Here is a 57,671-nt window from a genome sequence, read left to right as displayed (position 1 = left end):
CCTCTAACCTACGCAATTCTTTCCCAACCAATACCCTGAATTTTGGGTTGGCTAAGTACTAGCTGCCCGCTCATCTTGGGTGTATAGGTAATACTTACCTGTTTACGCCCTGACAGCTTAATTACGAACTGTTACAACTATATCATACTCATAACGATTTTGAGTAGCAAATGGTCGATTTAGATACAAGAGAATGGTTGCTCACGAATGGCTTGGGAAGTTTTGCCAGTGGTACGGTTTCTGATGTCCGCACTCGCACTTATCATGGTTGGTTATTTGCTGTGACTAATTCGCCTTCTGGACGTACCCTACTGTTTTCGCATCTAGAAGCTAGTTTGGAACTACCAAAGCAAGTTATAGCATTGGGGACAAATTTTTGGGGTAGTGGTCAGATTGATCCGACAGGTTACGAACTGTTACGTCATTTTGATATTAATCCAGTTCCCAAATGGGTTTGGGGCCAAGATGACTGGCAGCTAACTAGGCAGTTGGTAATGCCCAACGGATGGGGAGAGGGGGAGGGGGGACAAGGGGGACGAGGAGGTAATTTTTCTTCCAATGCTCAATGTCCGATGCCCGATGCCCAATGCCAATTGTGTCATCGCCTTTTAATTCAATATCGCTATGAGGGTAGGGATCAGGCAATTTTGAGGTTACGACTGCTGATCAGCGATCGCGATTTTCACAACCAGCAAAAAGCCACTCCACAGTTACAGTTCTCGCAATTGCTAGGACAAAGACAAGTCTGTTTTCAAGGAATCAACTCAGGAGAGTTTGGCACACCTTGGCACTTGCGCTGGACACAAGGCAGTTACCAACCAGATGGATTTTGGTATTGGAATTACCATTTACCAGATGAGACAAGACGAGGATTGAGCGATCGCGAAGACCTCTACAGTCCTGGTTATTTAACAGTTACGCTTGCACCAGGGGATGTAGTTACTCTGGAAGCAAAGGTGGGTTTTCCCGACATTTTACAAAGTTCTCTGACTGACGATACCTTTGGAGAAGTTGTTGAGGCAGAACAAGAACGGCTGTCTTTGGTATTTGGATGGGATGAAAAAGAGATTGGTGATTGGAGATTATGGACTAGGGACTTGATGAATTTGAAAAATTATTCTAGTAACCAATACCCAGTATCCAGTACTCAGTACCCTATTTGGCAGCAATTACTAAAAGCAAGCGATCAGTTTGTCGTTTTGCGAACTTCTAATCGTGAACCTACTTTTATAGCTGGTTATCATTGGTTCAATGATCGGGGACGTGATACCTTGATTGCTTTACCAGGTATAGCGTTGCTGACGCAGCGATTTGGCTTGGCAAAAGCACTTATACAGAGTCTTGGACATTACTGTCGCCACGGTTTGATTCCCAATATGTTTCCTAGTCTGGAAAGTGAACCTGTTTACAATAGTATTGATACGGCTTTGTGGTGGATTGAAAGCTTAGGACTATATTTAGAAGCAACACAAGACTGGTTGTTTCTAGCAGAACAATACTCAGTAGTACAGCAAATTTATAAAGCCTTTATTGGTGGTACACGCTACAACATTCAAGTTGATGCTACCGATGGATTAATTGGTTGGGATGCTCGTGGTGTAGCCTTAACTTGGATGGATGCAGTCGTTGATGGACAACCAGTCACACCCCGTTGTGGTAAGCCAGTAGAAATCAATGCTTTGTGGTACTCAGCTTTATGTTGGGCTTCTCGGTGGGCAGAAATTTTGAGTGAGCAAGAAACTGTCGCCGAAACAAGTCGTTTTGCAAAACAAGCTCGACGTTATAACCAGCAAGCTCAACAAGTCAAAGACTCACTCCAACAGTTCTGGAATTCCCAGCGAGGATACTTATATGACACTATAGAACCGGATGATCGCCGTAATTCTCAGATTCGCCCTAATGCTGTGATTGCTCTTTCCCTTACCCACTGTGCGTTTTCTATTCAACAGGGGCGTCAGATATTACAGGTAGCTACTGAACGTTTACTCACACCCTATGGTCTCCGTACTCTTGATCCAGGTGATCAGGAATATGTTGGCAAATATGTAGGTCATCCACAACAGCGCGATCGCTCTTATCATCAAGGTACTGTTTGGTGCTGGCTCATTGGCCCTTTTATTCGAGCTTGGAAACGTTTTTATGGCACAGAACCGTTACCTTTTGAGTGGGAACCTCTGTTAGAACATTTTCTTACTGACGGCTGTCTTGGCTCAATTTCTGAGATTTTTGATGGTGATGCGCCACACACACCGAGAGGAGCGATCGCTCAAGCTTGGTCAGTTGCTGAGGTACTCCGTCACCTTCGGAATTAAAAATTCAAAATTACGACTGATGAGAATTGAAATCACAACAAAATTTATATTTTATAAATCTACCACCGATGCACATAGATAGATTATTCATTTTTTAGTGGCTCAAGTGTGATTCGAACACACGACCTAGGGCTTATGAGTCCCCCGCTCTAACCTACTGAGCTACTGAGCCAAACTTTTCTCACTGATCTCTAAATATAGCATACTAGTTTTGTAATTGCTAGTCTTACATACCTAGAAATTTTGAAATTTTTTTGTTGCTTATGGGTGAAAATTTGGAAGCCCACACTGTACTTAGTACTCAAAGCCAGTGTGGGTGATTTACTAGCAGATAACCATAAACTATATGCGTTGTTGTGCTGGCAAGAAGGCCATAGGATTGACTGCGCCTTTGCCAGATGGATGGATTTCAAAGTGGCTATGTGGGCCTGTGCTAAAGCCAGTACTACCCATTTCAGCAATCATTTCACCTTGGTTTACTTGTTGACCTACCCGTACCAAAACTTTGCTGTTGTGACCGTAACGAGTCAAACTGCCATCAGTATGGCGGATATCCACAACGTTACCGTAACCACCGTTATTCCAACCAGCTTTTTCTACAATACCACCGGAGGAAGCATAAATCGGTGTACCAGTACCGTTAGCTATGTCAATTCCTTTGTGCATCCGTCCCCAACGCCAACCGTAACCAGAGGTGAGGACTCCTTTAGCTGGCCAGATATAGCCTTTGGCTGTAGGTGTGATTTCTTCAATTGGTTTGGGCAGATATGTATCGACTGCCGCTAATGGTGGTAATTCTGGAGAAACTTGAGTCCCTCGTTTTGCATTAAAAGACTGAGGCACATCTCCACCCACACCAGGTGTTGCTATCTTTTTACTTTGATTGGCAACAAATTCTGGATTAATTGGCTCATTATTCTGTCTATTAGAGCGGAATGAGGCATTACTCGGCTGCACACTGTAGGTTGCTCCCTTTGGTTTCGGAACCGGGATTAACACTGGTAGCGCATTAGCCTTAATGCTTGAGGTAGGTACTACTACGTTGCCAGTAGGTCTGGAAACTTTAATTGGTACAGCAAAATTATTGAGTTGAGCAACTGGAATTTGTACAGCATCATTGTTATTGCTAACTTCCTCTGCCACAGTTGTGCTACCAGACTGTTGAGCGCGGTATTTTGCTCGTAATCTCTCAATTTCCGCTTTTAAGCTGTTTAGACGTGGATTTGTATTTTTGGCATTCTTTGATTTGGTAGTATCTTGTCTTCTAGCCAACTGCATTTCGGTAAAAGCAGTGGGTATGGGACTATCACCACCCATGCCATAAGCATTTTTTGTGGTAGTTGTGTTTGCTGTCGAATCAGTAGAATTGTATTCCGTGTTAACTGTATTGGCTGGAATTTGATTGTTTAAAGGTGATGACTCAATTGCAGAAATGCTGGAATCAGCAATTTCTGAATTAGGTCTTGTATTGGTAAATTTTGAATTATGACTCAATTCAAAAGCACTGGAGTTAATCGCTACTGGTGTTGGGGTGGTAGCTTTGCTTACTTCAGTGGAAGGAATATTGAGCTTTTGATTAATTTGTAGTTGATTGGGATTATTAAGACGATTTGCCTTAACTAATTCTGATATTGATGTACCATGGGCGCGTGCGATCGCTGCTAATGTATCTCCTGGCTTGACTTCATAGCCAGCGCTAGCCGATGGAGTGACTACTTTCGCTGCTGTCACGGTAGGTGTGATTACTGGAGTGGTAGCTGTTGGTGTGACAGCCGTTGTAGTGGTATTCAGCGTATTTTTTTGCTGCTTCAATCTAGACACAAGGCTAGCTTGGCTTACATCACTTTTCGTTTGGGACTGTAGTGTAAAAGTGTTGCTTGTGTCTTGTGAAAATGGCTTAGTAACTGCTGTCGTTGATTGAGCTTGATTTAAAGCAACCTTGGGTAATTGTGTAGTTCCCTCAGACCTTATTTGTGCCAGACTGGCTCTTAAGCGATCTGATTTTTCCTGTAAGCGGTAGAGTGCAAATTCTTGCTGTGCTTTCAGTTGGGCATTTACTTCACTGCTAATTGCATTATTTTCTACCACTGTTTGTGGTTGAGCAGCAAAGGATAAGGATGTGGTTTGATTTTGGATTACTCCATAACCATTAGATAATGTTCCAACAGTGTCAAGTTGCTTTGTGGCTGTTTGTGTATTGTTTTTGGCACTAGGAATATGCAGACTGTTTGCGTTGGTTGGTACTGCAACTGGCGTATGAGATGGCACAGATATTCCATTTGTGACAACCTGCCATTTTACTCCCAGCCCAGGCACCTGTGAAATTGCTGTTGGTTCAACTAAAACAGGATTTTCAGGCTGGCTCACCAATGATCCGGTTTCGGATTTGAAATTATTTGTACGAGCAATTTTCAATTCTGTATTGGCCGCAGCAGGAAGAGTTGAGGCTGTATTTTGATTGCCTACTGGTTCTGCTGCTAGGGCTTGATCGCTTTGTCGAGTCACCAAAAGGCTAGTCGCTCCCATTGAGATTGCCAAGCCAATCATGGCGGCTTTTGTTGGCACTAGACGGTGAATACGTGAATTAATTGGGTTCTGCTGTTCCACCGATACTTCCTCACTTTGGGTGTTTTCTAACACAGCCTTCTCTCTCTTTTTTAATGCTCGTTTCAAAGACGACCTCCTATGAACACTAGCGCTTAACTGACCTCGACATTAGAGTCGGGTACTAGTCAATGATTTAGATCACATCAAACAACATATCAGGATCACACTGAACAGAGATACTTAGGCAAGATTAACTTGCTTCTTCAATTTAGACAAGTTTACATTTTTTAAATTTAGTAAAAAATTTATTTTTTGTTTGCTTGTCTGGTCACTGTTCATAACTTACAACGTCTTGGTCTTTATAGTTGTCTCAAAACTTACTGTCAGGACTGCTTGGAAGAGCAAATTAGCGCTTATAGATATTTTTCAAGAATATTCAAAGGTTTTTCGCTCAATCCGTCATCCCAACATGAGACTGTAAGTTGATTATTCCCCAAAACACAACCGTATCAACTCATAAGCATGTTTACGCTCCTTTACCCTCCTACAACCAATGAATGGTTTACAAAGTTGCTCAAATGGTTAATCTGACATAGTTTCGTAATTTTTGTTCCTTCAGATCAAAAAAAACTAGTTCATAAAAATCTATCGTTCGATTCACCAATTCTGTCTTTTGCCATATACAAATTTCTTATAAGTGATTATAGAGCTTTCTAAGTATTATTATCTAGAGTTTATGATTATTTTACTTGCTAAGTATAATATTTTACTGTTTATTTAACTAAACTACAGAAGAATTTTATCTATATATCTACTAGATACATTAAGTAAGTCGGCGCTAATATTTCTAGCTATGTTAAGAAATTTCAATGTAGGGTGTGTTGTCGCGCAGCGCACGCACCATCAAGAATTCAAGGTGTGCCAACGGTAATAAAGCGAGAGGAAGATCCACGCCGCTTTTTGCGTCCCCTACAGCCTATTTATATTTCTTCATATACATAGAATTTTTCTCGCCGACTTACTTAAGAGCTGATTAACTTGAAAGTATATTCACTTAAAGTGTAAATTTATATACTCCTTGTATTCTGTGATTCATTCTAAATAACCCAACTGGCGATGTGCTTCAAACAAGCCCACAGCAACACTCACAGAAAGATTTAAACTGCGAACTTGAGATTGACTCATGGGAATGTAGAGAGTGGAATCACACATCTCAATCACTTCTGATGCTAAACCTGTAGTTTCACTACCAAACAGCAGCCAGTCATCTGCTTGAAATTGAAATTTGGCATAGTTATAATTACCGCGCACACTGAATCCTAGCCATCTTCCTCCCCTTAGCTGATGTAAGGTTTTCAAGACTTCTAAAGACTCATGATAATGCAGCTTGACATGTGGCCAGTAGTCTAAACCGGCTCTTTTAAGATAGCGATCGCTAATTTCAAATCCTAAAGGCCCAACCAAGTGTAGTTCTGTACCTGTGGCAGCACAAGTACGAGCAATATTACCTGTATTCGGCGGTATAAGAGGATTAACTAGAACTACCTGAGGCATTTTTTCCCATCTTCACAGTATCTTTAAAAGGTAAAGTATAAAAATTTTCAAATCTATCTGTTGATATAGGCTTCTTATAGCTTTTGTTAATAAATATCAACCTATCACAATTGATTAGAAATTTAAAACAAAACAAAGAAATCCCTCAGAATTTTCTCTGAGAGTGGTTAAAATATTATTTTTCTAGAAGATGATTTTTTATACCCGAAGATAGATGATTACATCTCTGGAGAGTTTATCAATTTCCTAGAGATTAGGGGTGGGGTGTCAACCCCCTCTTAGCGACTGTGGGTTTTTTCCGACAAGTCTTGTCTTGGAGGGGGATAAAGGGGACAAGGGAAGGGAGAGAAAACAATTCAAAATTCCCTACGGGGAACACCAAGGGCGTACAAATTTCAAAATTAAGAATAATTTTGGCTTATCAAGCCAAAATCTAAAATCCAAAATCTAAAATCAATGGCTTTTTACGCCATTGAGGAGACGCATAATTTACCTTCTAGTTCTGCTTCACGTTCTCGTGTCGCGCCGATAGCTTGAATAATTGTGGCTTTAGTGCTAAAACCAACAGCATGAAGTTGCAACCACTGTTGAGCTTCATTTCCTTCCCGGAGAATTTTCTGTAAAGGTGAAAGGAAGCAACTGAAGCCATGTTGTTTAGCTAGTGGCCACACTTGCTCATAAAGTTCAGCAAGCCAATTTCTAGCGGTGATAGTTCTGCCATCTTGCCAATGTAGCAGTTGGGCATCAAGACTAGAAGTAGCTGCTGCTATTTCATTGGTAGCAGTTAAAGAGATAAGTTCCTCTGGCGAGAAAGTACTTTGAGTTAAAGGATCAAGATGGGGATTTTCGATTAGTTGTAACAGACGTGCTTCTAGCAAAGCAGTAATCGCTAATAAGGAAATCGGATCTGTCACTAAATCGCAAATTCGCAATTCTAGCCGATTTAAATCATAAGGACGGCGATCGCCATTTGGTCGTACCGATACCCACAAATGACGAACATTTTGCATTGTTCCGGCTGCTAGTTGCTGTTCTACCCACTGAATATGATCGGTATGACTACTAAATAACGGTACATGGGCGGGTGTTTGTGGGAATACGCCCCAACGAGTGGAATGATAGCCAGTCGCTTTGCCATCTAAGAAAGGAGAAGAAGCACTCAAGGCTAAAAATAATGGTGCTTCTAGCCGAATCAACCGACAAGCACGCATAAGTAGTTCTGGGTCATCGATGCCGATATTAATATGAACACTAGCGGTAACTACTTTTGTGCCGTAGGTTTGCTCGATATAAGTATGATAAGGATTTATCGGGTCAGAACGAAAGAAGCGATCGCTACTACCCAAAGACAAAGTGCTACCTGGGATGAGAGTATAATTGCCCAATTGCTGGAGATAATCTCGCAGCCTCAGCCGAGGACGTAAGATGGCGCACAGTAATTGATCATAATTATGGTTGGGTGCAGTAATATACTCTACATTCCTGCTATCTGGCTCCCGCACGTATCCATCCAAAGACGCAGTGATCTTGTCAGAGAGACCGACGATTTCACCACTAGGCGTGCCAGTGTACATCTCTATCTCAAAGCCTTTTAATAGCACCTTAATCCTTCTCCTCGGCTCTCCTTACTTCTAAATTGTATCCAAAGAGACGATTTTCTGCATTGTACTTTGGGGAGAGTTGGGGATTGGGGGAAAGGGGATCGCCTACATGAAAATTTTGTATTCGGCGGCTTCAGCCCTTAAAATAGCGATGAAAGAGGACTAAAGTCCTCACTACTAGCTTTATATAAAGAAAAGCTTTACTAATCTTAATAATGACTGTAAATATCCAGCAGCTACCGACAACAGCCAGTTTTGAAAAACACTTTTGGACTTGGCAAGGCTATAAAATTCAATACACCGTCGTGGGAACAGGTAAACCCTTAGTTTTAGTTCACGGTTTTGGTGCTTGTATTGGCCATTGGCGAAAAAATATCCCCGTTTTAGCCGATGCTGGTTATCAAGTATTTGCTCTTGATTTATTGGGATTTGGTGGTTCTGAGAAAGCAGCCATTGATTACACAGTGGAAGTGTGGGTGGAACTACTTAAAGACTTTTGGACAAGCCATATTAACGAACCAGCCGTATTTATTGGTAATTCCATCGGCGCACTTTTAAGTTTGATGGTATTAGCTGAACATCCAGAAATTGTTGCGGGTGGGGTATTGATTAACTCTGCGGGGGGTTTGAGTCATCGTCCCCACGAATTGAACCCACCACTAAGAGTTGTGATGTCTGCTTTTAATAAACTGGTTGGTCATCCGATTACGGGGACATTTGTATTTAACCGCATTCGCCAAAAACATCAAATTCGCCGTACTCTCTACCAAGTATATCGCGATCGCCAAGCCGTTACTGATGACTTGGTAGATATGCTTTATACGCCATCGTGTGATCCAGGAGCGCAAAAAGTTTTTGCATCCATCCTTACCGCGCCTCCTGGGCCCAGACCTGAAGAACTATTGCCGAAAGTCGAACATCCTCTGCTGGTCATTTGGGGTGCTGATGATCCTTGGACACCGATCACTGGTGCTAAGATTTACGAACAAGCGCGAGAGAATGGTCAAAATATCAAAATTGTCCCCATTCCTGGCGCTGGCCATTGTCCCCATGATGAAGTACCGGATGTGGTGAATTCACAGATTGTGGAGTGGTTAAACGATTGTGTGTGATCCGACTATCGCGCCCTAAATTACTAGCTCATAGCAAAAACCCACTTGAATCAGTCTACTTTTAGTAGACTTAGATTATGAGCCGCGCAGTTTACTTGCGGGCGAGTTAATTGTTTAGTCTGAGAATATTTCTCGAACTCACGTTAATGTAAAACACCAGTAGAAGAAACTTCTCTGGTGAAAAATCAAGTAAAAAGTAAATATTTTCTATGCTTAAATAGTATAAATATTTAAGCATTATTATTGTATATATCCAGTAATTATCTTAGAATTTCAAAGTTAGAAATTCTGCTGTAACCTCAACCTTGGCAAATTTGAAATCAGTTTTATATTCTTCAAATTCTAATTTCGTAACACCACCACATACTTTCTCTATCTCCTCATCTGTTAAGTCTTCAAAGAGTTTAAATTCATGGGTAAACTCTTGTGTGCTTTGAACATGCTTTTTTGGCTTTGTAAGTCGCATATTTGTTTCTCCAACTCAATTTAACTTCTAACTAATAATTCTCTAAAATCAGTATTTTTGAAATTGATATACGACTTTCATGCAATCATAAACTATTAAATTTCTCAGATAATAACGATAATATAAATTAATGAAGATCCTGACACTAATAGTTGCTAGATGATTGGCATGAAAATGGCGGAAATAGAAAGATTTGCTTGTATGGATTCGTATTCACTAGTAAGATTATTGGCTAACTACCTGTACGTATTGTGTCCTGATCTATAAATCAGTAGCTAACCTGGCTGTTCTCAGCATAAATTGCAGTGCTGTCTCTTCTCTAGAAATAATGTCGGCTTTTACCTGCATCCCTGATTGGATATGACACTGGCGCTCACCATTTCCAAATGTGAGACTTTGGGGGCGAATAGTTGCTGCAAAGTAGCTAACAGCAGAAGTTGTAGATCCTGATTTTGCCACATCTATATTGTTGCTTGTAGGTGTAATTGTGTCTGGAGAAACAACTTCAACAACTCCTTTGAGAGTTCCATAATCAGGATAAGGACAAGCATCTATTCGCAATTGTACTTTTTGACCAACTGCAACATTTTTGATCTCCTGAGTCGGAATGATTGCTTTAATAACAACAGGAGCATGATTAGGAGCAATTTCAGCGATCGCTTCGCTAACTCTTAGCACTTGACCAGGGTTTCGCAAATTGAACTTGAGGATGATACCATCACTAGTTGCTCGTACAATAGTATCTTGCAGTTGATTGGCTACTTGCTGGAGTTCTTTTTGAAATTGTCCGAGTTGGTTTTCTATTTCAACTCGACGCTGAATTAAGGCTTGTTTTTCTTTTTTTAAAGAAGCGATAGTTGCTTTTCCTCTTGCAGTTTCTTGGGTAATGCGCTCTTGAGCGATCGCCACTGTAGCAGTGCTAGGATTAACAGCAGCTTTAGCTGATTGCATTTGAGCTTGGGCGATATCAACAGCTTTTTCTTCAGCTTTAAGTATGGCTTGAGTTTGCTTCACAACTAGCTTTTTCTGCTCAAATTCCCGGTTTCCAATTGCACCAATTTGTGCTAGGTGTTGATAGCGATCGCGATCCATCTCTGCAAAACTTAAATCAGCTTGAGCTTTTTGCAAGTTTGCTTGAGCTTTTTGCAAATTTGCTTGAGCTACAAGTAATTCGCTATTGGTGGTAATTTGTCGCTGTTGATATTCCCGTTGATTGCGTTGCAAATCTGTTTTAGCAGAAGCTACTGTCCGTTCTGCTACTATTGCTTCAGCCAGAATTTGGGAATCTAAAGCTTTAATCTGAGCATTAATTTGGATTATTTGCAATTTATCCTGTTGGATATTACCTTGCAGTTGGTTATTTTTGATTTGTAATTGTTTATCTTCAAGATAAGCGATCGCCTCTCCCTGTTTAACTAATTGATTTTCTGTAACCAAAATACTTTTAACAATCCCTTCAATTTTTGATTGCACTAACCGAATTTCTCCTGTAGGACGCACAACAGCAGTAGCTTTTACCGTCACATTGTATTTAATCCATGAACATAGACTAATGGTAGCGACAATACTCCCGACAAGAAAAATTCCTGCTAAGGATGTCCAGCGATTAACAGGCGGAAGAAACTCTTCACTTGGCGTTGATGTCAGAACTTTTTGATTATGAGTGTAGAGCATAATTACGCGAATAAGTATGAATAATTAAGGATTTAAAAATTTCAAATGTTCTCCAGATTGACAGCGTAATTGCGCTAAATAACCTTGAGTTTTTAACTTCCCTTGATCTAGCACTACAATCCAGTCAGCACGATTAATTACCTGGGGACGGTGGGTAATCAAAATCGTGGTTTTACCATGACGATGCTTGAGTAAGTGATCTAGAACTTGCGCTTCGCTGACTGGATCGAGTCCGCTAGTTGATTCATCCAAAATTAACACTGGTGGGTCTGTAACAATGGCTCTTGCTATTGCTAGGCGTTGGCGTTGTCCACCAGAAATATTTGCGCCAAACTCACCTAAAACAGTTTGATATTTATGAGGAAATTTACTAATAAAATCATCTGCTTCTGTTATTTGGCAAGCTCTCACAATCTGCTCAAATGTAAGTTCCGGCGCTCCTAAACGAAAGTTTTCAATAATAGAACGACTCCAAAATTGAGCGTCTTGGGGAACTAAAACTACCTGTTGACGCAGACAATCCAAACTCAGGTCTTCTAGGTTATAAATTCCAAGGCGGATATTACCAGAGTTGAGTGGATATAAACCCGCCATGATTTTAGCTAGAGTGCTTTTACCACAACCAGATTTACCAATAATGGCGATAACTTTACCACCAGGAATCGTTAAAGAAAATTTGTCTAGTAGTTCAATTTGACCAGGGTAATGAAAGCTAACATTACTACAAATCAGGTTAGCATCTTCAGAAATTGTCGCAAACTGCTTTTTCTCATCATCTTGATTTTCTGGAGTAGTATCTATAACTTCTGCAAGGCGTTGTGTGGCGATTTTTGTTTTAGTCAATTCATCTATAAAAATAATACCAGTAGTAATTAAGCTGACGAAATTACTATTCATCGAGTTAAATGCAAGTAGTTGCCCAATACTGAGGTTTTCATCTGAATTAATCACTAAATTTCCACCAAACCAAAGTAAAGCAATACTACCAACACCAGAAACTAAGGTAGAGAATATATGATTGTTGATACTAATCTGCATTGTGCCTAATGTCAGAACAGAAATTTGCCCAAATCGGCTTTGTAATTCTTCCCAAAATTGCGGTGATGCTGTAGTAGTTTTGAGAATAAGCGCACTTTTAAAGGTTTCGACTAAAACACCTTGAGCTTCGGCTTCTGTAACTAAAATATCACGAGTTTTTTGCTGTAGAGTGGGCTGGAAGATAACTGTAGATATGACCATTAGTATAGAAACTATAAGAGCTAGTATCGTCAGTTTCCAGCTATAATAAGCCATTATTATCAAAGAAATTATCCCAATAAAAAATTTACTAGGCAGACTAACAACAATTTGAGAAACTAGTTGATTAATCTGGTTAATATCTTGTAGGCGACTGACTATTTCTCCACTCCGACGAGTTTCATAATACGAGAGTGGTAATTGTAGAATTTGACGCCCAAATTCTAAAACTAGACCCAATTGCAGACCTTGGGCGAAGTGAGCAATTAAGTTAGACTGTACCCAACATAGACTACTAGAAATAACATTCATGAATACCACAGCGATCGCCATGGTAGTGAGGAGTTTTGTATCACCTCGAACTAGCACATCATCAGTGAGAATTTGTAACAGAAAAGGAGAAGCTAAAGATAGCAATCCCAAAATAAGATTAAGGGGTAAGGCTTGAATCAGAATCGTCCGAAAATTCCAGATGCGCTTGAAGAAACGCCAAAAACCACCGATGCGATCGCTCTGTTGAGCATAAAACCTGATTGGATCTGGCTGTAGTAAAAGCATTAACCAGTCTGTCCAACCCTCTGCTAAATCTTGTGGAGACAGATACCGCAGTCCTACAGCAGGATCAGCAATTACACATTTTTTGCCTTTTTTACCATATAAAACTACCCAATGATGACCTTGCCAATGAATAATTGCTGGTAGGGGTGCTTTATTGATTCGGTTTAAAATTTCTGGTGAAGTTTTAACAGGACGAGCATTAAAACCAAGTCTTTCAGCGCCTCGTTTTAGCCCCAACAAAGTTGTTCCAAATTGTCCAGTACCTACGACTTCACGAATGTGGTTGAGAGTAAAATTACGTCCGTAAAATTTTGTAATTGAAGCAAGACAAGCGGCGCCACAATCTTCTTTGTTATGTTGTAAGACGTGAGCATATTTCATAAACTTAAAATGCTTATTTAAAGTTACTTTATAAATAATGCAAATTTAATTTATTTATATGAGAATCTAGATTTTGATATCAAATAAATCTATGATGTATATTTTTAAATTTAATTGTTCAGTAAATTGTTTACATCTACAAATTATCTGGTATCTGTTATTTGTCAAGACTATATGCAACCAGAGTACAGAGTCGCATCAAAGAAAAATTAAGGAGACGTTTCCCCTGATGTCACTGGGAAATAGGAAGAACTAGAATAATCTCTAACTTTTGGCTACCGGGCTTCTCCAACCTTTGAACGGTGTTAAGCATTTTTAACTAGTGCAATTTAGTAAATGAGCATTATTGCTAAATACTAGAAAACACAGGAAAAATATGCCGGACGAAACTTTAAGAAAAGACATACCGGAAGTTGATCCGACTGAGATTGAAGATACTAGAGTTGCGATCGCAGACGAACACAGATCGTTTCTGGAAAAAGTCATGGTCAGAGGTGGACTAGCTGATCCTTATGATGCTAGAGATTTGACTGAAGTTGTGTTTCGCGTCATGCGTGACTTAATGACCACAGAAGCGGCCGATCATGTCGAAGCGGAATTACATGAACCAGCCTACACTACAGAAGAGAAAGAACTCCAAAAGCTAGAAGTAGCCGAACTCTGGCGAGATACCAATCCTATCGTGGGCTTTTTGAGCCGGGTACGTCCACCTTGGCAAGGCCCTGGTATTTTCAAAATCGATAGCGATCGCTTCCTATTCCGAGTCGCTAACGAAGGAGGATTACCACGCACAGCTGATCGTGAGCAAGTCGTAAAAGCTGTATTCTCTGCTACCAAAGAAGAACTTTCCCAAGAGCGAATTCAAGAAATTGCCAGCTGGCTTCCCGGTCACGTGCGCGAACTTTGGGAACAAGCGTAGTACTAATCAGTTATCAGTTATCAGTTATCAAATTAAACTGTTAACTGGTAACTGTTAACTGATTTCCCGTGAATCAAACAGTACGATTGTTCTATTCTGTGCAAGTCAACGCTAGTATTATTAAGGACTGTTTCATGCTGCCCCTATTTATTAGCCTGTTGATATGTCAGAAACTCAGTTTGCTGCGTCCCTAAATGGACACCTTCCCCATCCCAACCCCAACAGCTTGAATACAATTAGAATTCGCGGTGCTAGGCAGCATAACCTGAAAAATATTGATTTAGAATTACCACGCGATCGCCTGATTGTTTTTACGGGTGTCTCTGGTTCTGGTAAGTCTTCTTTGGCATTCGATACTATTTTTGCGGAAGGACAGCGCCGCTATGTAGAATCTCTGAGTGCATACGCGCGACAATTTTTAGGTCAGATGGATAAGCCGGATGTGGAGTCAATTGAAGGGTTGAGTCCGGCGATTTCCATTGATCAAAAATCGACTTCTCATAACCCCCGTTCGACAGTGGGAACGGTGACGGAGATTTACGACTATCTACGGTTATTATTTGGACGGGCGGGAGAACCCCATTGTCCAATTTGCGATCGCTGTATTGCTCCCCAAACTATCGATGAGATGGTGGATCGGATTATGGATTTGAGCGATCGCACCCGCTTTCAAATTCTCGCACCTGTGGTACGGGGTAAAAAAGGCACTCATAAAAAGCTGTTATCTAGTCTCGCTTCCCAAGGTTTTGTCCGTGTGCGTATCGATGGGGAAGTGCGGGAACTTTCAGACGCGATTGAGTTAGATAAAAATTTTACACATACTATTGAAGTTGTCATCGACCGCTTAGTGAAAAAAGACGGTATTCAAGAGCGTTTGGTCGATTCCCTTAGTACTTGCTTAAAATTATCCGAAGGTATAGCAGTACTTCTTTTTACTCTGGCTTCTGACAGCACTCAAGAAACAAATGACGAAGAACTAGTTTTTTCCGAAAACTTTGCTTGTCCAGAACACGGTGCGGTGATGGAGGAGTTATCGCCGCGTTTGTTCTCGTTTAACTCGCCCTACGGTGCTTGTCCTAATTGTCACGGACTTGGCACTTTAAAAACATTTGCGCCGGAGTTGGTAGTACCTGATCCGGAAGCGCCTGTATATGCTGCGATCGCTCCTTGGTCAGAAAAGGATAATTCTTATTATTTAGAGTTGTTGTATGGTTTGAGTCAAGCTTACGGGTTCGAGTTGCAGACACACTGGCAAAAGTTGAATGAAGAACAACAGCAGATAATTTTATATGGGGAAGAAACCGCACAGGCTCACAAAAAACAAATTTTTAGAGGTGTAATTCCCATATTGCAGCGTCAATATGAGGGAGGTACGGAGTTAGTTAAGCAAAAATTAGAACAATATCTAATTGATCAACCCTGTGCTGTATGTCAGGGAAAGCGTTTGAAACCGGAAGCTTTGGCGGTGCGGTTGGGACAGTACCGAGTTTTGGATTTGACTGGGGTGTCAATTCGTGAGTGTCAACAGAGAGTAGATCAATTAAAGTTGAGCGATCGCCAAATGCAGATTGCTGATTTGGTGTTGCGAGAAATTCGGGCGAGATTGCAATTTTTGTTGGATGTGGGGTTGGATTATTTAACTTTAGATCGTCCGGCGATGACGCTTTCGGGTGGAGAAGCGCAACGTATTCGTTTGGCAACTCAGATTGGTTCTGGATTGACGGGTGTATTATACGTTTTAGATGAACCAAGTATTGGTTTGCATCAACGCGATAATGGTAGATTATTGCAGACTTTAACGAAGTTGCGCGATTTGGGGAATACGTTAATTGTCGTTGAGCATGACGAAGACACGATCCGGGCTGCTGATCATATAGTTGATATTGGGCCGGGTGCAGGTATTCACGGCGGTAATATTATTGCTGAAGGTGATTTACAAGTTTTATTAACAGCAGAAAATTCGCTGACGGGTGCGTATTTGTCGGGAAGGCGAGTGATTCAAACTCCTGCAACTCGAAGAGAAGGAAATGGGATAAGTTTAGTTATTAAAAATGCTCGTCGTAACAACCTGAGAAATATAGATGTCGAGATTCCACTGGGTAAACTTGTTGCTGTTACGGGTGTTTCTGGTTCTGGAAAATCTACTTTAATTAATGAATTACTTTATCCAGCATTGCAACATCACCTTTTTCGTAAAGTTCCTTTACCGAAAGAAATCGATGGAATTAAGGGATTGAGTGCAATTGATAAAGCGATCGTCATTGATCAATCACCCATCGGTAGAACACCCCGTTCTAACCCGGCGACTTACACAGGTATTTTTGATGTCATTCGCGACACCTTTTCAGCTACCATTGAAGCAAAAGCCAGGGGTTACAAACCGGGACAATTTTCTTTCAATGTTAAAGGTGGACGTTGTGAAGCTTGTAGTGGACAAGGTGTGAATGTCATTGAAATGAATTTTCTCCCGGATGTGTATGTGCAGTGCGAAGTCTGCAAAGGTGCAAGATACAACCGCGAAACCTTGCAAGTCAAATACAAAGACAAATCTATTGCTGATGTTTTGAAGATGACGGTTGAAGAAGCTTTGGAGTTTTTCCAAAATATTCCCAAAGCTGTGAATCGCTTGCAAACTTTAGTAGATGTTGGGTTGGGTTACATTCAACTCGGACAACCTGCGACTACTTTATCTGGTGGAGAAGCACAGCGAGTGAAGTTAGCAACAGAATTATCACGTCGCGCTACAGGAAAAACTCTTTATTTAATCGACGAACCAACCACAGGTTTATCTTTTTACGATGTCCATAAGTTATTAGATGTGTTGCAAAGATTAGTAGATAAAGGTAATTCGATTTTGGTGATTGAACACAACTTAGATGTGATTCGTTGTGCTGATTGGGTGATCGATTTGGGTCCAGAAGGTGGTGATCAAGGTGGAGAAATCATAGCTCAGGGTACGCCAGAAGAAGTAGCAGAGAATCCCAAGTCATATACTGGACAGTATTTGAAGCATGTGTTGCAGCAGTATCCGCCAGTAGCTTTGACGAATTAGATAAGTAGGTAGTAGGTAGCAACTGTCTTGAAAGTCAAGCGATCGCCTGCTTCACTAAATCACTGGCTACAATTAAAGTCTTGATACTAGCTCAAACAGCTGCAAGGAAGACGAAAGTTGCTACAGACTGCGCGAAACACGGAAACGTCAACACAGAAGTTGCTGCAAGGGAGACGGAAGTTGCTACAGACTGCGCGAAACACGGAAACGTCAACACAGAAGTTGCTGCAAGGAAGACAAAAGTTGCTACAGGGAAGGTAAACAATGATCGCCTGTTTTCAGAAGTGCATTGTTTGATTTTTGTAAGCGATCGCTGATACCACAATTCAGATAAGACCACAATCCTTTATAGAGACGCGCCAATAGCGCTATAGCGCATGGCTTTGCTAAGGCGCATCTTCTAAGAAACTTCTTGTGCTAAAAATCCTTAAATGAACCGTATTGCTCTATAATTGACCCATCATATTTGAAACATAAAACTTCAAGTTTTGAATCCCAATTCCCAATCCCCTTGAACAAACGGCTATAATTCCTACAAAGTCTTTATTTTTCTGCTTTGTCACCTCATGGACATGACAAAAATATCTGATGAAGGACAAGTGATTATTCCTGAAATATTACGAAAGGCTTATGGTTGGGAAGTTGGTCAGGAACTAATCATCATTGAGATGGGTGATGGAATTCTTCTCAAGCCAAAGAAATCTTTTCCTGCAACTACTTTGGATGACGTTGCAGGATGTTTGAAATATCAAGGTACAGCAAAAACGATTGAAGATATGGATAATGCTATCCGCCAAGGTGTAGAGGAATCATGGCATGGTCGCAGTTGATACTAATATTATTGTCAGGCTGTTGACCCAAGATGATAAATTACAGTACCAACAGAGTTTAGAAATTTTTCAGAATCATGATGTTTTTATACCAGATACGGTGATTCTTGAAACTGAATGGGTACTAAGGTTTGCCTATAAGTTTAAAACAGAAGAAATATGTACAGCGTTGCGTAAGCTTTTTGAGACAAGCAAGGGGCGATCGCTGATTTCACCTCTGCCATCAAAATTAATCCCAACTTAGCCCAAGCCTACTACAACCGGGGTAATGTCCGCTACGGATTAGGAGACAAGCAAGGGGCGATCGCTGATTACAACTCTGCTCTCAAAATTAATCCCAACTTAGCCCAAGCCTACTACAACCGGGGTATAGTCCGCAGTGAATTGGGAGACAAGCAAGGGGCTATAGCTGATTTCAACACTGCCATCAAAATTAATCCTAAATTATGGGCTGCCATTAACAACATAGGTTTAATCAAATACGAACAGGGTGATGTGGAAGCAGCAATCAAGCAATGGCAAGAAGCAGTAAGTATTGATAACAAAGCTGTAGAACCTTTATTAGCATTAGCAGTTGCACTACATACCAAAGGTGAAAAACAACAAGCAATTACTCAAGCAAAACAGGCACTTGCTATTGATAAACAATACGCTGATTTAGCTTTTCTCAAGAAAAACTTATGGGGCGATCGCCTGCTTGCTGATACGAAAAAGTTACTAGCCACATCTGAGATGCAAGAGTTTTTAGCTCAGAAAAATTAAAGAGGTAGTGCGATCGCATTTGAAACGAGAAACTTCAAGTTGAGAACTTGAAACTCCAAACAAGATCCCCGACTTTTATCAAAAGTCGGGGATCTGGGTGCGATCGCTTGTTCAAATTCTCTATAATTGTGCGATCGCATTCCCACCCATCAAAAAGCGATCGCACTAGGTATTAAAACTATTTTAAGTTCGTAGTAAGGACTTTAGTCCTTATTTTGAGGACTAAAGTCCTCACTACCAACAAAAACATGAAACTTCAAGTTTTGAATCTCAATCTCCAATCCGCTTGAACAAATGGCTATAATCCTACTAAATCTTGATTTTCGAGAAGCATAGTGTTGAAAATAAGTGTTGAAGAAGCAGCCGTTAACTTAAAAACTCTCTTAGAGCAAGTAGCTAAGGGAGAAGAAGTAATTTTGCTGGAGCAAAACAAAGTTGTAGCTCGTTTGGTTCCTCCACAACAAAAGGAACAGCGTTTAGCAAGTATGAAACAATTTCGAGATGCACTTACAGTCACAGGAGAATCTTTGAGTGCAACTGTAGTTAATGCACGTCAAGAGGAACGCCATTGATTTATCTGGATACAAGTGTTCTTGCTGCTTTATACTGGGCGGAAGCATTGAGCGATATAGTTGAAGAACTCGTACTGGTAGAATCAGAGCTTGGTTTAAGTCAGTTAGTTGAAGTTGAACTTTTTTCTGCGCTGTCGCGTCGGGTGAGAATGCGAGAAATATCCCAAGAGGACGCAATAGCTATAGTACAGAGGTTTCAAGCAGACTTAGATAGTAATTTTTATACTTGTATTGCGGTAGAGCGTATTCACTATAACTTAGCGCGTGAGTGGATTAGTCGGTTTGAAACACCATTGCGTACACTTGATGCTTTGCATTTAGCTATTGCATCACAAAATAACATTCGGTTGGTAACAGCTGATGAAGCTTTGGCTGCGAGTGCTGGAGTTTTGGGAGTTGAGTTTCAATTATTACGGTGATTTCTTGTTCTGATCTAAGCTTGGCTATCATCGCACTCTCATCGAATAAAAAAAGCGATCGCAGGGGAATTCCCCCCGCAACCTTACTTTTATTTCATTTTTTCTAATGTTTGGACTATAACTTTAGCGTCTTTGCCAAAAAAACTTTCCTTTTCACCATTACTCCAAATGATGACGCAGGCAAATTGCCAAGCCATGTTATAGTGTACCTTCCGAAAACAAACTTTACGAGCGTAAGCTAAATTTACAAAGCCTCTAGTAGGTGTTTGGCAAAAAATTGGTTGTGTCATTGCTACAATTTTAAATATCAAAACGATGAACGATTGTTTTGGGATAGAGAGGCGCTTGAGGTTGTTAGTCTGGAGCGCCTTCTCTATATTTTTTATATTACACTAAAAATTTTTAGTACGCAAGCTAAAAATTAATAGTTATGCATAAGAATTATCTGTATTGAGTGCGATCATTTGTTCAGGTTCTCTATGATTGAGCATCATGTTTAAAACTTCCGAGATTAAAATGAGACAATTCAGGTTTGAAACATAAAACTCCAAGGTTGAAACAAGAAACTTCGACGTTGAAACAAGAAACTTCGAGCTTGAAACAAGAAACTCCGAGCTTGAAACGAGAAACTCCAAGGTTGAAACGAGAAACTCCAAGGTTGAAACAAGAAACTCCGAGCTTGAAACATAAAACTCCAAGGTTGAAACGAGAAACTTCAAGTTCTGATACCAATTCTCCAAAATCAAGCAAGATATCCAAACCCGAAAAATCAAGCTGCATCTGAGTTTCTTAATTGCGTAGCTTGCTTCTCGTGCTTTTGGCGCGAGTATTGCGAATTGGTATTACTTTTTGACTAAATCACACAGCAGCAATTGACAAAGAGCTAGAATGAAATTGTTAGTGGCTGTAGCAACTTAGTGACCAAAAAGACATAAACAAATGATGTAATTAGTGTAGAGATGAGTTTAGCTGACAAGCTTGCTAAATGAATATTTGATACTATTCAAACTTCTCTCGCTCAATAAAGTTCATTTATGTTTAGGTAATTATTACATAGTTGCAAAACAGAGAAGCTTTGCTACAACCTAGACAGAAGATAACTGACAAATTCATTGTCATTCATATTTTTATCCCAAAAATCATGTGATTAAGGCGAAAAAGCACGAGTAAAAAGATCGTGCAGTAAGTATTTCAGCCTAAATCCAGCTTTTTCGTTTTTCTGTTCTCTGATACTCTTTATCAGTCCATAACAGAGAAACCATAAGAAAATTCGCAAGGTTAAGTAGAAAAATAAACTTATGTTTCCCCGATTAGTTGATAAAAATACTTCAGTAATTTTGAAACGATTACAGCAGCATCTAGCCAAAAGCACAAAACTTTCTATAGGCTATCCTGCTAATCTCGACTTTGATTACGCTCTATTGCTGCCATTCTTTCAATATTATCTTAATAATGTAGGTGATCCATTTGTCGAGGGCAACTTTGCTCTTCATTCTAAAGAATTTGAACGACAATCTATTAAATGGTTTGCCCAACTTTATGAGTTAGAAGAATACTGGGGATATCTCACCAGTGGTGGTACAGAAGGCAATCTCTACGGTATATTCTTGGGTAGAGAACTCAACCCTGATGCAATTCTTTATTCTTCTAATGATACTCACTATTCAGTTGCCAAGGCAGCACGTTTATTAAAAATACCTCATGTTGTGATTTGTTCACAGTTTAATGGGGAAATTAACTATGAACATTTAGAATATGAGCTATCACAGCGAAAACATCAAAGTGCCATCATCAATATCAATTTAGGCACTACCATGAAAGGAGCAGTAGATAATATCGAGCGAATTATTGAGATAGTAGAAAAGGTAGGAGTTCGCTATTACATCCACTGTGATGGCGCACTGGGGGGAATGTTAATTCCTTTTATCAGGGGGGCGCCAAAAATTAGTTTTCGGGACTATCCGATTGGAAGTATCTCTGTCAGCGGCCATAAGTTTATTGGTTCTCCGATCACTTATGGAATTGTTCTCACCCGTCAACCTTATGTCAACAAAATTGAGACAAGTGTTGAATATATTGGTAGTCAAGATACAACTATTTTGGGTTCACGTAGCGGCATCGCTGCTTTACTTTTGTGGTATGCTATCCAAACCAGAAGTCAGCACTTCCGAAAAGAAGTTGCTAGCTGTTTGGAAAATGCACGGTATCTGCGCGATCGCCTCCAAGAAAAAAATTACCATCCTTTACTTAATGATTTTTCAATCACAGTGGTTTTTGACAAGCCTGAAATCGAACTGTGCCGCAAATGGCAATTAGCCACAGAGGAAAATTTTGCCCACGTCGTCGTTATGCAGCACATTTCTACCCAAAAGATTGACCTGTTTATACAAAATTTATTAGTTAACAAGGAGATAGAGAACGAAAAATTCTTAACAGGTAACAGGAAAACAATGTGTGTGATTAATTGTGTCTAAGTATTTAAATCCCAACCTGAGTTAACGTGATTTACAAAATCTTTGTGCAATATCCTTCTTGATTGGACTACAGAACCGATGCAGTTAGCAATTTTAATTTTTGAATGTTGTATTGCAGTATGGGTGAGTCAACTGTGCATTGTCTAAATTAGCACTACCGCCATCTGCTCTTCTTTGGATGTGATCTATCGAAATAGAGTGACTGTGGAGATAACCACCACATATTTTGCATCGTGGAACTTTGGGTAAAGCATCTCTGATAAAAGCTGCCGTTTTTGTCTCTCCGGAAAACTTTTTACCTTCGGAATCACTTGTATTAGCTTTAGTTTTTGCTTTTAATGTACCGAATTTTTTCTCTGCTATTATTTCCTTAATGACATTTTTCCTATCTACACCATTCAATAATTTGTGAATTATTTCTAAGTAAAAATCTTTGACTTTTTGATTTGCTTCTACAGCCTTACTTTTCCTGACAATTTCAGGAATCATATCATCCTGCCAAATAACCCATTCAAAATCTTTCCTTACTTGTGTGAATTTAGAAAAATATTTAGTTCTGTCTAAATGCAATATTAAGCTAACTACACCGTAAAAAGAGCCAATTTTAGACTTACCCAAGCTAGTATAGAAATATACTATTGGATGAAGACCAAGAGAAGAAGGATCATTGGAGTTTATTCTCCGTGCTAACTTGAGACAATTTTTCAGCAATTGTATCGTTTTTTCTCCTATAAAATCTTCTCCCAATTCTTTATCTTCTTCTATACCATTAACGAGATTTACAAACTCTAAAATAAGTTCAAGTTTTTCTGAAGATGATAAATTTCCTACTATTGGAACGTCTAGAGTTTTGATAGGATTTTTTAATTTTGGTTCAAAAATAAGTTGATGTATTTCTTGAGCTATTTTTTCGACTTCATCCTGCTTGTCTTGGGAGAAATTTGACCAATATTTATGACCGCTACCACTTCTCATGATTGCACGAGCTGCAATACCATTAGGCGTTTTCCGAGCTTCTAACAAACGTATCTCGGTTTCACCTATTGGTGTAGCTTTTTGGTTTATCTTGAAAAAAGAGGCTTCTGCCTTGGCTGCATCGCCTTCAAGCCACTGAAGTTGGACACCTAAAGCACCCAAATTTCTTGCTCTCTCAAGCATTTTTGGATCTATCTGTCCTTGCTTCTGTGTTAATGATTGATAATCTTTGTAAGAACCGATTTTTGATTTAATTAGTTTTCTTGTCTCTTGAGCAGCATTTTTCAGTTCTTCTGTGATGTCTCCATCATAAAATTCTTTAGAAAATTTGCCGTCACCATAGTCATCATTTATCCAGGCTATTAGAGAACTAAGGCGATGTGAGCCATCGATGACAAAATAATAACTACTAGAACTTCTCCAAAGAATAACTGCTGGTATCAAATCCCCATCTAAAAAACTTTCTATAAACTCGCATATTTTCCCAACATCCCACTCATTCGTTTCTCTTTGAAAGTCAGGTTTGCGTAAAAATGGATAGAAAAAAGAGCTTTGTTCTAAATCACGAACCGAGATCATAGGAACATTTCTTCCTATGTTTTGACTTTGTTGTCCTTGAACTTCAAATGCTTCTCTAGGTATTAGTGCATCTAGACTAACTTTTGGACTATCTTTTGGCATGATCCCTACTTTGCTGAACTTTTGAAATTAAAATATAAATTTGGTGTTAGGAACGCGAGATACTTGTAGGTAGAGCAAAAATAATCTCACGCTTTTAGCTTCTTGAATGCATGAATACTCTAGTCAATTAGAAAACAGAAGCCCACTAATGAATGATTATAACTGATAATTGCTTGATATAAGACTTCAACTAGCTTCTAAAATCGCCGCTAGCAAAAAAATGAAAGAAACAGATTTTTCTGGAAATTCCAAAACCCTTACTATATCAAGGTTTTAAATTATACTGCTGAAGAGATCATGATCTAAATGGCTATTGTTAGCTTCTTTGTTCTTGCTTGCGTTCCAGTGCTTGTTTGATTGTTACCAGAGGAAGAAAGAGTGACAGAGGCCTATCCTGGAATTCTAAGAAGCCTAATTCTTTTTTATAATATTCTTTTATTTGTTCATTTTTTGCGTCAATTCTAATTGCATATACTCCTGTTTTTTGAGAAATCTCAATTGCATATTCAAAAGCATGTCTTAAAAGTCTCTTTCCAATCCCTCTTCCTTGCATTGATTGCTCTACTGCTATCCTACCAATCAGTAAAGCCGGAGTTTCCTTTGGAAAGTTTCCTCTTAGCTCGTCAGGTATAGCCTGCGTTGAAATTGTACTGGCGCTGGAAGTGTAGTAGCCAACTATAACTTGGCTTTCTTTGGAAACAGCTACAAATATCTTTGCTACCCCATTTCTGTCGTTGATCAATGCGTATTTTTTTAGGTAGTCGTTTAAATCGGAATTACCACAATCAAATGAAATTTTCTTGAGACTACTACGACTAATATCGAGAGAATCTAGGGAGCAGATATCCAAATCCACGAGAATGTATACTCCAGTACATATATTGCCGTACTGAAGTATAAGTCTAATCAAATAATGAAAGCAAACCCTCAGAAGGTTCCGGAGGATTTTTCATGACTGAAATGAAATACTTGCTGTCACGCTTAGATAACAATAATTTGTTGTCTGAGAATTGATGTACCTCTATTGGCGAATTAGCTACCTTAAAATTTGGCAACTTCCATACAACACGAACACGAACAAACTTATCTACCGAAGAGGTAGGTTTAACAGTAAGAATCCGGTCAAACCTATCCTGATCTGAGTTGGCTTTATGTTTATAACCTGTTATTTTTCTTGTAAGCCTTGGCATAGGATTACTTGGACTGTTAGTTCCTGTGTTGACATACCTTATGATATCAAATCGCTCATGAGCCTTAGCATTGAATTATCTCGATTGGTTCACACTCTAGAACAAAAAATAGCGTTGCGCCATTGGTAAAACTGTTGCAGGTTCACAGGTCAGCAACTCCCCATCAGCCCTAACTTCATAGGTTTCTGCATCGACTTCAATTTGCGGTAGTGCATCATTCAACTTCATATCCTGCTTACTTAACTGGCGTGTTCCTGAAACTGCAACTGCTTGCTTTTGCAACTTCAACTGACTAGGAATCTCGTTTTCTAATGCTGTTTGCGAAACGAAAGTTAAGGATGTCGCGTGACGCGCACCTGCAAAACTGCCAAACATCGGACGCATATGTACAGGTTGGGGTGTGGGAATACTAGCATTAGCATCTCCCATTTGTGACCATGCGATCGCTCCACCTTTAATGACGATTTCTGGTTTCACGCCGAAAAAAGCCGGACGCCACAAACACAAATCTGCGAATTTACCTTCTTCTACTGAACCCACATATTGAGAAATTCCATGGGTAATCGCTGGGTTAATAGTATACTTAGCAACATAGCGTCTAGTCCGTAAATTATCGGCTAAACTATCTCTACCAAGGCTTCCCCGTTGCAGTTTCATTTTATGTGCAGTTTGCCAAGTGCGAATTATTACTTCTCCGACTCTTCCCATTGCTTGGGAGTCAGAAGAGATCATGCTGAATGCACCCAAGTCGTGCAAAATGTCTTCCGCAGCGATGGTTTCGCGACGGATACGTGACTCAGCAAATGCTACATCTTCAGCAATTCCCGGATCAAGATGATGACAAACCATCAACATATCTAGGTGTTCATCAAGGGTGTTAACTGTGTAAGGACGAGTGGGGTTGGTGGAAGATGGTAAAACATTTGCCTCACCGCAGACTTTAATGATATCGGGTGCGTGTCCCCCACCTGCGCCTTCGGTGTGATAGGTGTGGATGACACGATTTTTAAAGGCGGCGATGGTGTCTTCTACAAATCCTGCTTCGTTAAGGGTATCAGTATGAATTGCTACTTGTACATCGTACTCATCAGCAACGCTGAGGCAAGTATCAATCGTTGCTGGTGTAGTTCCCCAATCTTCGTGGAGTTTTAATCCGATTGCACCAGCTGAAATTTGTTCTACAAGCCCTTGAGGTTGACTGGTGTTACCTTTACCCAAAAATCCCAGGTTGACGGGGAAGGCGTCGGCGGCTTGCAGCATTCGGTAAATATTCCAAGGGCCGGGTGTACAGGTAGTAGCATTTGTACCTGTAGCTGGGCCAGTACCACCCCCGATCATTGTGGTAATTCCGGATGCGATCGCCACTTCGATTTGTTGGGGACAAATAAAGTGGATGTGGGAATCAACACCACCAGCGGTGAGGATCATACCCTCACCAGCGACAGCTTCTGTACCAGGGCCAATAATAATATCTATATCATCTTGAATATAGGGATTGCCGGCTTTACCCATTTTGAAGATTTTGCCATCTTTAATACCGATATCTGCTTTGACGATACCCCACCAATCGAGAATCAAAGCATTGGTGATTACCATATCCACAGCACCATCGGCGTTAGAGATGGGGGACTGTCCCATCCCATCGCGAATGACTTTACCACCGCCGAATTTCACTTCATCGCCGTAGATGGTGAAGTCTTGTTCAACTTCGATAAATAGTTCTGTATCGGCTAGGCGGATGCGATCGCCCACCGTCGGACCATAGGTTTCCGCGTAAGCGCGGCGATCCATTCTGTAACTCATAATATACTTCTAGAGTGGTTTTGCTTTGATTATTCTTGAGCATTTTGGCAAGGGGAGAGAGAATTTTTGTATAAGTTTATAATTTTGTAGTAGTGGTAAATGTCTGTAAATAATTTTACACTAAATTAAAATTAAAGTTAGAAATGCAGGAATTATAGAATTATATTAAGCAAACAAATGAATTTGAAGCTGAGGTAAAATGTTACATAAATTGCGAGTTCAGCACTATAAAAGCCTTTTTGATACTGAAGTTTATTTAGAACCATTAACTGTATTTATTGGCCCTAACGCTTCTGGAAAATCGAATATTTGTGAAGCTTTATACGTATTATCTGATTTTATCCAAAGACTAATAACTAATATAAATTCTCAGGATGTAATAAATTTATTTGCTGAATCTTTAATCTCTGGAAATGCAAACAAGCAGAAAATTGCATCAAAATTCTGGCAGGGAAAACAAGATTATTTTTTCTTTGAGGTTGGTAATAACCCAAGTGTAGAAAATAAAGACTTAATTTTCAATATATCAATTCACGTTGATTATCCTCAGCGAATAGTCACTATTAACGCTCAGAAGAATCAAGAGACTTCGGGAAATACTTTTAGTGTAGGGAATCGTTATACACAGGAACTAAGAAGTTTTTTAGTTTCTCATAATTATTTAAATTCTCCTCTAGCCAATGCACTCAGAAAAGTTAGTATTTATGATTTTGCCCCAATTAGTCTATCCAATAATATTCCATCATCTGGTGGTATGGATAAAACAGGACAGGGAATTGTTGATGCTCTAGCTGATATTTTGCTCAGTAACCGTAAAAGTTTTGATGAATTGGAGGAACGTTTGACACGACTTGTTCCTAATATCAAGAGAATTTCATTAATTCGTAGAGAAGATAGAACATTTTTACTGGAATTAATTGACAGATATTCGGAACATCATATCCCTGCTTCTGATATATCAGATGGTACACTTAGAATTTTGGCATTTCTCACCGCATTGTATCAAGAAAATACCCCAAGCATTATTTGTTTTGAAGAGATAGAAAACGGAGTTCATCCTTGGTTATTACATAAAATGATGGAACTATTGCAAATCATTTCCACAGAGGGAATTACAGGTAAACCCGTTCAAGTTTTAATCACAACTCATTCTCCTGTGTTGCTAAATTATGTCGAACCTCGGCAAGTACGTGCTGTTGAATTAGACAGTGAAGGTAAAACTCAAATTCATGCTTTACCCATAGATTCTGAACGCTTCCAAAAAGCCCTAGAAGCCTACGATGGAGCGTTAGGTGAACTTTGGTTTACGAATGTTTTTGGAGGTAATCCAGTATGAATCGGGCGATTCGTATTGGGCTAATTGCTGAAGGAGAAGCAGAACTCGGAGCAAGTATTCCCTATATTAAACCAGAAGATGGTGGAAAAGTTATTGAAAGAAATAAAGAAGGGGCGCTTCACACCTTAATTAGACGAGAAATTAATAATTTGGGATTACCTGATTGTGATTTTGTACAAAGACATCCATCCATCAGCGAGAGTCGAGTCTTTAAACGACGTGTAGGACACTCAATTTTAGATCCAAAATATTTAGCGCAGGTAATTATCGCGTGGAAACCTGAAGAAGTTGATATGATTTTGATTGTGGTTGATGCAGATGATAAGCTTCACCAAAGGCAAATTGACTTAGAACGTGCCTTAAATAAAATTCGTGATAACCATCTAGATATTAACGAGCAAAAAATTTGCGATCGCAGTGCAGGAGGTTTAGCGATTAAAAATTTTGAGATGTGGTTGTTGGCAGATACTCAAACTGTTGCAAGGATTTTAGGTGTAGAGCTTGAACATCTGGAAAATTTAGAAGAATTAGATGGTGGAAAAGATATTTTGGAAAATGCGATCGCACAATCAACCTATCTGTCTGAAAATAGTGGTAATCAACGCCCTCTACAAATTCGATGGAAACTTGCTTTTGAGATTGATTTAGCAATTCTCAAAAATCGTTGTCCAAATGGATATGCTGCTTTTGCACAAAATTTAATTGCAGCTACAACAGTAGTTGCTAACTCCATCGCAGGTACGTAGCATTTATTCTCTACCTTGTTTAATGAAAATAGGGTTTAGTGATTTTAACTATCTAAATTTCCGTTAATTTTGGCGTTGAATCCGTAGACTTGGCGAGTTCCAGCAAAAGGAACTAAAGTGACTTCTTTTTCATCACCTGGTTCAAATCTCACTGCTGTTCCGGCGGGAATATCGAGGCGCATTCCTCGTGCTTGTTCGCGATCAAAGTTTAAGGCGGCGTTGACTTCAAAAAAGTGGAAGTGGGAACCTACTTGGATTGGTCTGTCTCCTGTATTTGCCACTTGTAATTTTATAGTGGGACGCCCCGCGTTCAGTTCTATTTCGCCTTGTGATGTAATTATTTCTCCAGGAATCATAATATTAGTATTTATAAAATGACTGTTAACCGTCAACTGTCAACAAAATTAAAGTTTATTTGGGTCAATTCCTTGCTGCTGTAATCTAGCTAATAAATTTTGCAATTGTTCTTCTGGGGTTTGGTATCTGTTGCCATTTTCGTCATACCAAAACAACCATTCTCTTGTTCGTCCTTGATAAATACCCTGTTCCCGTCCAATACCTAAACCAATTTCCGGCATCCAAACTTTATCGCCTGGTTGTAAAATGTATTCACCATTAACTAAACGATAAACTTCTAAACGTTGACGCTTACGACGTAGCCGTGTTGGTGCATAAATGACATAATACAAAATGCCTAATTGGGCATAGTCTATTTTTTTCTGTTCATATTCGCCACTATAAGTTTGAGAAACAACTTCTAAAGCTAAAATTGGTGGAATACTCTCTTCTTCCCACAAAACATAACTAGAACGTCCATTTTCACCAACAAAACGTTCTACACCTAAACTCAAAAAACCATCAGGAATTATGGCAGGTTTACTGGGTGTATAGTAAATTCCCATGTTAATGCCGAAAAACCAGTCATCTCTGCTTTGCCAAATCGCGGCTAAGATCGCTAATAATAAATTGGGAATTAATATTTGCAGTTCATTATCCACAGGCGTATCATCTGAATCTGGCAATTCTGCCGATGAAGGTAGGCATTCTAACGGATTATAGTTATACATAATACCTTGGTGGTTGACAGTCATTCAGTCATTACGGAAAAGTCATCAAAAGAAGCTCATTTGTCTCCGTTCATTTAAGGTAACTCAGTCTGCAATAAGAAATTTACTTTCATATTACTCAGGCTAACGAATGGGATTATGCACAGTCACTAACTTTGTCCCATCAGGAAAAGTCGCTTCTACTTGCACCTCATGAATCATTTCTGCTACTCCTTCCATGACTTCATCTCGCGTCAACAAGGTAGTACCGTAACTCATCAACTCTGCAACTGTCCTACCATCTCTCGCACCTTCTAATATTGCAGCAGAAATATAAGCAATAGCCTCTGGATAATTTAACTTTAAACCTCTGTCTTTACGTCTTTCTGCGAGTAAAGCAGCAGTAAAAATGAGTAATTTGTCTTTTTCCTGCGGCGTCAGTTGCATTTGCTCACTCTTCCTTTGTGTTCTAATGGTTTGTAGTAAGCACTTTAGTGCTTAAAAAATAAGGACTCAAGTCCTTACTACAAACTTTCTGATCTTGACAGAGTACTCCCTAAGCGTGTCTAGTGTGTCTTTGTGGTTCAAACCTGCCAAACTCTTGACACACAGCTACCACGACTCAAAAAAGACATGCGTAATAACTGCCAAACACCGATAAACCAGTTTCTCACCTCAGTAGTTGAAGATCCACGATATCTACACAAAAGTCCATGTTCTAATCGAGTCACACCTATTTGAGAGTGGGTGAGAGTGGGTTCCCACAGATTTCGTGCTTGATGTACTAATTCTGGTGATATTTCTTGCCCAATGTAGACTAGACTACCTACAATTGGTTGTCCTGCCAAACCGTGGGGACTATGAAAAACTTCTTCGCTACCTGGTAGCCATTGCCGATCTATCCACAGGGGTTTGTCTTGCTGCCAAATTTCGGTGTGCGATCGCCACTCTCCTTGCAAAAATTTCTCTCCTCTCGCACTGCGCCCAAATCTAGTAATTTCCCAGCCAATATAACTAGCTTTCGTAGCTAAATTTATACGTAAATCCTGACGATATAATGCACCATCAAAAACAATTGTTTCTTGCGGCAACCACTCTAAACAAGCACCATCATCAACTTTAATCTCAATCACTTGTTTGGCAGTCATGCCGTTACTACGGTAAATTTTTCCAGCAGTTGCGGTAGTAATTAATGCTTGAGAATGGGGTTGGAGGTGGAAGTTATAAGATAAGCGATCGCCTCCAACAACACCCCCAGCTGTATGTAAAATCACACTATGACAGACTTTTTGTCCTTCTGGATAAAAAGGACGTTGCACTTTTAGTGGTGCTTGATTTTGATTAAAAATCAGTTGAGTTTGGTTTTGGCGATGAGCGTAAACTAGGTGTAGATTTCCATGCCAAAAATTCTTGCTTGCTGTTGTGGTTTGATGAGGTTTTTCATTCATTTTGGTGATGGCTATTTAATCTATTCGGAAATTAGTGATCACAGTAGGTAGATTATTGTGTAAAAGCAAACTGTACTTAGCCTAATTTCTCAATTTATGTCTAAATTACAAGAAGTGTTAAATTTCATTGAAAAAATCGAAGGTGAAAACTTTGGTAAATCTAGTTATGAAATAGCCAATCATTTGCGTGGGTACACTAAACCAGAATACACAACGAAGCTATGGAGTTTAGCAACAGGATACAATCAAAAATATATTGAGGGAGAATTGAAGGGAAAGCTAAATCAAGAATTAGTGTTGAGTGGTGAAAATCTTGATTTTGCTCATTTTATTGCCTCACTTTCAGACCAAATAAATTCTTTAGGAATGAGTAAATCTGATTTAACTAGTTGGACGGGCGATCATACTTCATGGGCTGGAGACATCGGTTCGGCGATCATTTTTTATCGATCTAAATCTGACCAAACTACAAAAATTAATCTTAAGGAAGTACTAAAAAATTTAGCTAGCGACTCAGATTATACTGCAAATATTGCCGCTTATTTAGTTGGATTAATGCTGAACTCTGACCGTCAAGCTCAGATTTCCAAAGCGATCTATCAGTATGATGCCATTAAATATTCAGAACATATAAAAGCATTTCTCAATAAACGATTTGGCGGAATTATTGAAGATAATAAAATTAAAAATCCAGAGCTAATCGAAGCTGAGATCCGTCGCTCTATATCTACTTTTATCAGATTATATACTCCGGCAAATAATTTATTTAAATCTGTGACAAACTTAGTCAGATTGCAACCAAAATTAGAGTGGGAAAATACCTCAGAACCAAATGGCAGCGATTTGCTGACAGGTTCTCTACATTTCTTGACTCACATAGTTAAATATGGAGGTTTAGAAAGTCTGTATTTTCAACCATACCAGATGCCGGGATTGCCTTGGTTAGGAACTGTGGATTATTTTGTGAGTGTACCTATTGGTGTTTGATGAAAACTACACCTAAATGTTAAAATTGATAACTTAAATAAGTGTAACAAGACTTATGCAATTGGCATATTAGTAGGGTGCGTCAGATGTCTAAAATCTGTTGTTCATCACCAATTTATCAGTTAGTAGCTACAAGATAACTGTAAAAAAGCGCCCTCATCTAGAGAGCGCTTTTTTATTCACCAAAAGCTAACTATCCATTTATTGCAGGAGCATTCATTGCTACAGGTACAGCTTCATCACTTGCCAAATCTAATGGGAAGTTGTGAGCATTACGCTCGTGCATCACTTCTATACCCAGGTTGGCACGATTGAGTACATCAGCCCAGGTATTAACAGTACGACCCTGGGAATCAAGAATTGATTGGTTAAAGTTGAACCCATTCAAATTAAACGCCATTGTGCTGATACCCAAGGCCGTAAGCCAGATACAAACTACAGGCCAAGCACCCAAAAAGAAATGCAAGGAACGAGAGTTGTTGAAACTAGCATATTGCCAGATTAACCTGCCAAAGTAACCATGAGCAGCAACGATACTATAGGTTTCCTGTTCTTGACCAAACTTGTATCCATAGTTCAGAGATTCACTCTCAGTGGTTTCCCGTACTAAGGAGGAAGTCACCAAAGAACCATGCATGGCACAGAACAATGAACCACCAAACACCCCAGCTACACCAAGTTGATGGAAGGGGTGCATGAGGATATTATGTTCCGCTTGGAACACAAGCATGAAGTTAAATGTACCACTGATGCCTAAAGGCATTCCGTCAGAGAAACTACCTTGTCCAATTGGATAAATTAAAAAGACCGAGGTAGCAGCAGCTACAGGAGCAGAATAAGCAACGCAAATCCAAGGACGCATACCCAAGCGATAGCTAAGTTCCCATTGTCGTCCCATCCAACAGAAGATACCGATGAGGAAATGGAAAACTATTAGTTCGTATGGCCCACCATTGTAGAGCCATTCATCCATAGAAGATGCTTCCCAAATTGGGTAAAAGTGCAATCCAATGGCATTGGATGTGGGTACAACAGCACCAGTGATAATGTTGTTGCCATATAACAAAGAACCAGAAACAGGTTCACGAATACCGTCAATATCAACAGGTGGTGCAGCAATGAAGGCAATAATAAAACAGATGGTTGCGGTTAATAGCGTTGGAATCATCAATACGCCAAACCAGCCGACGTAAAGCCTGTTCTCAGTGCTAGTAATCCATTGACAGAATCTATCCCACAGACTACCGCTTTCGCCTTTTGTTAAAGTTGTGGTCATGACTAGTTTCTTTCAAAAATGAATGTAGACAGATTAATCAGAAATTACTAGTAATTCAGTAATTTTGAGACGACAAAACAGTGTATTATTGTTAAATGCAAATCGTCGTTATTCCCTCACACCATCAATTAAGACTCACAATCTCTACTTAGTGAGACTGCTATATCAAAAGAGAAAAATTCCCTGGTCTTACGATCACGTTGTACATTAGTTTTTGATTTTTATCAATCAAATATTGTTAACTTTTATAACTGTTTTTCCTCTATCAAAACTTTTGTTTTTAGCTTAATTTTTTTTAGCTTAAATATGAGCAATTCTCTCTTCAACGATAAAAATATCTAAACAATTAAGTAAATTTTAACGGTTGAAAAAAATTAAAACTGGCTCAAAATAGAGCGATCGCATCCAAAAATACCTGAAATTTTCAGATATACTTTTTCCTTTTCCCTCTATAAGTCTGTTTCATTAATTTTGATAAGTTTGTAGTAATACCATTTCTTTATGAGGCTGCGCCAAATTTTATTGACTTCTTCTTTCTTTGTGTCCTTTGCGCCCTACCCTAGCCGGAAGCCCTACGGGTTCGCCAGGTGCTTTATGCCGGGGTAGACGCGTAAGCGGCTTCTGTTCCCTGAAAGGGTTCCCGAAGGGTAAGCACCCGTCCACCGCACTGGCTCACCGCTTGCGCGTCTATGTGGCTCGTTCCTTATATAATTAGGCGCATCTTCATACAGAATTGGTATAAGCACCAAGCGTGCTTAAATCTTTGTGATCACTAAGTCAGTCGGCGCGAATCAACCGAACTTTGCAAATTAGCCCTTAGTAAGAACTTCTGCACTAAAGTGCTTACTACAAACATTCAATTTTTGACGCCGACTTACTTAGAGAAATTTGGTTCTGAAATTTCAGGCCAATTCTCAAAATTTCGCCGTACCCAATCCATACCAACTTCGTTATTGAGCTTAATTTTTTGAGGTGTCTTTGGATAAATCTTCAGCAAAATATCTGTATCTTGTTCTACAACTACTTTGGCAAAGTTAAGAATACTCTGACTGAATATTTTAAATACTGGATGTTTGGGTTTACCAAACATTAATACATAGGTGCGTGTCCGCGTTTCCGATTCTGGTACAAACAAATGACATTGAGCAACTTTACCAATCGCAGTTTCTCCATGAAAAATGACTAAAGACGGAAAGTGATTTTCTAAATGCGCTTTGATTTCTTTTGCTATTAAAAACAAATCGGGCTTTTTGATTTTTTCAGCTACAGTTGTAGGTGCTGTTGGCATATCATAAAAAGCGTGAGATTCATGCCCATTGTCAATAAAATTTCTGAAATTGACTTCTGTGATCCGAAATAGTGGGCGATGAGTACCGTTTTGATGGTTATAATCATGCATATTTAACAGCATAGGAAGCAAATCCGTCTCTACGCTGGTGTCTGCTGTGTAACCGATAAAGTCATACTCAGCAGCAATTTTATTTAAAATTTCAGGGATTTTGACTTTTGGTTCTTGCCCACCATAAGACCAAATAAAATCCCCTTGAATAATTAACTCTAACGGTTGCAATTGTGGTATTGTTTTCTTCTGTGAACCTGGCAAAATAGTACAACCTTCACCATCAAATTCTAAGGCGTGAAACGGACATACTACTACGCTGGTATTATCGTTTTTTTGTTCACACCAACCTTCTGATAACATTGCTCCCATATGAGGACAAGCGTTTGGTAAGGCGTTAATTTTACCCGTCGTATCTTTCCATAACACATAGTCTGAGCCGTAGATAGAGAATTTTTTGGGTTTATTAACTTCCAACATGGATTTATGTGCCAGTAACCAGGGAGCGCCAGCCAGCATGGATTTCATGTTATTGCCCTTTTATTAATTAATTTTTTAATTAGTATGATTTAGTATTGCCTATATTGTCAAGTGTTAATTAATTTTTTCATTAATTAACAATTTCAATGTATCAGGATAGGCTATAAAAACATGTTTGTGGAGAATTTTGACAGTAGTGGTTCGTTCAGCTAAGATGAGACGCTTGTCTAACACTAGTCGCCAAGTTAGAGATCCGGAGGCGACAAAAAAGCAAATTTTGGATGCAGCAGAAGCAGAATTTGCTAAACACGGGTTGAGTGGGGCGCGGATAGAGGCGATCGCTAAAGGTGCAGGCGTAACTACAGCGATGATCCACTATTATTTTGAGAACAAAGAAGGGTTGTATAAAACAGTCTTGCAACGTCCGGCAACGGAAATGCATGATATGCTTGAGCAACTCGATGTTGAAAAACTATCACCCCCAGAAGCACTGAAGAGTTTCATCAGAGTGGCGATCGCTTACGAAGCTGCTCATCCTTTTCGGGGAATGCTTTGGTTTCAAGAAGCCAATCAAAATCAAGGCAAATATTTTAAATTAGGTAATTGGCAAAAAACCTTTGCCCATATCATCAAAGTCTTAGAACGAGGTATGGCGGAGGGGAATTTTCGCCAACTAGATTCATTTCTAGTATGTTTACAAATTGCTGGTATCTGTACTTTTTACTTTAATGCTCATGAGAATATTAAACATCTCACCCCAGATGTTGATAGGCTGAGTTCAGAAATGATTGAAAAATATACTCAAGAAGCAATTAATTTGATTTTGGCAGGAGTGGGAGTTGGGGACAAGGGGGATAAGGGAAGGGAGAAAATAAATACCAATGACAAATGATAAATGATAAATGATAAATGACAAATGACAAATGACAAATGACCAAAACCATCGTTGTCAAAATCGGTACTTCTAGTCTCACGCAGCCAGAAACTGGACAGTTAGCAATTTCTACCATTGCAACTTTAGCCGAAACTCTGTCGGATTTGCGGCGACAGGGAAATCGGGTGATTTTGGTTTCCTCTGGTGCTGTGGGAGTGGGTTGTGCGCGCTTGGGTTTAACAGAAAGACCAAAAGCGATCGCCCTCAAACAAGCGGTAGCAGCAGTTGGACAAGGACGGTTAATGCGTATCTATGATGATTTATTTACCACCCTGCAACAGCCAATAGCTCAAGTATTGTTAACTCGTAGTGACTTGGTGCAGCGCAGTCGCTATCTAAACGTCTACAACACCTTTAAAGAATTACTGGAATTAGGTGTAATTCCTGTGGTGAACGAAAATGACACGGTAGCAGTGGAGGAATTAAAATTTGGTGACAATGATACTCTTTCTGCTTTAGTTGCTAGCTTAGTACATGCAGATTGGTTATTTTTGCTTACTGATGTAGATAGACTTTACTCTGCCGATCCTCGTTCTGTACCTGATGCCCAACCGATCGCCCTAGTTAGCAGTATAAAAGAATTAGAAGAATTACAGGTGCAAACAGGAAATCAAGGTTCCCAATGGGGTACAGGTGGTATGGTAACGAAGATTTCCGCAGCCCGAATTGCTACTGCTGCTGGCGTCCGTACCGTAATTACCGAAGGTAAACGTTGTCAAAATATAGAAAAAATACTACAAGGTGAACCGATTGGAACTCATTTTGAACCCCATCTAGAACCAACATCGGCTCGTAAACGCTGGATCGCCTACGGTTTAGTTCCTAGTGGAAAATTGTATTTAGACGAAGGAGCAGTAGTCGCAATTTCTCAAGCTGGGAAATCTTTGTTAGCTGCTGGTATCACAGCCTTAGCAGGGGAATTTGATACACAGGACGCTGTGCTGTTGTGCGATTCTAAAGGTAACGAAATCGCCAGAGGATTAGTAAATTATAGCAAAGCCGACCTACAAAAAATTTGTGGACGTCATTCCAGCGAAATTCCAGGAATTTTAGGATATGAAGGTGCAGAAACTGTAGTCCATCGGGATAATTTAGTTCTAGCTTGAAAATGGGGAACAGGGAACAGGAAAGAGGTATTTTAGACCCTCGTTGTGTGATTTATCACATGACAGTCTAGCTTGAAAAATGTAATTATGAGAAAATCTCTCATTAAGCGAGACAACTTTTATAATCAATACCACGATATTTAAGTTGCAAACATTTTTGATTCGTAGTATTTTTAACTTGATTGATGCTGTAAGGCGCTCCTCGGTAAGAACCTTTTTTTGTATTATCTAAAGTAGATACTTGAGTAGCCTGATGTTGATAACGAACGCCACGATAAGATAGATGCATTTTAGCCTCTTTAAGTTAGTGAATTTTTATTGGTTGCTATATAACTAATCAAGCTCTTCTGAGGCTTTTACGAAAAAAGTTTGTTAATTTATGTAAATTAATGGAGAATGATATTAAACATCAAGTGTGAGTATTTATTTTTACAGGATTAAGCTAAAAGCCCTGAGAACGTAATAATTGCAAAATTATCCATTGTTGAGTTCCATCAATTTGGGTGCTAGCCAAGTTCGGTGCTGCATGATTTTACCTTGTTAGCAACTTCCTTCGTAGTTGATCTAAAGCACTACAAGCGCTGAGATGACGAACTAAAGATCGACTCCGTCTTGCACCCCAACGATATTCAAAGCTTTCCACTTCGCCGTTTGGTTTTGCCAAACCGATATAGACTAAACCAACTGGCTTAGTCTCAGTTCCACCGGTCGGGCCAGCAATACCAGTAATACTTAGTCCCCAACTAGTTCCCAGACGCGATCGCACTCCCAAGGCCATTTGTTCTGCAACAGTACCACTGACTGCTCCAAATTTTTCTAAATCTGCGGTATTGACACCCAGAAGATTAACTTTAATAGAGTTATCATAAGAAATTACCCCACCCCAGAAATAATCAGAACTTCCCGAAATTTCTGTCAACATCTGCCCTAATCCGCCGCCGGTGCAGGATTCTGCCACTGAGAGGGTTTCTCCCCAACTACGCAATAACTCACCAACCACAGAAGCCAGCGTGTCATCATCAGCACCATAATAATCCAGCCCTGCAATATCTTGAAGTTGCTTCTGTATAGGTGCAATCAATTCCCGTGCTTCAGCTTCAGAAGTAGCTTTTGCTGAAACCCTTAGCTTGACTTCTCCTTTGCTAGCGTAGGGTGCTACAGTGGGATTGGTCAAATTGAGATAAACAGCAACTTTTTCAGCTAAAGCAGATTCAGGAATTCCCCAAAACTTCAACATTCGACTGTAAATAATTTCCTGACCCCAACCAAGGTTTCGCAAATAGGGTACTGCGGTTTCTTCCCACATCTGCTGCATTTCACTCGGTACGCCAGGGAAAGTAAAAATCGTTAATCCCGGTTGAGGTTGCCAGATAATACCCGGTGCTGTACCCGTAGAATTAGGTAAAATTTCTGCACCTTTGGGTATCAAAGCTTGCTTACGATTGCTGGGTGACATTTGCCGACCGCGTTGAGCATATTTGCGAGTAATATCTTCGATAATCTCCGACTGTTCGACCAAGGGAGCGCCAAAAAAATCAGCAATAGTCTCACAGGTTAAATCATCTGGTGTAGGGCCAAGACCGCCTGTAAAAATTAATATCTTTGCTCTTTGACCAGCTATTTGAATAACATCCTTGAGCCTTTGAGGATTATCCCCGACGACTGTTTGATAGTAGTGAGGAATCCCTAATTTTGCTAATTGAATTGCTAAATATTGAGCATTGCTGTTAAGGATATTTCCTAACAGCATTTCAGTACCAACACAAATAATTTCTGCACTCATAAAAATCAGCAGTTAGGCTCAAGAGAATAGACTGTTAAAGGCATGAAGAGTCTGGCTACCCCTATTTGTCAGCAAAAAGGGGTGAGGAAACAGATTCCTAAAAGAACCAGCCGTAGGAGTGTAAACCCTTACCTAACAAATTCACACCCAAATAGCAAATCCAGACAACCACAAAACCACTAGCAGCTAGAATAGCTGGGCGACGTCCTTGCCAACCACGAGTGATGCGGGCGTGGAGGTATGCTGCAAAGACTAACCAGGTAATTAGCGCCCAAGTTTCTTTCGGGTCCCAACTCCAGTAAGAACCCCAGGCTTCATTCGCCCAAACTGCACCAGCAATAATACCAATTGTGAGCAGAGGAAATCCGAGTCCAATGATCCGATAGCTAATATTATCTAGAGTTTCAGCAAGGCTAAGGCGTTGGGGAGAAAGAGGTTGAGAATTTTGAATATCGGATTTTGGATTTTGGATTGTCGGTGCTAATACGGTATCTAATACGGCAGTCTTACCATTGTTGGTAGAGTCATAACGGACAACACCATTACCATTATTCTCTGCAATAATTGCTTGTGATTGAGAAACTAATTCACCTGCTTTTTGTAAGCGGTAGTCCTTGCTGCGGTAGCCACCTGTACCGACAGAACTACCTTGGAGTTGGATATCTTGGCCACGAGTGACAACAAGAAAAGCGATCGCCAAAAGTGAACCAACCATTAAAGCAGAGTAACTCAACATCATGACGCTAACGTGCATCATCAGCCAATTTGATTTCAATGCAGGTACTAAAGGTTCTGCTACTTGCATTTCGGATGGTAGTGTGAGGGTGGCAAAAGCAGTAATACCCATAACTACTGGGGCGGTAACAACTCCCACCAAACGGCTGCGACTGCTGTTTTCTGCAATCAGATGGATAGTAGTGATTCCCCAAGCCAGGAAAAACAAAGATTCATACAAATTGCTGAGAGGAAAATAACCAGCCTCTAGCCATCGCGCCCCTAACATTGTGGCAATACACAAATTCGCGATCGCCATTCCTGCTGTTCCTAATGCTGGTAAGTACGGCAAGTTGGGAAAAGCCGCCCCACTCCAATAAATCAGCATTGTGGCAAACAGGACAGCAAAGGAAGTATTATCTAGCCAACTTTGGAGTTGAAGCAAATTCATAAAGTGTTTTCCCCTGTCGATTCTTAGAGGTATGGATTCTCACAGTATTGATCCTAGCTGTTTCGGCGTAATTAGTGGTTAGTCATTTGTCATTGGGGATTGGGGAAAGGGGAAAGGGGAAAGGGGATTGGTTATTTATTCTCCCTGCTCCCTTATCCTCCTTGTCCTCCTTATCCTCCTTGTCCTCCTTGTCCCCAATCCCTGATCGCCGATTCCCGCTCCCTATTTCCCACTCTCTTGACTAGATGAAGAACCTAAATTTTCAGCTTTTTTGAGTGCGAGAAAAATGTCGTAGCGATTACTACGACTATCATCAATCGCAGATGTGATCCCGATTGAGCGTGTTGCATTTAAGAATATTTTTTGATTTGGTAGTAAAGTCGGTAGGGGAAAGTTTTGAGCTGCCCGTTCTACATCTAAGAAAAACTGACCATTGGTAGGATTGGGTTCTGAAGGTACTGTTTGTTGAAATAATGTAGCGTTAGCTAAAGTATTGTTAAGTTTGGGAATAATCTTATCGCTAATAGGAGCGCCAAGTGCTAGGAAAGCAACATCTCCGTCTAACCAACCGTGGCTAGCAGTTAAGGTTCCCAGAGGTCCAATCCAGTTGACAACGGGTTTACCTGCTATTGTTGTCTGTTGAATCTGGAATTGGTATTGAGTTTTCATGACTTCATCAAGTTTTGTCAGAGATGTTTCCGCGTGGGTGCGATCGCTTGCTTGCACCATGAATACTAAAGAGGCACGGAAATTATCTGATAAAGTGTCTTTGGGACGGTTGGGAATGACTGAAACTGAAAATTCATCACCCATCCAACTCAATAAATCTTGCTCAAAATCAAGATTTGTCAAAGATTTTACACCTGCTTTGAGCTGTTCTGGCGCAATAGGTGAGAGAGGATTTCCTTGTGATGTGGAAACGTAGTCTGTCCACAATTGCCGTAAGTTACCGCCAGAAAGCATCATCAATGTTTCGGGTGGTACGAGGCTTGGCATCTTTCCGGCTTTATTTTCTACCCTGAGTGTGCGTTGACTATTGGGATTAAGCCAGGAAATGCCTTTAATGCGTATACCTTGTGACTCTAAAGAAATGCTTCCAGCTAAACCTTGGTTATTTTGTAACTGTGCTAAAACTTGAGCAGGTAAATGACGATTACCAGATGCAGCAGCTATTTTCGCCGATGAAGGTATATTTACATAGAACTGGGCAAAAGCTTGAGAAGTAGCAATTTTCGGAAAATTATCCGTAAATCCCGCAGTGGTAGCAAGGGAGGTTTTATTTTTATATGCTTGAATCGCACGTTCTGTATTTTTAGGATTATCAGTGATCACCAAGAAGCGCTGATCTATTACTGCTGCTGATAAGCTTTCTCCCGATGGTAAGTTAGTTTCGTTGATGGCAATTCCTTCATAGGTACGATTAATCCATTTATCTGCTTTTGGATTTCTTGGTTGTGCTAATATCTTCTTTGCCTGTTCGGGATTTTTAATCGGTAGCACTACCACCGTAGACTTTTGATTAGTGCTAGTATTACTATCGCTGGCTACAGGTTTAGATGTAGATTTAGTAGTTTCTGGATTCAGAATTGCAATTGTGACTTGTTCGCCAACCCAAGGACTAATATCTTTTTGAAAGTCGTAACCATTATTAGTCAGAAAGCGATCGCGCAACTGTACTAAATTCTTATCTAGTTCGGTTTGAGTTTCTTTTGTCCCAAACTCTCTTAGTTTCTGCCATTGAGTGCGTGAGGTAGTCAGGGAAACTGTAAACAGTGCATCTTGGGGAATGATATTTGCACCTACTGGTAAATTTCTAGACCATGATTGTCCCTGAGTTAACAACCAATACGCCGCAACACCTCCACCAATTAATATCCCAGCAGACGAGAGTGTGAGTACCAGAGATGGTTTTTTTTTCTTCATCGAAACAGATACGACGGGCAGCGCCATTGAAACAAATACCTCATTATAGGGAACTCTCTACTTGCTTGTTGGCAAGGTAAACCAAAAGGTTTCCTGATCTTTGAAAATGTTAATTACATTGTTTATTACAATAGACAGTGCAATATACTTCGGTAATAAGTTACCATTTTTTTCCCAAATTGCCATTGCTGTATGAACTATAGGAATTCGGTTTGGTTTCTAAACTTGTTAGTAAGTTTGATTATAAAAAATTTATATTTCTAGAAAGCAGAGCTTATCTAGTTTTGAGGCTCTAATTAATTAATAAAATATTATCTTTGATGGTTCTCAAAACTGTAATTATCAGTAATAATTAAGTATTTTTTGTAAAAAGCAAGTTTCTTAAGTTACATGATTAGCATGTACTAACTCAGTAATATTGGCTATTCCAACTAAGTTGATAAGAATAAATATAGCTATGTTACGAAAAGTAAACATGCACCAAACCCTTACCAGTAAATAATAACTAATAACTTAACTAATGATAAATAACAAATGACGACACCAACTAGTAGAGAGGTGCCAATAGCGCTGTCGCGCATGGCTTCGCTAAGGCACGTCTCTACATTTGTGCCGACTTATTGAGAATTTGTTGCTGGATAAACCAAACTATAAAGAAAGTAGTTTGCAGTGCGCTTTACACTACCAGACCAACCTAAATTTTGCAAAGATTTCTCTAATTGAAGTGGTTCATGGAAAATCTTCACAATACAACCTGACGCAAAAACCACTCATCGTATTCTGAGGCACGTTGACGGTAGTATTCGATTTGATCTGCCAAAATGTCAGCGTTCATTAACTAACAATTCTTTTGTCTCCTGCTCTTTATCTTTTAGCACTAGCTGGGTTGATCCCAAGTACTTTGTTAAATACGGCGAGAATACTTCATAGATTAAAGTTAACGGCTGTCCATGATGCCAAAACAAGTAATGACGCCCCCAAAATGGCCCTTCCTCATTAAAGCCAGACTGTAATGCATCTGAGTAACCGTAGTATATTCCTTGGATATCTCGATACAATTCTGTGCGGAGACGGGCTAAACTTGCCCAAATAGGTAATGAACGATTTTGTAAGTATTCATCCACATGAGAGGCTTCCCACCATGAAGTAGCATAGGCTAGTCTTTGCCCAGAAGCAGTACGTAGCCATACTTGGCGTCGCAGTCGTGGCCCTGGTACAGCTTTAATTAAGTCAGGAGCGCTGTCCAAATCCATACCAACCAAAGACATGTCAATGACATCCACTTCCGTTGGCTCACCTGTGAGCAATTGTAAGTGTCTAGTTGGGGAGCCGTCACCTAAAAGTAGCAATTGCCAAGCTGGTGCTAGTTGAGCATGTGGCAAACCTTGTTGAATAATTTCCTCCGCACCTTGCCATATTGGAGTAAGACGGTGCCACCCCGTAGGCAATGTTAAGTTGTTTGTCGGTGTAAAAGTAGCAGTCAATGTTCTTTACAAAACTTCACCTGTTTATATGTAAGCACAAAAAACCTTATTGCCCAAGAGGATGTAGGGGAAATAAAGGATTAGTTAGTGGTTAATGATTATTTGTTGGATAGACGTGCCATGACACGTCTCTACATTTGTTATTAGTTAATGGTTATTTGACTGATGACGAACTGCCTTGAAGATATTTGGTGACTTTATGCCTTGGTGGTAAAATTCAATTCTTGAACCACTAAGACACCAAGACACAAAGAGTTTACAGTGTACGCAGTTGAGGATGAGTAATTATTTTTCAATAAATACCAAATCTTCAGGCTGGTAATTTAACTTTAGATTTTGACCATCAACTTCAACCACATAATCAAATCCTGTCACATGACCTTCGGTAATAATAATCAGTTTGTCATCTACAGATTTAAGGTAGTTGGAAAAACCTGCTAAAGATACACTGCCATCATTAATGCCAAGATAACTAAGCAACCGTCTATACAATTTAGGTAGAATTACAACTTTGTCAGTAATTGTTTCTAATGTTTCTAAAACAAAACCTGCATTAGTTTGATCTACTTGCCACAAACCTTTCTGTTCTTGACGAGATTTTTCTGCTGCAATAGTTAATTGTTTGCGAATATCTGGATATAATTTGGAATAAAAAGTTGGGTAAACTAGCCCTTTTGAGATTAGATGATAATTAGCGCTTTTTTTCACTAAAGATTTATCGAAGAAAACACTAGTCCCGTCCTCAGCTTCTGATTCTCCTTTAAAGGCAAAAGCTACACTTCTACCATAAGCATCTGCAAAGCGGGTGAGAATAAAACCAGGAACTTGTTCTGGTTGTGCTTCAGTAACTACTTCTCTGGAATTACGGGTAATATTTTTAAATCCTAAAAATTTTAACAACTCACTCGCAGCAGCATGAGCATATTCTAGTGGTTGATGCTGAGTACCCAAACTGCTTATCTTAGTTTGAAAATGTGTTTCCAGAGCATCAATACTATCCAGACGTAACTGTGCGCCGCCAGAATGGTTAGTTTGGATTCGCGTAGGTAATTTCTTCCAGTTTTCGGGGTTATTAGGATAAAACCGGATAGAATCACCGTCAGGAGAAGCTTTCACAACTCTATAGTTGCCCTTAATCAGGGTCATTGGCATATTTGAAACTCCTGTTAGGTTAGAAATTATAAGTATGTTTGAGAGTCAATTTTGCTACACTAACTTGGAGTTTGCTGCTTGGTAAATTATTTAATAATTTTTTATATTTTCTCGTAAATTTTCTTAATCCAGTAACCTCTGGGTGGTTTTTCGACTCCATAAACTTTACACCATTTTTCCACCGCTTTGTCAGATACACCAAAGTCTTTGGCTATTTGTGTTGTTGGTTTTTCCCAAACTAATTTTTGCAGTTCTTCTTTGGATGGTCTTTCTACTTTTCTGGTGTGAATTCTTGAGTCTAGGTTAACTTTTCTAGTTGTTAAATCAACTCCGAATTCTTTATAATTTCGTTTCGGTGCGTCTTCTGTAAAACCTATAAAGTCTTCCCACCAGTAAAAAGGTGTTGCTGAATTAGGTATTTGAGTATTTATACAACAGCCACCAAATTTAATCGATGGATAAACAACTTTATCTATATCAGGTAGATAAACAGCATAAAAATCAAAGTCATCTGTTTTATACTTTTTTCGATGGATGCCGTTTTTGTCCACCCATACAGTTTTATGTACTACTTTGTTATCTCCTGCATATTTTGCTTGTATTTTATAAAACTTATTGTCTTTGTAGGCAACAAAATCAAAAGGGGAATGCTCACAAACAACAGGTGTGAGAATCAAATATCCTTTCAAGGTTAAGTCTGCTATTGCTTTTGTCGCAGCAACATCGCCTTTGTTTTTAGTGTGATGTAACAAGAATGAAGCCTCAACGGAGGCAGTAATTATATCACTTCACTATGTTTGAAGGTTTCTATTTAGTTAAAACGAGCGCGGCAGGACTCGAACCTGCGGCCGATTGCTTAGAAGGCAATTGCTCTATCCACTGAGCTACGCGCCCACACAAAAAAAGGCTTTAGATAAAGCCAGCGTGTTTATTATATATGTCTTGTTATCATAATGCAAGCTAATTTTATTTGCCGCCGTAAAAAAAGGCAATTTCTTTTTCCTTAAGAGGTGCGAAGTCAGCATCTACTAGCTTTTGGTCGAGTTCATCTTGGGGGATATGTTTAGCCCCAATCCTGACTATGCGCGATCGCATAGTATTACTAACGCCACTACGCTGTCTATTTGCCTCTAATCCCATGACTTGATGATAAAGTTCCAGCTTGGCAGGTGGAATGGGAGTACCGTCAAAATCAATTCCTTGGGCGATCGCCTCATCAATAGCATCAGCACCCTTAGTTGTTGGCTGAACTTCGTTGCTTCCGGTAGTCATGACTATATCACTTGATCGTTACACTTGGATTTTACCAAGTATAAGGACACTCAGTAGTAGCTACTTTTTCCAGACTGCTGATTTTTGGAAAAGCCTGTTCCCAAACAGATTTGATGCAGAAGAATCAACAAAAACTAGATAATAATATCCAGGGTATTGCCGTATATTTTCGTATACGCTTGTATATATAAAATTTTTGGTTTAATCTCTAACCAAAGGTATAGTCAATCTCATTTAAAATTGACTATTCGGAATTTTGGAAGTTAGTTCTAAGTTCTAAATTCCGAATACCGAAATTCACAATTGTTTTGGTCATAGGTGGTGCAATGTCTGAACCTCATACTCCTCAAAAAAAAGACCGTACCCTAGAAAAAGCTCTGACCAATAAAATTATTGATGATTATTTTGAAAACTCAGAAAGCTGGCTAAGAGCAATTTTGCGGATGTGCATCTTCTCTTTGGCTCATCTTGATGGACAACCTGTGTTTATGGTGGAATGTCCTAATCAAGCCGTAGCCAAGCGATTGAGTCGCAAAACCTACCCTTTTCGAGGCATGGTATATTATTTAACAGATGACTTCAATGCTAGCGATCGCTGCTTGTTTTGCTACCAAGAAAACAAAGAAGGATCGTGGCGCTGCTTTGACACTAGCATTAATGCTTGGACTGACTTAAAACCAAAAACCAGGAGACAGGAAGCAGAAGGGTGAGAGAAGGGGACAAGGGAGACAAGGGAGCAACTATTTTTTTCTTTAATTTCCCTGATCCCCTATCCCCTATCCCCTATCCCCTATCCCCTATCCCCAACTTATCAGCGCTGGGGGCGTGTCACCAAACCACCAACAAACGCCCCTAAAATTGTGCCAGTCCATAATCCTGTTGTGCTACCTTGCCAAATTGCTCCTGGTGTTATCCAAGCACTACACGCCTGCTTGAAACCCCAAGCTTGATTTTGACATTTTTGGCTATGAAGACTTAAGCTGATTTGCCCTCCAATATAACCACTTAAAAAGCCCGACAATAAAGCAAAAAAGGTACAAATTAGAATTCGGTTTTTAGCCATTCTTTATTTGTTGGTAGCAGCGCAGGACTTTGCGCCCATACAGTATAACGTGACTTCAATAAATATTATCAGACTAAGCAATTAAGTTGCTTGCAAACGCGCAAACCCTGAAGCCCAAAAGCCCGCAAGTAAACTGCGGGCTAATAGTGCAAGTCTACTAGAAGTAGACTGATAATTCAGCAGATTTCTCAGTTTTTTGGCTTGTCTTGGTGCTGTTGAGGAACCAAAGTTTTGACTAAAGCTGCGATCGCACGATCGCACTCAAAGTTAATCGAGAATCGGAGAACGCAAGCGCCCAAGATTGTTTCACAAACTCCTGATACATCAACCCGTATTTCTCATACCAGCAGCAATACCGTTAATTGTCAACAGTGCGCCGCGTAGCAATTCGCCTTTACTATATCGTGAGTGAATCACTCCAGATGTGGCTATATTCTTAGACTGGCGTAGGCGCTTGAGGAGTGAAACCTGAATAAAACCTAATGGTACAATTGTACCATTGCGTAACTGTACTGATCGCTGTAAGACAGGATCACCATCTAGAAGTCGTTGGTGTTCAGTGATTTTTAGTACTAATTCCCGTGTGAGATAGTATTCGTTAGCTATTTGTTCAAATAATTTCTCGAAACGGGGCTTATCTTCTGGATTGGATAACTCTTCGACGTAACGCTGCGCCATTTGCAAGTCTACTTTTGCCAAAGTCATTTCTGCTTTGGAAATCACCATCTTGAAGAAGGGCCATTTCATATAGAAATAGCGTAATAATTGCAAGTTTTCTTCTGGTTCTTCGTTTAAAAATTCTTGTAAAGCTGTACCGACACCGTACCATGAAGGGAGCAAGAAGCGCGTTTGTGTCCAACTAAATACCCAAGGAATCGCCCGCAAACTACTTAAGTCTTTTTTACCAGAAGGACGACGGGCTGGACGAGAACTAATTTGGAGGAGACTAATTTCTTCTATGGGTGTAACTTGGTGGAAGAAGTCGATAAAATCTGGTTGTTCGTAGATCAGCGAACGATAGTGAGTGCGCGATCGCACTGCTAATTCTTCCATAATTTCATTCCAAGGTTCAATATCATCAAACCCCGTTTTCAACAAGCTGGCTTGAATGACAGCAGTAGTAACTGTTTCCAAATGGTACAGCGCTAAATCCCGCAAGGAATACTTAGAAGCTAATACTTCCCCTTGTTCGGTAATTTTGATGCGTCCATTGATACTATGACCAGGCTGTGCCAAAATCGCCTCGTAAGCTGGGCCACCTCCACGTCCGACAGAACCGCCGCGCCCGTGGAATATCCGCAAATTCACGCCATGATTTTCAGCTATTTGCTGTAGTGATTTTTGAGCTTTATGAATCTCCCAGTTGCTACTTAAAAAGCCAGAGTCTTTGTTGCTGTCAGAATACCCCAGCATGACTTCTTGGAGGTTGGGAGTCAGAGGAGAGGGAGAGACATTTTCCCTATCCCCTATCCCCTGTCCCCTATCCCTTTGAATTTCGGCGTAACCTCCGGCTAATAAAGCGCGATATAAAGGTAGTTCAAATAGTTGTTGCATGACACTACGGGAGCGTTGCAAGTCTTCTACAGTTTCAAATAGAGGAACTACTTGAATCGTACCTACTGCTGTTCCAGGATCGTAAAGTCCTGCTTCTTTCGCGAATAGCAAGACTTCTAGGACGTCGCTGACTTGGCGACACATACTAATGATGTAGGTTTTGCAGATGTTATTACCAAACTCACGTTGCAGCGATCGCACTACCCGCAGAGTTTCTATAATATCGTTGGTTTTTGGTGAAAATGGTAGTTCTGCGGGAACCAATGGACGGCGAGTTTGCAATTCTCCGACTAACCAAGTTACTTTCTCTTCCTCTGTGAGTTCGTTGTAAGAACACTTTAACATCCCAAAGTATTCTAGAATATCATTTAAAGCATCCGAATGACGGGTTGATTCTTGTCGGATATCCAAACAAGTCAGATTAAAACCAAAAATTTCTACTTGGCAAATCAGATTTTCTAGTTCCTGACAGTTGAGTCCTGTTTCTGCTAAGTTACGTTCAATCAGACGTAATTCAGCTAAAAATTCTTCTCCAGAACGATAAATAAGAACTTCGGTTTTGGGTATTTCTTTGGTGTATAAAGCTAAGTTGCGATCGCGTGTATTTTCCAGTCGCTTCAGCACATAGGACATTTTCAACCGATACGGTTCTTGGCGATAACGCAGTGCTAATTCGTCGTAAACTTCACTTAACTGGGACTGGTCTATTTCTAATGATTCCAGTAAATCTGGCAATACATCACTCCAGTGCAGCGACACACTCAATAAATTAATTAATCGTTTTACTGACTGAATATATCTTTCCAAAACGATTGTGCGCTGATAACAAGCAGTCTGCCAGGTGATTTCTGGAGTGACTGACGGGTTCCCATCTCTATCTGCACCTACCCAAGAACCAAACTTGCAAAAGTTCTTACTTGGTGGTTCTAGCCAGGGAAAAGTATTAGCCAAAGTATATTTGAAGCGTTTGTAAAGTTGGGGAATCGCATCAAATAAGACTTCTTGGAAGTAGTGCAGCGCATAATCGACTTCATCAAGTACAGAAGGTTTAAACTGGTGTAATTCATCAGTGCGCCACCAGAGGCGAATTTCTTGGATTAACTGTTCCCGTAGTTCTGCGACTTCCCAAGCATAATCAGGGTTTCCCACACGTTTTTCTGCAAGATCAAGTTGTTGCAGCAAATTTACTACTCGTCGCTGTTTATCGCGGATGGTATGACGAACAATTTCCGTGGGGTGAGCAGTGAACACTAATTGCACATCTAATTGGGCAATTATGCGTTGAATTTGTTGTGGTGGTACGTTTAGCTGGTATAACTGGGGAAATAGAGTGGCGAAAGTGTCTTTACTTTTCCTATTTGGATTAGCCTGCCAACTCTTGCTTAACAATTCTGTCCCCACTCCATTGTTGAGACAATTGTCTGAAGCTTCAGAATTAGCAGAGGGAATTGTGTTTGCTATTTCCTGAGTTCCTGGTTCACTTCCCGCTTCATAGCGAGTCATTTGCTGCCGTTGTTCGTAGTCCTGCTCTATGATATTGATCAGCTGGAAGTACAACGCAAAGGCACGAGTCGCCCGGATAGCTTCGTTGATATTTAACTGCTCAATTAATTTAAATACAGAGGAGGCTTGGTCAAGAGTTGCTTGTCCTTCTGGTGAACACAAATCACGTAATTGACGCAAAAGATCTACCATTTTTTGCCCGCATTCTTGCCGGAGTACGGACTCCCACAATTCTTCTACTATTTGTAACCGATGGCGCAAAAATAAATCGGAGGCGGGGTAGATATTCACTTCCTGGGCGAAAAAGTATAAAAGAGAACTCATATGTTGTGTTCGAGTAAAGCCAATTACTTTTTATGATTTCAGGTTTTGCTCTTGACCGTCATGGAATTTGCCACAATAATTTTGAGAAAAACTAGTATAATATTTGACGCTAATTTTCTAGATTTTGTTCTGGAAAGTCAAGGATGGGAAGGCGATCGCCACGAAATAATTCTTCACTTGCTTCCCCAAGAGCTTGTAATGTTTCTGAGGTGGCTTTCTCTGCTAATAGCAACATCATGACTGATACTGTACCCATTTGCAAAAGCAAAGATTGGGGAATGGTGAATAAACCCAAATTAAGTCCTGAATTGGCTGAAGATTGTGAATTAGTAGCTTGCATAGGTAATTCTCTTGCTCTGGAGGAAATCAATATCAGGTAGCAAAATTAAACAAAGCTCTGAGTTGATGATCTTAAATCATTAATCCTTAGCCATTTTGCAAATTCATCAAGTTAACAAAAGTGTTAAAACTTTTTGGTGGATAATTCTATGCTTCTAGTTTACAAGTGATTAGGGGATGGGGGATAGGGGGTCAGGGATCGGGGATCGGGGACAAGGAAAGGGGGATAAGGGAGACAAGGAGGACAAGGGAGACAAGGGGGAATTAGCTAACAAGTTTCTTCCCCGATCCCCGTTACCCCTTATCCCCAGAGGGGGCCCCACATTCCCCATTCCCCATTCCCCATTCCCCATTCCCCATTCCCCGATCCCCGTTACCCCTTATCCCCAGAGGGGGCCCCACCTTCCCGATTCCCGTTCCCCGATCCCCGATTCCCAATCCCCGTTCCCCGATTCCCTTTCCCTCAATCTCTGACCCCATGAAAATAGTGTTACCAGTTAGTCAAAAGTCCTTAATACAGTGGGTAAGCCAAGCAACAGGAATCAGTTCTTTAGGTGTGAAAGTCCGGTTGCGGGGAAATGACCTACACATTCTTTGTGAAAGTCCAGAGTGTCCTCAACGTTGGCGTACTCTTTTGGATTTGCTGCACGCACTCCAGCATACAGACTTGGATGCTCTGACCAAAAACGACCAACCCTCAATATACCAAGTTTTCGTCTACGGTCGGAAGAAGGGAGAAAACCAACCGCAGTGGTGTCATCAGGTTTTCTTAAACCAGTTGGATCGACATCTACAAGAGGTAGAACAAGCCTTAATTACAGATGCGGAAAAATCCCATCGCACAGGTGGAGGTGGGGCGCTCATTCTTTCTAATGAAAGTTTGGCACGTCAAGGCAACCCAGAAGCGATCGCTCGCTATTTGAGCGAAACTCTCAGTAGCTTTGGAATCGGGGTAGAAGTCAAAGCTAAAAAGCAACAAGTTACTCTCGAAAATCCGATCAATCAAAATCGATTACTGATTTATTGTCAGTCTAGCTATACTCCCGATCCTTCATTAATTGCGGAACCTGTAGCCCAGAAGTTACGTAGTCTCAAACTATCCGGTTATCAAGATGCTGTGATCGCCACACAAGTTGAAGGTGAAACAGACTTTGACTGGATGTTGCGAGTAGATTTGACGCCTCCAGAAATTATGTTAAAAGAATGGGGGCGTTGGGGAGATGTCCAGGCGATCGCCTGGATTTTAAATGCAAAGCTCTGTGATCTGACAATCAAAATCACAGCAACTCTCAAAGAATCGACACTACATCTATTTTGTAGTCCCGCTAACCCCAAGGCAACTAACCAAATTCCAGATAAAGCCCAGTGCTTAAGTGCAATTCTCCCTCAACTGCAAGCCCTTGCGCCCCAAGGAATTCTCGCCGTTACAGTTTACGGACATAAAACAACTGATCACGAACCTGCTTGGATTGATTGGCAATCTTTACCTGCAACAGAACACCCAGATTTAGCAGTATCAGCGTTAGAATTAGCTTCAGCTGGCGACGAACCTGCTATTATTTTTTTACTTGAGCGTTTGCTCAACCCTGACTTAGATATTCGCCTCAAAACAGGTGGAACTCGTGTCCTCTTGTTACGAAAAGGCGATTTACTACACATCATGTGCGAAGCACTTGTGTGTCCATCACGTAAACGAGTAGCAAATAAGGTTACTGATTTTGTTAAGCAGTTAAAAATAGTAGAAATTGCAGGTGTACGAATTTATGGTCGTCGTGCTGGTAACAAGGAACCTTTCTGGAACTACGGCGTCGATTTTACAAATCGCCAACGCTTAGTACCAGAAGCTACTCCAGAATTTGCCGCTACTGCTGCTTATGTTGGTGAGCTTTTAACAACTGAGGCCAACGAGCCTGTGCTACGTCCCGATTTAACCAGCCAAGATATACAGAGTCTTTTTGCAGAAGTGTCTCAGGACTGGGGTGCAAGAATCAAAAGATGGCTTTTAGCAACACAGCTATTTGCTGAAAAAGAACAATCGCAAGAGCAACAAGCAGAAGATAACGGCTGGCGAGTAGCTTTAGTTTGGGGTTTGCTGGGATTTTTGCTGACTCTCCAATCAGATTGGATTTTAGGTTACATCACTTCTCGTTTAGTTCTCGAAACACCAAAAATTACTAATACTCCACCAAAGTTATCTTCTGCTGAAGATGAAACTCAGAAGTTGCAAAGAAGAGTCTTTTTTACTAATACATCGTCTACTTCTGGAAATGAAGTATTTAACGCTTCTGGATTCACCCAGCAAGAAAATGAATCTATTACTAGGGGAAAAGCAACTGCAACTGCTATTTTATTGGCAGCGCGATCGCAAATGCCAAGTTTCAACGTTCGCCAATTAGATGAACAACTAGCACTCTACAAACAGCGTCTTGCTAAAAGTGGTCAACCACCAGATGTATTAATTATTGGTTCCTCTCGTGCTTTAAGGGGAATAGACCCTACAACGCTTTCTAAAAATTTGGCAAATCAGGGTTACTCAAATATTGATGTGTTTAATTTTGGGATTAATGGAGCGACAGCGCAAGTTGTAGATTTTCTCCTGCGTCGGGTGCTAAAAGCATCAGAACTGCCAAAATTGATCATTTGGGCTGATGGTGCGCGTGCTTTTAACAACGGTAGAGAAGATATCACCTTTAACGCGATCGCAGCATCCCCTGGTTATCAACAAGTATCGCAAAAAGCCTCAGCAAACGAAGATTCAAACAATTCACCAACTACTCCCGGATCTATAAAACCGGAGCAAAGCTTGAAAACCGCAACTAATACAGACAATAACTATCAAGCATTAGATGAATGGTTAAATCAAGCTCTAGCAAATATTTCTACTACCTATCACCAGCGTGATCAACTCAAGAGTTTATTGAATAAAGCTCTGAAGTCTTTACCCTTATTGAAAAATAATTCCACAATTCAACCAAAAAAATCAGCATATCCAGAACAAGATGCTTTTGAGCTAGCTGTTGATTTTGATGGATTTTTATCAGTACCTATCCGTTTTGACCCAGCTACATACTATCAAAAGCACCCCAAAGTTACTGGTAGCTATGACAATGACTACAAATCTTTTCAATTAGTGGGAGAGCAAGACACCGCAATACAAGAAGTATTGAAATTTTGTGCATCGAAAAAAATTACAATAGTGTTTGTTAATATGCCCTTGAGTGCAGAATATCTTGATTCAGTACGCAAAAATTATGAACAAGAATTTCAGCAATACATGTTACATTTAGCTGAAAATTCCAATTTAATTTATCGCGATTTGAGTTTAATCTGGCCAGAAGCTAATGAAAATTTTTCTGACCCTAGCCATCTGAATCTTTATGGTGCAGCAAAAGTTTCCAGAAAACTTGCGATCGATCCCATGATTCCTTGGCCGACAAAATAGGTTATTTGGTTAGTACTGAGTAGTAATTCTTGATTAACAGTCTTAGAGGTAATTTAGAGAGTAAAAATAAAAATTAAGTATTGACATTTGAATATCAGGTGCTACAACGGGTAGAACCTACCAGCACAAGCTATCCTTGACAATTGACTATTGACTGTATCAATGAACTTTATATCACTTTTATACGGAATATTTTTACTAAGTGTGCTTTTGATTTATTGGTCACTAGCACAAAAAAAATTAAGAATTTGGGTGCTATTGATTGCTAGTATTGCTTTTTATGCTTCTTTGCAGATTCAATACATCCCGCTTTTACTAGCACTAACTTATTGTAATTTCCGTATAGGAATAGCGCTAGATCCATATAATTCATTTAATGCCAATTCTGACAATCTACAAGAGTTTAATGAAGAATTACAGTTGTCTCAAGCTGATTGGAATAGTCAGCGTTTAAAACTATTAATACTGGGTGTAACTATAAATGTTTTATTACTTTTTGGTTTTAAATATATCCCACCTTTATATAAAGTTATTTATCATCCTGCCACAAGTTCAGGATTTGAATCTTTTAAATTAATTGCACCTTTAGGAATTTCATTTTTTACATTTGAGTGTATATCCTATTTAGTTGATGTTTACCGGGGAGCACCTGCTACTAAAGAATTTATTCAATTTGCATCATACAAATTATTCTTTGCAAAATTAATTTCTGGCCCTATTACTCGCTTTCATCACCTCGCTCATCAATTTCATCAATTACACTTTCCTAGCAGCAATATTCTGGCAGAAGGTGTTTGGTTAATTGCTCAAGGAACATTCAAAAAAGCTATTCTGGCTGATCACTTGGGAATTTATGTAGATTTATGTTTCGGTAATTTGCAACGAGCTGGTAGCAATGATTTATGGTTAGCAATATTGGCCTACGGTTTTCAGTTGTATTTAGATTTTAGTGGTTATGTAGATATTGCCCGTGGCACTGCTTTACTATTTGGTTTGGTTCTACCAGAAAATTTTGATTTTCCCTACTTCAGCACTAGTATTGCTGATTTTTGGCGGCGCTGGCACATCACACTGGGAGATTGGTTACGTAATTACATTTATTTTCCTTTAGGTGGTTCTCGTCGGAGTTTAAATCGCACTTGCTTAAATTTAATGATTGTAATGTTAATTGCGGGTATTTGGCATGGTGCAGCATTAGGCTTTGTAATTTGGGGTGCGTTTCACGGTTTAGCTTTAGTTATACACAGACTAACTGATACCCTTAGCGATCGCTTTGAGACTTTGGAACATTTTTGGCACAATCCTTTGGGTAAGCTGATAGCTTGGTTATTCACACAATTTATGGTTTTTACTTCTTGGATTTGGTTTCGCTTACCAAACCTCCAAGATTCTTCTCTTGTCTTTAAACACCTTTGGGGTTATCCTGCTGACACCCAATTTGCTCAAAAAGTCTATGTAGAAGCTCTCAATATTAGTCAGTATCAATTAGCAATAATTTTGAGCGTGATTGCTACTTGTATGACAGTAGCTTATTTCTTCAATCATCAATTAAAGTTACAGTTCAATTGGCCTGTTAAACTCTTGTTCGTGCTTCCCTGTTTCTACGCTGTCTGGATATTCGCTCCAGAAGGAAGTTTGCCATATATTTACTTTGATTTTTAATCATGTTCGCTTGAATACTTAACATAAATATATGAATTTAATAAACTAAATATTAAGCAGTGTAAAGACATAAAAATTAATAAAAAATGAGTGGATAAACGCTTGTAATAAATAAATTTTTGTGTAAAGTTTATTAATACAGACAACATTAAATGTTTGTCTGAATACATTCTTTCAAGAATTCATTCATCGCACTTATAAGAGCAAATGACTACAACATTACAAAGACGCACAAGCGGCAACGCGTGGGAGCGTTTCTGTGAGTGGGTAACAAGCACTGAAAACCGCCTTTATGTAGGTTGGTTTGGTGTGTTGATGATCCCAACTCTGTTGGCTGCAACCACCTGCTTTATCATCGCTTTCATCGCTGCACCTCCCGTAGACATCGATGGTATCCGTGAACCTGTTGCAGGTTCCTTAATTTACGGCAACAACATCATCTCTGGTGCAGTTGTTCCTTCTTCCAACGCGATCGGTTTGCACTTCTACCCCATCTGGGAAGCAGCTTCCTTAGATGAGTGGTTGTACAACGGTGGTCCTTACCAATTGGTAATTTTCCACTTCCTGATTGGCTGCTTCTGCTACATGGGCCGTCAATGGGAATTGTCCTATCGCTTGGGTATGCGTCCTTGGATCTGCGTAGCTTACTCTGCTCCTTTGGCATCTGCTACAGCAGTATTCTTGATCTACCCCTTGGGTCAAGGTTCCTTCTCTGATGGTATGCCTTTAGGTATCTCTGGAACATTCAACTTCATGATCGTGTTCCAAGCAGAGCATAACATCCTCATGCACCCCTTCCACCAACTCGGTGTAGCAGGTGTATTCGGTGGCAGCTTGTTCAGTGCAATGCACGGTTCTCTAGTTACATCTTCCTTGGTTCGTGAAACAACCGAAACCGAATCTCAGAACTACGGTTACAAATTCGGTCAAGAAGAAGAAACCTACAATATCGTTGCAGCCCACGGTTACTTCGGTCGTTTGATCTTCCAATACGCTTCCTTCAACAACTCTCGCAGCTTGCACTTCTTCTTAGCTGCTTGGCCTGTAGTCGGTATCTGGTTCACCGCACTGGGAATCAGCACCATGGCGTTCAACCTGAATGGTTTCAACTTCAACCAATCAGTAATTGACTCACAAGGTCGCGTGATCAACACTTGGGCAGACATCATCAACCGCGCTAACTTGGGTA

General features: G+C 40.0%; 49 protein-coding genes and 2 tRNA genes. 20 read left to right on the top strand and 31 right to left on the bottom strand.

Translation table 11 applies throughout. The annotated features are described in order from the left end of the window. Nucleotides 1-170 precede the first annotated feature (170 nt). A complete protein-coding gene (locus tag ACE1AT_RS04485) occupies nucleotides 171-2,312 on the top strand; it encodes an amylo-alpha-1,6-glucosidase (protein WP_374866100.1) in 2,142 nt (713 codons plus the stop codon). Between the two features lie 98 nt (nucleotides 2,313-2,410). On the opposite strand, the gene ACE1AT_RS04480 is transcribed toward ACE1AT_RS04485, so the two are convergent. The 4 genes from ACE1AT_RS04480 to gshA form a co-directional block, all read right to left on the bottom strand. Next, a tRNA-Met gene (locus ACE1AT_RS04480) sits at nucleotides 2,411-2,484 on the bottom strand. Nucleotides 2,485-2,654: 170 nt separating this feature from the next. Beyond that, nucleotides 2,655-4,985 (bottom strand): peptidoglycan DD-metalloendopeptidase family protein, encoded by a 2,331-nt coding sequence (locus ACE1AT_RS04475; RefSeq protein WP_374866099.1) that lies wholly within the window; start codon nucleotides 4,983-4,985, stop codon nucleotides 2,655-2,657. A gap of 966 nt (nucleotides 4,986-5,951) precedes the next feature. Further along, nucleotides 5,952-6,413 carry a tRNA (cytidine(34)-2'-O)-methyltransferase gene (locus tag ACE1AT_RS04470; RefSeq protein ID WP_374866098.1) on the bottom strand — a complete coding sequence of 154 codons (462 nt, stop codon included), beginning with the start codon at nucleotides 6,411-6,413 and terminating at the stop codon, nucleotides 5,952-5,954. Nucleotides 6,414-6,877: 464 nt separating this feature from the next. Beyond that, nucleotides 6,878-8,014, bottom strand: a complete 1,137-nt coding sequence (gene gshA, locus ACE1AT_RS04465) for a glutamate--cysteine ligase (RefSeq protein ID WP_374866097.1) — start codon at nucleotides 8,012-8,014, stop codon at nucleotides 6,878-6,880. 215 nt (nucleotides 8,015-8,229) lie between these two features. On the opposite strand from gshA, the gene ACE1AT_RS04460 reads away from it, so the two are divergent. Then, nucleotides 8,230-9,126 (top strand): alpha/beta fold hydrolase, encoded by an 897-nt coding sequence (locus tag ACE1AT_RS04460; RefSeq protein ID WP_374866096.1) that lies wholly within the window; start codon nucleotides 8,230-8,232, stop codon nucleotides 9,124-9,126. A 265-nt stretch (nucleotides 9,127-9,391) separates the two neighbouring features. Here ACE1AT_RS04460 and ACE1AT_RS04455 read toward each other — a convergent pair whose 3' ends face one another. The 3 genes from ACE1AT_RS04455 to ACE1AT_RS04445 all read right to left on the bottom strand — a co-directional run bounded on the left by ACE1AT_RS04455 (nucleotide 9,392) and on the right by ACE1AT_RS04445 (nucleotide 13,441). Then, a complete protein-coding gene (locus tag ACE1AT_RS04455; protein WP_374866095.1) occupies nucleotides 9,392-9,592 on the bottom strand; it encodes a hypothetical protein in 201 nt (66 codons plus the stop codon). Nucleotides 9,593-9,853: 261 nt separating this feature from the next. Further along, nucleotides 9,854-11,266, bottom strand: a complete 1,413-nt coding sequence (locus ACE1AT_RS04450; protein ID WP_374866094.1) for an HlyD family efflux transporter periplasmic adaptor subunit — start codon at nucleotides 11,264-11,266, stop codon at nucleotides 9,854-9,856. A gap of 24 nt (nucleotides 11,267-11,290) precedes the next feature. Next, nucleotides 11,291-13,441, bottom strand: a complete 2,151-nt coding sequence (locus ACE1AT_RS04445; RefSeq protein WP_374866093.1) for a peptidase domain-containing ABC transporter — start codon at nucleotides 13,439-13,441, stop codon at nucleotides 11,291-11,293. Between the two features lie 376 nt (nucleotides 13,442-13,817). Between ACE1AT_RS04445 and ACE1AT_RS04440 the strand changes: the two genes are divergently transcribed. From ACE1AT_RS04440 to ACE1AT_RS04415, 6 genes are all read left to right on the top strand, one after another. Then, nucleotides 13,818-14,360, top strand: a complete 543-nt coding sequence (locus ACE1AT_RS04440; RefSeq protein ID WP_374866092.1) for a DUF2267 domain-containing protein — start codon at nucleotides 13,818-13,820, stop codon at nucleotides 14,358-14,360. Between the two features lie 163 nt (nucleotides 14,361-14,523). After that, nucleotides 14,524-17,412, top strand: a complete 2,889-nt coding sequence (gene uvrA / locus ACE1AT_RS04435) for an excinuclease ABC subunit UvrA (RefSeq protein ID WP_374866091.1) — start codon at nucleotides 14,524-14,526, stop codon at nucleotides 17,410-17,412. 80 nt (nucleotides 17,413-17,492) lie between these two features. After that, nucleotides 17,493-17,729, top strand: a complete 237-nt coding sequence (locus ACE1AT_RS04430; protein WP_374866090.1) for a hypothetical protein — start codon at nucleotides 17,493-17,495, stop codon at nucleotides 17,727-17,729. A 249-nt stretch (nucleotides 17,730-17,978) separates the two neighbouring features. Continuing rightward, nucleotides 17,979-18,242, top strand: coding sequence for an AbrB/MazE/SpoVT family DNA-binding domain-containing protein (locus ACE1AT_RS04425; RefSeq protein WP_374866089.1), 264 nt, complete (start codon nucleotides 17,979-17,981; stop codon nucleotides 18,240-18,242). Further along, nucleotides 18,229-18,486, top strand: coding sequence for a PIN domain-containing protein (locus ACE1AT_RS04420; protein ID WP_374866088.1), 258 nt, complete (start codon nucleotides 18,229-18,231; stop codon nucleotides 18,484-18,486). Before ACE1AT_RS04425 ends, ACE1AT_RS04420 begins: the two co-directional genes overlap by 14 nt. Then, complete coding sequence (locus ACE1AT_RS04415; protein ID WP_374866130.1) at nucleotides 18,444-19,004, top strand: tetratricopeptide repeat protein; 561 nt, start codon at nucleotides 18,444-18,446, stop codon at nucleotides 19,002-19,004. Before ACE1AT_RS04420 ends, ACE1AT_RS04415 begins: the two co-directional genes overlap by 43 nt. On the opposite strand, the gene ACE1AT_RS04410 is transcribed toward ACE1AT_RS04415, so the two are convergent. Then, a complete protein-coding gene (locus tag ACE1AT_RS04410) occupies nucleotides 19,001-19,144 on the bottom strand; it encodes a hypothetical protein (RefSeq protein WP_374866087.1) in 144 nt (47 codons plus the stop codon). The two genes, ACE1AT_RS04415 and ACE1AT_RS04410, sit on opposite strands and share 4 nt — an antisense overlap. 198 nt (nucleotides 19,145-19,342) lie before the next feature. Here ACE1AT_RS04410 and ACE1AT_RS04405 point away from each other — a divergent pair, with 198 nt between their 5' ends. Together ACE1AT_RS04405 and ACE1AT_RS04400 are read left to right on the top strand one after the other, a co-directional pair. Next, nucleotides 19,343-19,576, top strand: a complete 234-nt coding sequence (locus ACE1AT_RS04405; protein WP_374866086.1) for a type II toxin-antitoxin system Phd/YefM family antitoxin — start codon at nucleotides 19,343-19,345, stop codon at nucleotides 19,574-19,576. Continuing rightward, on the top strand, nucleotides 19,573-19,995 hold the full coding sequence (locus ACE1AT_RS04400; protein ID WP_374866085.1) for a type II toxin-antitoxin system VapC family toxin: 423 nt from the start codon (nucleotides 19,573-19,575) through the stop codon (nucleotides 19,993-19,995). The genes ACE1AT_RS04405 and ACE1AT_RS04400 overlap by 4 nt, the downstream gene beginning before the upstream one ends. An 89-nt stretch (nucleotides 19,996-20,084) precedes the next feature. Here ACE1AT_RS04400 and ACE1AT_RS04395 read toward each other — a convergent pair whose 3' ends face one another. After that, nucleotides 20,085-20,285 (bottom strand): hypothetical protein, encoded by a 201-nt coding sequence (locus ACE1AT_RS04395; RefSeq protein ID WP_374866084.1) that lies wholly within the window; start codon nucleotides 20,283-20,285, stop codon nucleotides 20,085-20,087. 187 nt (nucleotides 20,286-20,472) lie between these two features. After that, the gene (locus ACE1AT_RS04390) at nucleotides 20,473-20,775 is read right to left on the bottom strand and encodes a hypothetical protein (RefSeq protein ID WP_374866083.1); all 303 of its coding nucleotides are present in this window, start codon (nucleotides 20,773-20,775) and stop codon (nucleotides 20,473-20,475) included. A gap of 518 nt (nucleotides 20,776-21,293) precedes the next feature. Between ACE1AT_RS04390 and ACE1AT_RS04385 the strand changes: the two genes are divergently transcribed. Further along, nucleotides 21,294-22,469: a histidine decarboxylase gene (locus ACE1AT_RS04385; protein ID WP_374866082.1), complete on the top strand. Its 1,176-nt coding sequence runs from the start codon at nucleotides 21,294-21,296 to the stop codon at nucleotides 22,467-22,469. A gap of 93 nt (nucleotides 22,470-22,562) precedes the next feature. Here the strand turns inward: ACE1AT_RS04385 and ACE1AT_RS04380 are convergent, their stop codons facing one another. The 3 genes from ACE1AT_RS04380 to ureC form a co-directional block, all read right to left on the bottom strand. Beyond that, nucleotides 22,563-24,125: an HNH endonuclease family protein gene (locus tag ACE1AT_RS04380; protein ID WP_374866081.1), complete on the bottom strand. Its 1,563-nt coding sequence runs from the start codon at nucleotides 24,123-24,125 to the stop codon at nucleotides 22,563-22,565. 316 nt (nucleotides 24,126-24,441) lie between these two features. Next, nucleotides 24,442-24,981 (bottom strand): GNAT family N-acetyltransferase, encoded by a 540-nt coding sequence (locus ACE1AT_RS04375; protein WP_374866080.1) that lies wholly within the window; start codon nucleotides 24,979-24,981, stop codon nucleotides 24,442-24,444. 430 nt (nucleotides 24,982-25,411) lie between these two features. Next, the gene (ureC, locus tag ACE1AT_RS04370) at nucleotides 25,412-27,118 is read right to left on the bottom strand and encodes an urease subunit alpha (RefSeq protein ID WP_374866079.1); all 1,707 of its coding nucleotides are present in this window, start codon (nucleotides 27,116-27,118) and stop codon (nucleotides 25,412-25,414) included. Nucleotides 27,119-27,317: 199 nt separating this feature from the next. Here ureC and ACE1AT_RS04365 point away from each other — a divergent pair, with 199 nt between their 5' ends. Further along, a complete protein-coding gene (locus ACE1AT_RS04365; RefSeq protein ID WP_374866078.1) occupies nucleotides 27,318-28,454 on the top strand; it encodes an AAA family ATPase in 1,137 nt (378 codons plus the stop codon). Next, nucleotides 28,451-29,200 (top strand): hypothetical protein, encoded by a 750-nt coding sequence (locus ACE1AT_RS04360; protein WP_374866077.1) that lies wholly within the window; start codon nucleotides 28,451-28,453, stop codon nucleotides 29,198-29,200. Before ACE1AT_RS04365 ends, ACE1AT_RS04360 begins: the two co-directional genes overlap by 4 nt. A 44-nt stretch (nucleotides 29,201-29,244) precedes the next feature. Here ACE1AT_RS04360 and ACE1AT_RS04355 read toward each other — a convergent pair whose 3' ends face one another. From ACE1AT_RS04355 to ACE1AT_RS04340, 4 genes are all read right to left on the bottom strand, one after another. After that, nucleotides 29,245-29,556 carry an urease subunit beta gene (locus ACE1AT_RS04355; RefSeq protein ID WP_374866076.1) on the bottom strand — a complete coding sequence of 104 codons (312 nt, stop codon included), beginning with the start codon at nucleotides 29,554-29,556 and terminating at the stop codon, nucleotides 29,245-29,247. Nucleotides 29,557-29,604: 48 nt separating this feature from the next. Next, a complete protein-coding gene (locus ACE1AT_RS04350; protein ID WP_374866129.1) occupies nucleotides 29,605-30,267 on the bottom strand; it encodes a Uma2 family endonuclease in 663 nt (220 codons plus the stop codon). Between the two features lie 123 nt (nucleotides 30,268-30,390). Further along, complete coding sequence (gene ureA, locus ACE1AT_RS04345) at nucleotides 30,391-30,693, bottom strand: urease subunit gamma (protein WP_374866075.1); 303 nt, start codon at nucleotides 30,691-30,693, stop codon at nucleotides 30,391-30,393. A gap of 137 nt (nucleotides 30,694-30,830) precedes the next feature. Beyond that, nucleotides 30,831-31,694 (bottom strand): urease accessory protein UreD, encoded by an 864-nt coding sequence (locus ACE1AT_RS04340; protein WP_374866074.1) that lies wholly within the window; start codon nucleotides 31,692-31,694, stop codon nucleotides 30,831-30,833. Nucleotides 31,695-31,790: 96 nt separating this feature from the next. On the opposite strand from ACE1AT_RS04340, the gene ACE1AT_RS04335 reads away from it, so the two are divergent. Continuing rightward, nucleotides 31,791-32,681: a hypothetical protein gene (locus tag ACE1AT_RS04335; protein WP_374866073.1), complete on the top strand. Its 891-nt coding sequence runs from the start codon at nucleotides 31,791-31,793 to the stop codon at nucleotides 32,679-32,681. A gap of 193 nt (nucleotides 32,682-32,874) precedes the next feature. On the opposite strand, the gene psbA (ACE1AT_RS04330) is transcribed toward ACE1AT_RS04335, so the two are convergent. Both psbA (ACE1AT_RS04330) and ACE1AT_RS04325 read right to left on the bottom strand, forming a co-directional pair. Beyond that, a complete protein-coding gene (psbA, locus tag ACE1AT_RS04330; RefSeq protein WP_374866072.1) occupies nucleotides 32,875-33,957 on the bottom strand; it encodes a photosystem II q(b) protein in 1,083 nt (360 codons plus the stop codon). 874 nt (nucleotides 33,958-34,831) lie between these two features. Continuing rightward, complete coding sequence (locus ACE1AT_RS04325; RefSeq protein ID WP_374866128.1) at nucleotides 34,832-35,815, bottom strand: Rieske 2Fe-2S domain-containing protein; 984 nt, start codon at nucleotides 35,813-35,815, stop codon at nucleotides 34,832-34,834. Nucleotides 35,816-35,990: 175 nt separating this feature from the next. Between ACE1AT_RS04325 and ACE1AT_RS04320 the strand changes: the two genes are divergently transcribed. Further along, nucleotides 35,991-36,668, top strand: coding sequence for a TetR family transcriptional regulator (locus tag ACE1AT_RS04320; protein ID WP_374866071.1), 678 nt, complete (start codon nucleotides 35,991-35,993; stop codon nucleotides 36,666-36,668). Nucleotides 36,669-36,706: 38 nt separating this feature from the next. Further along, entirely contained in the window at nucleotides 36,707-37,816 is a 1,110-nt protein-coding gene (proB, locus tag ACE1AT_RS04315) for a glutamate 5-kinase (RefSeq protein WP_374866070.1), read from the top strand. Between the two features lie 103 nt (nucleotides 37,817-37,919). On the opposite strand, the gene ACE1AT_RS04310 is transcribed toward proB, so the two are convergent. The 9 genes from ACE1AT_RS04310 to ACE1AT_RS04270 all read right to left on the bottom strand — a co-directional run bounded on the left by ACE1AT_RS04310 (nucleotide 37,920) and on the right by ACE1AT_RS04270 (nucleotide 46,595). Next, nucleotides 37,920-38,105, bottom strand: a complete 186-nt coding sequence (locus ACE1AT_RS04310) for a DUF4278 domain-containing protein (RefSeq protein ID WP_374866069.1) — start codon at nucleotides 38,103-38,105, stop codon at nucleotides 37,920-37,922. Between the two features lie 243 nt (nucleotides 38,106-38,348). Continuing rightward, the gene (locus tag ACE1AT_RS04305; RefSeq protein WP_374866068.1) at nucleotides 38,349-39,599 is read right to left on the bottom strand and encodes a competence/damage-inducible protein A; all 1,251 of its coding nucleotides are present in this window, start codon (nucleotides 39,597-39,599) and stop codon (nucleotides 38,349-38,351) included. Nucleotides 39,600-39,696: 97 nt separating this feature from the next. Further along, on the bottom strand, nucleotides 39,697-40,764 hold the full coding sequence (ccsB, locus tag ACE1AT_RS04300; protein ID WP_374866067.1) for a c-type cytochrome biogenesis protein CcsB: 1,068 nt from the start codon (nucleotides 40,762-40,764) through the stop codon (nucleotides 39,697-39,699). Between the two features lie 222 nt (nucleotides 40,765-40,986). Then, nucleotides 40,987-42,714 (bottom strand): DUF3352 domain-containing protein, encoded by a 1,728-nt coding sequence (locus tag ACE1AT_RS04295; protein WP_374866066.1) that lies wholly within the window; start codon nucleotides 42,712-42,714, stop codon nucleotides 40,987-40,989. Between the two features lie 797 nt (nucleotides 42,715-43,511). Then, on the bottom strand, nucleotides 43,512-44,171 hold the full coding sequence (locus ACE1AT_RS04290; RefSeq protein WP_374866065.1) for a chorismate lyase: 660 nt from the start codon (nucleotides 44,169-44,171) through the stop codon (nucleotides 43,512-43,514). A gap of 285 nt (nucleotides 44,172-44,456) precedes the next feature. Beyond that, the gene (locus ACE1AT_RS04285; RefSeq protein ID WP_374866064.1) at nucleotides 44,457-45,323 is read right to left on the bottom strand and encodes a thermonuclease family protein; all 867 of its coding nucleotides are present in this window, start codon (nucleotides 45,321-45,323) and stop codon (nucleotides 44,457-44,459) included. Between the two features lie 101 nt (nucleotides 45,324-45,424). After that, nucleotides 45,425-46,075, bottom strand: coding sequence for a group I intron-associated PD-(D/E)XK endonuclease (locus ACE1AT_RS04280; protein ID WP_374866063.1), 651 nt, complete (start codon nucleotides 46,073-46,075; stop codon nucleotides 45,425-45,427). A 69-nt stretch (nucleotides 46,076-46,144) separates the two neighbouring features. Beyond that, nucleotides 46,145-46,217 (bottom strand) — tRNA-Arg (locus ACE1AT_RS04275). A 72-nt stretch (nucleotides 46,218-46,289) separates the two neighbouring features. After that, entirely contained in the window at nucleotides 46,290-46,595 is a 306-nt protein-coding gene (locus ACE1AT_RS04270) for a DUF4090 family protein (protein ID WP_374866062.1), read from the bottom strand. Nucleotides 46,596-46,921: 326 nt separating this feature from the next. Between ACE1AT_RS04270 and ACE1AT_RS04265 the strand changes: the two genes are divergently transcribed. Further along, the gene (locus tag ACE1AT_RS04265; protein WP_374866061.1) at nucleotides 46,922-47,305 is read left to right on the top strand and encodes a hypothetical protein; all 384 of its coding nucleotides are present in this window, start codon (nucleotides 46,922-46,924) and stop codon (nucleotides 47,303-47,305) included. A gap of 101 nt (nucleotides 47,306-47,406) precedes the next feature. Here the strand turns inward: ACE1AT_RS04265 and ACE1AT_RS04260 are convergent, their stop codons facing one another. From ACE1AT_RS04260 to ACE1AT_RS04250, 3 genes are all read right to left on the bottom strand, one after another. After that, nucleotides 47,407-47,658: a hypothetical protein gene (locus ACE1AT_RS04260; RefSeq protein WP_374866060.1), complete on the bottom strand. Its 252-nt coding sequence runs from the start codon at nucleotides 47,656-47,658 to the stop codon at nucleotides 47,407-47,409. Between the two features lie 324 nt (nucleotides 47,659-47,982). Beyond that, nucleotides 47,983-51,039 (bottom strand): phosphoenolpyruvate carboxylase, encoded by a 3,057-nt coding sequence (gene ppc, locus ACE1AT_RS04255; RefSeq protein ID WP_374866059.1) that lies wholly within the window; start codon nucleotides 51,037-51,039, stop codon nucleotides 47,983-47,985. A gap of 109 nt (nucleotides 51,040-51,148) precedes the next feature. Next, on the bottom strand, nucleotides 51,149-51,379 hold the full coding sequence (locus tag ACE1AT_RS04250; protein WP_374866058.1) for a hypothetical protein: 231 nt from the start codon (nucleotides 51,377-51,379) through the stop codon (nucleotides 51,149-51,151). A gap of 477 nt (nucleotides 51,380-51,856) precedes the next feature. Between ACE1AT_RS04250 and ACE1AT_RS04245 the strand changes: the two genes are divergently transcribed. The 3 genes from ACE1AT_RS04245 to psbA (ACE1AT_RS04235) all read left to right on the top strand — a co-directional run. After that, the gene (locus ACE1AT_RS04245; protein ID WP_374866057.1) at nucleotides 51,857-54,820 is read left to right on the top strand and encodes a DUF1574 domain-containing protein; all 2,964 of its coding nucleotides are present in this window, start codon (nucleotides 51,857-51,859) and stop codon (nucleotides 54,818-54,820) included. 162 nt (nucleotides 54,821-54,982) lie between these two features. Beyond that, complete coding sequence (locus tag ACE1AT_RS04240; RefSeq protein ID WP_374866056.1) at nucleotides 54,983-56,482, top strand: MBOAT family O-acyltransferase; 1,500 nt, start codon at nucleotides 54,983-54,985, stop codon at nucleotides 56,480-56,482. 207 nt (nucleotides 56,483-56,689) lie between these two features. Then, nucleotides 56,690-57,671 (top strand): photosystem II q(b) protein (gene psbA / locus ACE1AT_RS04235; RefSeq protein WP_374866055.1); only part of this gene is annotated, 982 nt, incomplete at its 3' end.

The sequence above is a fragment of the Pelatocladus sp. BLCC-F211 genome, from assembly GCF_041928655.1.
In the GTDB taxonomy this organism is placed as follows: Bacteria; Cyanobacteriota; Cyanobacteriia; order Cyanobacteriales; family Nostocaceae; genus Pelatocladus.
The sequence above is the reverse complement of the archived record's forward strand: the minus strand, read 5'-3'. Positions and strand labels throughout refer to the sequence as shown.

What these genes read in the sequence shown, in the direction of transcription:
- ACE1AT_RS04440 (WP_374866092.1), top strand. Translation starts at nt 13,818, where the DNA reads ATGCCGGACGAAACTTTAAGAAAAGACATACCGGAAGTTGATCCGACT.
- ACE1AT_RS04310 (WP_374866069.1), bottom strand. Translation starts at nt 38,105, where the DNA reads ATGCATCTATCTTATCGTGGCGTTCGTTATCAACATCAGGCTACTCAA.
- ACE1AT_RS04450 (WP_374866094.1), bottom strand. Translation starts at nt 11,266, where the DNA reads ATGCTCTACACTCATAATCAAAAAGTTCTGACATCAACGCCAAGTGAA.
- ACE1AT_RS04250 (WP_374866058.1), bottom strand. Translation starts at nt 51,379, where the DNA reads ATGCAAGCTACTAATTCACAATCTTCAGCCAATTCAGGACTTAATTTG.
- ACE1AT_RS04325 (WP_374866128.1), bottom strand. Translation starts at nt 35,815, where the DNA reads ATGCTGGCTGGCGCTCCCTGGTTACTGGCACATAAATCCATGTTGGAA.
- ACE1AT_RS04355 (WP_374866076.1), bottom strand. Translation starts at nt 29,556, where the DNA reads ATGATTCCTGGAGAAATAATTACATCACAAGGCGAAATAGAACTGAAC.
- ACE1AT_RS04350 (WP_374866129.1), bottom strand. Translation starts at nt 30,267, where the DNA reads ATGTATAACTATAATCCGTTAGAATGCCTACCTTCATCGGCAGAATTG.
- ACE1AT_RS04295 (WP_374866066.1), bottom strand. Translation starts at nt 42,714, where the DNA reads ATGGCGCTGCCCGTCGTATCTGTTTCGATGAAGAAAAAAAAACCATCT.
- proB (WP_374866070.1), top strand. Translation starts at nt 36,707, where the DNA reads ATGACCAAAACCATCGTTGTCAAAATCGGTACTTCTAGTCTCACGCAG.
- ACE1AT_RS04270 (WP_374866062.1), bottom strand. Translation starts at nt 46,595, where the DNA reads ATGACTACCGGAAGCAACGAAGTTCAGCCAACAACTAAGGGTGCTGAT.
- uvrA (WP_374866091.1), top strand. Translation starts at nt 14,524, where the DNA reads ATGTCAGAAACTCAGTTTGCTGCGTCCCTAAATGGACACCTTCCCCAT.
- ACE1AT_RS04425 (WP_374866089.1), top strand. Translation starts at nt 17,979, where the DNA reads ATGGACATGACAAAAATATCTGATGAAGGACAAGTGATTATTCCTGAA.
- ACE1AT_RS04340 (WP_374866074.1), bottom strand. Translation starts at nt 31,694, where the DNA reads ATGAATGAAAAACCTCATCAAACCACAACAGCAAGCAAGAATTTTTGG.
- ppc (WP_374866059.1), bottom strand. Translation starts at nt 51,039, where the DNA reads ATGAGTTCTCTTTTATACTTTTTCGCCCAGGAAGTGAATATCTACCCC.
- ACE1AT_RS04365 (WP_374866078.1), top strand. Translation starts at nt 27,318, where the DNA reads ATGTTACATAAATTGCGAGTTCAGCACTATAAAAGCCTTTTTGATACT.
- ACE1AT_RS04240 (WP_374866056.1), top strand. Translation starts at nt 54,983, where the DNA reads ATGAACTTTATATCACTTTTATACGGAATATTTTTACTAAGTGTGCTT.
- ACE1AT_RS04420 (WP_374866088.1), top strand. Translation starts at nt 18,229, where the DNA reads ATGGTCGCAGTTGATACTAATATTATTGTCAGGCTGTTGACCCAAGAT.
- ACE1AT_RS04380 (WP_374866081.1), bottom strand. Translation starts at nt 24,125, where the DNA reads ATGCCAAAAGATAGTCCAAAAGTTAGTCTAGATGCACTAATACCTAGA.
- ureC (WP_374866079.1), bottom strand. Translation starts at nt 27,118, where the DNA reads ATGAGTTACAGAATGGATCGCCGCGCTTACGCGGAAACCTATGGTCCG.
- ACE1AT_RS04335 (WP_374866073.1), top strand. Translation starts at nt 31,791, where the DNA reads ATGTCTAAATTACAAGAAGTGTTAAATTTCATTGAAAAAATCGAAGGT.
- ccsB (WP_374866067.1), bottom strand. Translation starts at nt 40,764, where the DNA reads ATGAATTTGCTTCAACTCCAAAGTTGGCTAGATAATACTTCCTTTGCT.
- ACE1AT_RS04260 (WP_374866060.1), bottom strand. Translation starts at nt 47,658, where the DNA reads ATGGCTAAAAACCGAATTCTAATTTGTACCTTTTTTGCTTTATTGTCG.
- ACE1AT_RS04460 (WP_374866096.1), top strand. Translation starts at nt 8,230, where the DNA reads ATGACTGTAAATATCCAGCAGCTACCGACAACAGCCAGTTTTGAAAAA.
- ACE1AT_RS04320 (WP_374866071.1), top strand. Translation starts at nt 35,991, where the DNA reads ATGAGACGCTTGTCTAACACTAGTCGCCAAGTTAGAGATCCGGAGGCG.
- ACE1AT_RS04285 (WP_374866064.1), bottom strand. Translation starts at nt 45,323, where the DNA reads ATGCCAATGACCCTGATTAAGGGCAACTATAGAGTTGTGAAAGCTTCT.
- ACE1AT_RS04360 (WP_374866077.1), top strand. Translation starts at nt 28,451, where the DNA reads ATGAATCGGGCGATTCGTATTGGGCTAATTGCTGAAGGAGAAGCAGAA.
- ACE1AT_RS04410 (WP_374866087.1), bottom strand. Translation starts at nt 19,144, where the DNA reads ATGCGATCGCACAATTATAGAGAATTTGAACAAGCGATCGCACCCAGA.
- ACE1AT_RS04265 (WP_374866061.1), top strand. Translation starts at nt 46,922, where the DNA reads ATGTCTGAACCTCATACTCCTCAAAAAAAAGACCGTACCCTAGAAAAA.
- ACE1AT_RS04445 (WP_374866093.1), bottom strand. Translation starts at nt 13,441, where the DNA reads ATGAAATATGCTCACGTCTTACAACATAACAAAGAAGATTGTGGCGCC.
- ACE1AT_RS04305 (WP_374866068.1), bottom strand. Translation starts at nt 39,599, where the DNA reads ATGAGTGCAGAAATTATTTGTGTTGGTACTGAAATGCTGTTAGGAAAT.
- ureA (WP_374866075.1), bottom strand. Translation starts at nt 30,693, where the DNA reads ATGCAACTGACGCCGCAGGAAAAAGACAAATTACTCATTTTTACTGCT.
- ACE1AT_RS04470 (WP_374866098.1), bottom strand. Translation starts at nt 6,413, where the DNA reads ATGCCTCAGGTAGTTCTAGTTAATCCTCTTATACCGCCGAATACAGGT.
- ACE1AT_RS04385 (WP_374866082.1), top strand. Translation starts at nt 21,294, where the DNA reads ATGTTTCCCCGATTAGTTGATAAAAATACTTCAGTAATTTTGAAACGA.
- ACE1AT_RS04455 (WP_374866095.1), bottom strand. Translation starts at nt 9,592, where the DNA reads ATGCGACTTACAAAGCCAAAAAAGCATGTTCAAAGCACACAAGAGTTT.
- ACE1AT_RS04390 (WP_374866083.1), bottom strand. Translation starts at nt 20,775, where the DNA reads ATGCAGCTTGATTTTTCGGGTTTGGATATCTTGCTTGATTTTGGAGAA.
- ACE1AT_RS04395 (WP_374866084.1), bottom strand. Translation starts at nt 20,285, where the DNA reads ATGACACAACCAATTTTTTGCCAAACACCTACTAGAGGCTTTGTAAAT.
- psbA (WP_374866072.1), bottom strand. Translation starts at nt 33,957, where the DNA reads ATGACCACAACTTTAACAAAAGGCGAAAGCGGTAGTCTGTGGGATAGA.
- ACE1AT_RS04485 (WP_374866100.1), top strand. Translation starts at nt 171, where the DNA reads ATGGTCGATTTAGATACAAGAGAATGGTTGCTCACGAATGGCTTGGGA.
- ACE1AT_RS04245 (WP_374866057.1), top strand. Translation starts at nt 51,857, where the DNA reads ATGAAAATAGTGTTACCAGTTAGTCAAAAGTCCTTAATACAGTGGGTA.